This window comes from Variovorax paradoxus B4, assembly GCF_000463015.1.
Taxonomy (GTDB): Bacteria; Pseudomonadota; Gammaproteobacteria; order Burkholderiales; family Burkholderiaceae_C; genus Variovorax; species Variovorax paradoxus_E.
Genome location: NC_022247.1, coordinates 2466850 through 2524520, shown reverse-complemented (window position 1 = coordinate 2524520; position 57671 = coordinate 2466850). Strand labels below are relative to the sequence as shown.

General features: G+C 68.0%; 42 protein-coding genes (2 of these 42 only partly in view). 13 read left to right on the top strand and 29 right to left on the bottom strand.

Annotated elements, in window-relative coordinates:
* The 3 genes from VAPA_RS11630 to VAPA_RS11620 all read right to left on the bottom strand — a co-directional run.
* Positions 1-1414, bottom strand: partial view of a pseudouridine synthase gene (locus VAPA_RS11630; RefSeq protein ID WP_021006971.1) — the 5' portion only. Its footprint begins 407 nt before the window's first position; 1414 of the gene's 1821 nt are visible here — the first part of the coding sequence; it begins with the start codon at positions 1412-1414; its stop codon lies off the left edge, out of view.
* Positions 1411-2229 (bottom strand): SMC-Scp complex subunit ScpB, encoded by an 819-nt coding sequence (scpB, locus tag VAPA_RS11625; RefSeq protein ID WP_021006970.1) that lies wholly within the window; start codon positions 2227-2229, stop codon positions 1411-1413. Before scpB ends, VAPA_RS11630 begins: the two co-directional genes overlap by 4 nt.
* Positions 2230-2356: 127 nt before the next feature.
* Positions 2357-3340 (bottom strand): RluA family pseudouridine synthase, encoded by a 984-nt coding sequence (locus VAPA_RS11620; protein ID WP_041946092.1) that lies wholly within the window; start codon positions 3338-3340, stop codon positions 2357-2359.
* Between the two features lie 56 nt (positions 3341-3396).
* On the opposite strand from VAPA_RS11620, the gene VAPA_RS11615 reads away from it, so the two are divergent.
* Positions 3397-4203 (top strand): outer membrane protein assembly factor BamD, encoded by an 807-nt coding sequence (locus tag VAPA_RS11615; RefSeq protein WP_021006968.1) that lies wholly within the window; start codon positions 3397-3399, stop codon positions 4201-4203.
* 78 nt (positions 4204-4281) lie between these two features.
* Here the strand turns inward: VAPA_RS11615 and VAPA_RS11610 are convergent, their stop codons facing one another.
* The gene (locus VAPA_RS11610; RefSeq protein WP_021006967.1) at positions 4282-6348 is read right to left on the bottom strand and encodes an ATP-dependent DNA helicase; all 2067 of its coding nucleotides are present in this window, start codon (positions 6346-6348) and stop codon (positions 4282-4284) included.
* Positions 6345-6548, bottom strand: coding sequence for a YdcH family protein (locus tag VAPA_RS11605; RefSeq protein WP_041946091.1), 204 nt, complete (start codon positions 6546-6548; stop codon positions 6345-6347). Before VAPA_RS11605 ends, VAPA_RS11610 begins: the two co-directional genes overlap by 4 nt.
* A gap of 108 nt (positions 6549-6656) precedes the next feature.
* On the opposite strand from VAPA_RS11605, the gene VAPA_RS11600 reads away from it, so the two are divergent.
* A complete protein-coding gene (locus tag VAPA_RS11600) occupies positions 6657-7424 on the top strand; it encodes a PP2C family protein-serine/threonine phosphatase (protein WP_021006965.1) in 768 nt (255 codons plus the stop codon).
* A 40-nt stretch (positions 7425-7464) separates the two neighbouring features.
* Here the strand turns inward: VAPA_RS11600 and VAPA_RS11595 are convergent, their stop codons facing one another.
* The 8 genes from VAPA_RS11595 to VAPA_RS11560 all read right to left on the bottom strand — a co-directional run bounded on the left by VAPA_RS11595 (position 7465) and on the right by VAPA_RS11560 (position 18367).
* A complete protein-coding gene (locus VAPA_RS11595) occupies positions 7465-8130 on the bottom strand; it encodes a hypothetical protein (RefSeq protein ID WP_021006964.1) in 666 nt (221 codons plus the stop codon).
* Positions 8127-9227: a cell division protein ZapE gene (zapE, locus tag VAPA_RS11590; protein WP_021006963.1), complete on the bottom strand. Its 1101-nt coding sequence runs from the start codon at positions 9225-9227 to the stop codon at positions 8127-8129. The genes VAPA_RS11595 and zapE overlap by 4 nt, the downstream gene beginning before the upstream one ends.
* 4 nt (positions 9228-9231) lie before the next feature.
* On the bottom strand, positions 9232-10662 hold the full coding sequence (gene lpdA / locus VAPA_RS11585; RefSeq protein WP_021006962.1) for a dihydrolipoyl dehydrogenase: 1431 nt from the start codon (positions 10660-10662) through the stop codon (positions 9232-9234).
* Between the two features lie 14 nt (positions 10663-10676).
* Positions 10677-11924, bottom strand: coding sequence for a 2-oxoglutarate dehydrogenase complex dihydrolipoyllysine-residue succinyltransferase (odhB, locus tag VAPA_RS11580; protein ID WP_021006961.1), 1248 nt, complete (start codon positions 11922-11924; stop codon positions 10677-10679).
* 53 nt (positions 11925-11977) lie between these two features.
* Positions 11978-14854 carry a 2-oxoglutarate dehydrogenase E1 component gene (locus VAPA_RS11575; RefSeq protein ID WP_021006960.1) on the bottom strand — a complete coding sequence of 959 codons (2877 nt, stop codon included), beginning with the start codon at positions 14852-14854 and terminating at the stop codon, positions 11978-11980.
* 178 nt (positions 14855-15032) lie between these two features.
* Complete coding sequence (locus VAPA_RS11570; RefSeq protein ID WP_268977814.1) at positions 15033-16964, bottom strand: propionate--CoA ligase; 1932 nt, start codon at positions 16962-16964, stop codon at positions 15033-15035.
* Positions 16965-17080: 116 nt separating this feature from the next.
* Positions 17081-17683, bottom strand: coding sequence for an isochorismatase family protein (locus tag VAPA_RS11565; RefSeq protein ID WP_021006958.1), 603 nt, complete (start codon positions 17681-17683; stop codon positions 17081-17083).
* Between the two features lie 12 nt (positions 17684-17695).
* Positions 17696-18367, bottom strand: coding sequence for a TetR/AcrR family transcriptional regulator (locus VAPA_RS11560; RefSeq protein ID WP_021006957.1), 672 nt, complete (start codon positions 18365-18367; stop codon positions 17696-17698).
* Positions 18368-18473: 106 nt separating this feature from the next.
* Between VAPA_RS11560 and VAPA_RS11555 the strand changes: the two genes are divergently transcribed.
* Together VAPA_RS11555 and VAPA_RS11550 are read left to right on the top strand one after the other, a co-directional pair.
* Positions 18474-20096 (top strand): 4-hydroxyphenylacetate 3-hydroxylase family protein, encoded by a 1623-nt coding sequence (locus tag VAPA_RS11555; RefSeq protein ID WP_021006956.1) that lies wholly within the window; start codon positions 18474-18476, stop codon positions 20094-20096.
* Between the two features lie 10 nt (positions 20097-20106).
* Entirely contained in the window at positions 20107-20901 is a 795-nt protein-coding gene (locus VAPA_RS11550; RefSeq protein WP_021006955.1) for an alpha/beta fold hydrolase, read from the top strand.
* A gap of 10 nt (positions 20902-20911) precedes the next feature.
* On the opposite strand, the gene VAPA_RS11545 is transcribed toward VAPA_RS11550, so the two are convergent.
* Positions 20912-22042, bottom strand: a complete 1131-nt coding sequence (locus VAPA_RS11545; RefSeq protein WP_021006954.1) for a PQQ-dependent sugar dehydrogenase — start codon at positions 22040-22042, stop codon at positions 20912-20914.
* Between the two features lie 241 nt (positions 22043-22283).
* Here VAPA_RS11545 and VAPA_RS11540 point away from each other — a divergent pair, with 241 nt between their 5' ends.
* The gene (locus VAPA_RS11540) at positions 22284-22871 is read left to right on the top strand and encodes a C40 family peptidase (RefSeq protein ID WP_021006953.1); all 588 of its coding nucleotides are present in this window, start codon (positions 22284-22286) and stop codon (positions 22869-22871) included.
* 82 nt (positions 22872-22953) lie between these two features.
* Here the strand turns inward: VAPA_RS11540 and lpdA (VAPA_RS11535) are convergent, their stop codons facing one another.
* The 4 genes from lpdA (VAPA_RS11535) to aceE are packed head-to-tail and all read right to left on the bottom strand — an operon-like array spanning position 22954 to position 29796.
* On the bottom strand, positions 22954-24783 hold the full coding sequence (gene lpdA / locus VAPA_RS11535) for a dihydrolipoyl dehydrogenase (RefSeq protein ID WP_021006952.1): 1830 nt from the start codon (positions 24781-24783) through the stop codon (positions 22954-22956).
* Complete coding sequence (locus tag VAPA_RS11530; RefSeq protein WP_021006951.1) at positions 24780-25373, bottom strand: Ntn hydrolase family protein; 594 nt, start codon at positions 25371-25373, stop codon at positions 24780-24782. Before VAPA_RS11530 ends, lpdA (VAPA_RS11535) begins: the two co-directional genes overlap by 4 nt.
* Positions 25370-27031: a dihydrolipoyllysine-residue acetyltransferase gene (gene aceF, locus VAPA_RS11525; protein ID WP_021006950.1), complete on the bottom strand. Its 1662-nt coding sequence runs from the start codon at positions 27029-27031 to the stop codon at positions 25370-25372. Before aceF ends, VAPA_RS11530 begins: the two co-directional genes overlap by 4 nt.
* 50 nt (positions 27032-27081) lie before the next feature.
* The gene (gene aceE, locus VAPA_RS11520) at positions 27082-29796 is read right to left on the bottom strand and encodes a pyruvate dehydrogenase (acetyl-transferring), homodimeric type (RefSeq protein WP_021006949.1); all 2715 of its coding nucleotides are present in this window, start codon (positions 29794-29796) and stop codon (positions 27082-27084) included.
* 204 nt (positions 29797-30000) lie between these two features.
* Here aceE and VAPA_RS11515 point away from each other — a divergent pair, with 204 nt between their 5' ends.
* From VAPA_RS11515 to VAPA_RS11495, 5 genes are all read left to right on the top strand, one after another.
* A complete protein-coding gene (locus VAPA_RS11515) occupies positions 30001-32541 on the top strand; it encodes a PAS domain-containing sensor histidine kinase (RefSeq protein WP_021006948.1) in 2541 nt (846 codons plus the stop codon).
* Positions 32538-33170: a response regulator transcription factor gene (locus tag VAPA_RS11510; RefSeq protein ID WP_012747279.1), complete on the top strand. Its 633-nt coding sequence runs from the start codon at positions 32538-32540 to the stop codon at positions 33168-33170. Before VAPA_RS11515 ends, VAPA_RS11510 begins: the two co-directional genes overlap by 4 nt.
* Before the next feature lie 82 nt (positions 33171-33252).
* Complete coding sequence (folD, locus tag VAPA_RS11505; RefSeq protein WP_021006947.1) at positions 33253-34104, top strand: bifunctional methylenetetrahydrofolate dehydrogenase/methenyltetrahydrofolate cyclohydrolase FolD; 852 nt, start codon at positions 33253-33255, stop codon at positions 34102-34104.
* Positions 34105-34109: 5 nt separating this feature from the next.
* The gene (locus VAPA_RS11500; protein WP_021006946.1) at positions 34110-36167 is read left to right on the top strand and encodes a M3 family metallopeptidase; all 2058 of its coding nucleotides are present in this window, start codon (positions 34110-34112) and stop codon (positions 36165-36167) included.
* A gap of 30 nt (positions 36168-36197) precedes the next feature.
* Positions 36198-36842, top strand: coding sequence for a glutaredoxin family protein (locus VAPA_RS11495; protein ID WP_021006945.1), 645 nt, complete (start codon positions 36198-36200; stop codon positions 36840-36842).
* Positions 36843-36881: 39 nt separating this feature from the next.
* Here the strand turns inward: VAPA_RS11495 and rpiA are convergent, their stop codons facing one another.
* Positions 36882-37613, bottom strand: a complete 732-nt coding sequence (gene rpiA / locus VAPA_RS11490; protein ID WP_021006944.1) for a ribose-5-phosphate isomerase RpiA — start codon at positions 37611-37613, stop codon at positions 36882-36884.
* Positions 37614-37653: 40 nt separating this feature from the next.
* On the opposite strand from rpiA, the gene VAPA_RS11485 reads away from it, so the two are divergent.
* Positions 37654-38727, top strand: a complete 1074-nt coding sequence (locus VAPA_RS11485) for a quinone-dependent dihydroorotate dehydrogenase (RefSeq protein WP_021006943.1) — start codon at positions 37654-37656, stop codon at positions 38725-38727.
* A 33-nt stretch (positions 38728-38760) separates the two neighbouring features.
* Here VAPA_RS11485 and VAPA_RS11480 read toward each other — a convergent pair whose 3' ends face one another.
* The 4 genes from VAPA_RS11480 to VAPA_RS11465 form a co-directional block, all read right to left on the bottom strand.
* Positions 38761-39483 carry a phage holin family protein gene (locus tag VAPA_RS11480; protein ID WP_021006942.1) on the bottom strand — a complete coding sequence of 241 codons (723 nt, stop codon included), beginning with the start codon at positions 39481-39483 and terminating at the stop codon, positions 38761-38763.
* Positions 39484-39531: 48 nt separating this feature from the next.
* The gene (locus VAPA_RS11475) at positions 39532-39828 is read right to left on the bottom strand and encodes a glycine zipper domain-containing protein (protein WP_021006941.1); all 297 of its coding nucleotides are present in this window, start codon (positions 39826-39828) and stop codon (positions 39532-39534) included.
* A 148-nt stretch (positions 39829-39976) separates the two neighbouring features.
* A complete protein-coding gene (locus tag VAPA_RS11470) occupies positions 39977-41080 on the bottom strand; it encodes an NAD(P)/FAD-dependent oxidoreductase (RefSeq protein WP_021006940.1) in 1104 nt (367 codons plus the stop codon).
* 32 nt (positions 41081-41112) lie between these two features.
* The gene (locus VAPA_RS11465) at positions 41113-41235 is read right to left on the bottom strand and encodes a hypothetical protein (protein ID WP_041946090.1); all 123 of its coding nucleotides are present in this window, start codon (positions 41233-41235) and stop codon (positions 41113-41115) included.
* A 475-nt stretch (positions 41236-41710) separates the two neighbouring features.
* Here VAPA_RS11465 and VAPA_RS35610 point away from each other — a divergent pair, with 475 nt between their 5' ends.
* Both VAPA_RS35610 and VAPA_RS11460 read left to right on the top strand, forming a co-directional pair.
* Positions 41711-41887 (top strand): hypothetical protein, encoded by a 177-nt coding sequence (locus VAPA_RS35610; protein WP_021006939.1) that lies wholly within the window; start codon positions 41711-41713, stop codon positions 41885-41887.
* 48 nt (positions 41888-41935) lie between these two features.
* The gene (locus VAPA_RS11460) at positions 41936-42205 is read left to right on the top strand and encodes a hypothetical protein (RefSeq protein WP_021006938.1); all 270 of its coding nucleotides are present in this window, start codon (positions 41936-41938) and stop codon (positions 42203-42205) included.
* Here VAPA_RS11460 and VAPA_RS33570 read toward each other — a convergent pair.
* The 6 genes in view from VAPA_RS33570 to VAPA_RS11430 are tightly spaced (at most 20 nt apart) and all read right to left on the bottom strand, a layout consistent with a single transcriptional unit that may run on beyond the window.
* Entirely contained in the window at positions 42189-43283 is a 1095-nt protein-coding gene (locus VAPA_RS33570) for a M12 family metallopeptidase (RefSeq protein ID WP_021006937.1), read from the bottom strand. The two genes, VAPA_RS11460 and VAPA_RS33570, sit on opposite strands and share 17 nt — an antisense overlap.
* 20 nt (positions 43284-43303) lie before the next feature.
* Positions 43304-47011, bottom strand: coding sequence for a hypothetical protein (locus VAPA_RS11450; protein WP_021006936.1), 3708 nt, complete (start codon positions 47009-47011; stop codon positions 43304-43306).
* The gene (locus VAPA_RS11445) at positions 47008-51042 is read right to left on the bottom strand and encodes a hypothetical protein (RefSeq protein ID WP_021006935.1); all 4035 of its coding nucleotides are present in this window, start codon (positions 51040-51042) and stop codon (positions 47008-47010) included. The genes VAPA_RS11450 and VAPA_RS11445 overlap by 4 nt, the downstream gene beginning before the upstream one ends.
* The gene (locus VAPA_RS34465) at positions 51042-52061 is read right to left on the bottom strand and encodes a hypothetical protein (RefSeq protein ID WP_021006934.1); all 1020 of its coding nucleotides are present in this window, start codon (positions 52059-52061) and stop codon (positions 51042-51044) included. The genes VAPA_RS11445 and VAPA_RS34465 overlap by 1 nt, the downstream gene beginning before the upstream one ends.
* Positions 52058-54127, bottom strand: coding sequence for a hypothetical protein (locus VAPA_RS11435; protein ID WP_021006933.1), 2070 nt, complete (start codon positions 54125-54127; stop codon positions 52058-52060). Before VAPA_RS11435 ends, VAPA_RS34465 begins: the two co-directional genes overlap by 4 nt.
* Positions 54124-57671, bottom strand: the end of a protein-coding gene (locus VAPA_RS11430) for a DUF6603 domain-containing protein (RefSeq protein WP_021006932.1). 6379 nt of this gene lie beyond the right edge of the window; the window shows 3548 of its 9927 coding nt (coding positions 6380-9927); its start codon lies off the right edge, out of view — the gene reads right to left on this strand; the stop codon is at positions 54124-54126. Before VAPA_RS11430 ends, VAPA_RS11435 begins: the two co-directional genes overlap by 4 nt.

Genomic DNA, 57671 nt, shown 5'->3' with positions numbered 1-57671 from the left:
CGCGCCGCTTCTTGTTGCGTCCGTTGCGCCCGCCGCCGGCGCCGCCTTCCTGGCCCGGCCCTCGTTGCTGCTGCTGCGGACGCGGCGCACCGCCGCCCGAGGCCTGGAACAGCGCGTTGATGTCGCGCTCGTCGAGTTCCATCCAGGCGCCGCGCTTCAGCCCGCGCGGCAGCACCATGGCGCCGTAGCGGATGCGGATCAGCCGGCTGACCGCATGGCCCACCGATTCGAACAGGCGCCGCACTTCGCGGTTGCGGCCCTCGGAGATGGTGACGCGGTACCAGTGGTTGGATCCCTCGCCGCCACCCTCCTCGATGGTGCCGAACTGGGCCATGCCATCGTCGAGGCGAACGCCTTCGAGCAGCTTCTTCTTTTCCTCGGCATTGAGCGCGCCCAGCACGCGCACGGCGTACTCGCGCTCCAGGCCGAAGCGCGGGTGCATCAGCTGGTTGGCCAGGTCGCCGGAGCTGCTGAACAGCAGCAGGCCTTCGGTGTTCAGGTCGAGCCGTCCGACCGATTGCCACTTGCCCTGCTGCAGGCGCGGCAGCTTGCGGAAGACCGTCGGGCGGTTCTGCGGATCGTCGTGCGTCACGACCTCGCCCACGGGCTTGTGGTAGGCGATGACACGCGGCGGAGGCGGCGCGATGCGGTAGCGGATCGGCTTGCCGTTGATCTTGACCTGGTCGCCGTACTGGATGCGCTGGCCGATGTGGGCCGGCTCGTTGTTGACCGAGATGCGGCCCTGGAGAATGAGCGCTTCCATTTCGAGCCGCGAGCCGAGGCCCGCCTGGGCCAGCACCTTGTGCAGCTTGGGCGAGTCGGCCTCCGGCAGCAGCACGCGCTTGAGCGGCGGGACTTCAGGGCTCTCTTCGTCGGCGTCGAACTGGCCCGAGATCACGTCCGCGAACCGGATCGGCTCGGGCGGCGGTGCGTTGCGCTGCTCGCGCTCGGCGGCACGGCGTGCGCGGTCGAGGTCGTCCTCTTCCTCGTCGGGCTCTTCTTCCTCTTCTTCGTCGTCGTAGGAGGGCGCACGGGCGTCCTCTTCGACTCGATCCTCCACGCGGCGCTCCGGGGGTTCGACGGGTGCGGCCGGCGCGGCGGCCTTGCCGGGCTCGTCAGCTATTGGCGCGGCCGCAGGCGCCGCATCGGCCACCTGAGCCTGAGCCACGGGGTCGGAAGTTCCATTTGCCGCAGGCGCTGCTGCGGGCTCGCCCTCCCCGGTCGCCGGTTCCACGGCTTTCTTCCTGCGTGGGGCGCGCGGCTTCTTGGGAGCCTCACCCTCGCCGGCGGCTGCAGCGGGCGCGCCCGCTTCGGCGTCCGCAGACTGGCCGGACACTGCCGCTTTCGCCTTTTTTTTCTTGGATTCGGGCTGGGCCGGCACGATGGCCGCGTCGTCGATGTCGGAGGGGCTCATGAGGTTTTTCCGGGAGGAACAGCGTGGGGATCGGTCTCGTCAGTCGACGGGGCTTCGGTTTCGAACTCGACGGGACGCTCGGCTTCCGTGGAGGCCGGGATGTCCGCGGGCTCTTCGGGAGAGACCGCATCCTCGGCGAATTGCGCAGCGGCGGCCTCGACGGCAGCCAGGGCGGGAGCTGCGTCTGCTTCGGAGTCCGACATGGCCGAAGCATCGGCGTCGGACTCGTTCGGAATGTCCATGGGCAGGCCGGGCTGGTTGCCCGAGGCCTGATCGAGCGCGTCGACCAGCGCCGCCTGCTGGGCCGGCGTTTCGATCAGCGGCAGCTGGTCGAGCGAAGCCAGCCCGAGGTCGTCGAGGAACTGCCGCGTGGTGGCGTACAGCGCCGGCCGGCCGACGGTTTCGCGGTGGCCGATCACTTCGACCCAGCCGCGGTCCTCGAGCTGCTTGAGGATGAGGGAGTTGATGGTGACGCCGCGGATGTCTTCCATGTCGCCGCGCGTGACCGGCTGGCGGTAGGCAATGATGGCCAGCGTTTCGAGGGCAGCGCGGGTGTAGCGCGGCGGCTTCTCGGGATGCAGGCGATCGAGGTGGTCGCGCATCTCGGGCCGGCTCTGGAAGCGCCAGCCGCTGCCGACGCTCACCAGCTCCAGGCCGCGTTGCGCCCAGTCTTCCTGCAGTTCGAGCAACAGCACCTTGATGGTGTCCACGCCCAGCTCGTCGTCGAACAGCACGCGCATGTCGCGCACCGGCAGCGGCTGGCTCGAACAGATCAAGGCGGTTTCGAGAATGCGCTTGGCATCCGCCGTATTCATGGTTTGCGTTATCCGGGAAAAGGCGTCTCGGGGACGCTTGTTCAGAAGGATGGAAGAAGGCGCTGCCGGCACGCGGCGAGTGCAACGCAAGGCCGGCATCGGGGTGGCCGGCGCGGCCCTCGGGCCGTCAGGCGCGATTGTAATCCAGCCCCAGGGTCTGGAACGCCTGAACCAGATCGGCCGGCGGAAGGGAGCGCAGTTCCAGCGCCGCTTGCGTGACGGGATGCACGAATGCGAGCCTGAAGGCGTGCAGCGCCTGCCGCCCCAGACCCGCGGCCGGAGCCCCGCCATAGAGCGCATCGCCGATCAGCGGATGCCCGATGGACGCCATGTGCACGCGGATCTGGTGGGTTCGGCCCGTTTCGAGCGTGCACCGCACGGCGCAGGCCTCGGCATTGCTGTCCAGGCGCTCGATGAGCGTGCGCGCCGTCTTGCCCGCATGGCGCTCGAGATCGACCACGGCCATGCGCAAACGGTTGCGCGGATCGCGGCCGATGGGCGCGTCGACCTGCCGGGCTGCCGCGCCCGTCCAGGGCTTGTGCCCGAGCGCGAGGTACTGCCGCTTCACCTCGCGCGCCGCGATCAGCGCCACCATGGCATCCATGGCGGCCCGCGTTCGCGCCACGACCATGAGCCCGCTGGTGTCGCGGTCGAGCCGGTGCACGATGCCCGCGCGCGGCAGCAGCGCGGCCTTGGGGTCGAGCGCCAGCAGGCCGTTCAGCAGCGTGCCGCTCCAATGGCCGGGCGCCGGATGCACCACCAGGCCGGCCGGCTTGTCGATGATGCGCAGGTGCTCGTCCTCGTGCACCGTGACGATGTCCATCGCCTCGGGCCGGAAGGCCTGGCTCTGGGGCGTCGGCCGCAGCTCGATGCGCCCGGCCTGGCCGGCACGCACGGTGGCCGAAGCCTTCAGGAGCGTGCGCCCCTGCAGGTCCACGGCGCCGGCTTCGATCAGCTGTTGCAGATAGTTGCGAGAAAATTCCGGCACCAGGGCGGCCAGCGCGCGGTCCAGCCGCTGGCCATGCTCGGCCTGGCCCACCGTGAAGGGCCGCAGTTCGCTGGATTCGACCGGGTCGGCGCCCTCGTCGGCCTCGGCGGAGTCGGGGACCATGTCCAGGGGGTCGGTCGATATAATTGAGGGCAACTGTTTCACGAAAGCCGTATGTGATGTTTCGCGCCAAATTATCGGTCCCCTCCTGGATCGCGCTCAGCGCGGCAGCGCTGCTTGCAGCCGGCTGCTCCTCCACCTCCGTCGACAAGACCGCCAGCTGGAGCCCCAACCGCATCTACGCCGAAGCCAAGGACGAAGCGGGTTCCGGCGCCTACGACAAGGCCGTGCCGCTGTACGAGAAGCTCGAAGGCCGCGCCGCCGGCACGCCGCTCGCGCAGCAGGCCCAGCTCGAGAAGGCCTACGCCCAGTACAAGTCCGGCGAAAAGGCCAGCGCCATCGCCACGATCGACCGCTTCCTGAAGCTGCATCCGGCCAGCCCGGCGATCGACTACGCGCTCTACCTCAAGGGCGTGATCAACTTCAACGACGACCTCGGCATGTTCGCGTTCCTGACGCGCCAGGACCTGTCCGAGCGCGACCAGAAGGCCGCCAAGGAATCGTTCGAGTCCTTCAAGGAACTGGCAACGCGCTTCCCCGAGTCGCGCTACACGCCCGATGCGCGCCAGCGCATGAACTACATCGTGAACTCGCTCGCGCAGTACGAGGTGCACGTGGCGCGCTACTACTACTCGCGCGGCGCCTACCTTGCGGCGATCAACCGGGCGCAGCTTGCGCTGTCCGACTATCGCGAGGTGCCTGCGCTCGAAGAGGCCCTGTACATCATCGTCCGCTCCTACGATGCGCTCGGCATGAAGGACCTGCGCGACGACGCCCAGCGCGTGCTGACCACCAACTACCCGCAAAGCGAGTATCTGGCGCGCGGCTTCAAGGGCAAGGACGACCCGTGGTGGAAGGTCTGGTAATCCGCTGAAACAACAAAAAGCCCTTCGGGGCTTTTTCTTCGTCTGCGGAGCCTGCTGCGGCAAGGCCCCCGCGGCCTTTCAGGCCGAGAGCGAATTCCTGAGCTCGCCGATCGCCGCCTCGAAGTCCGCTTCGCTCTCCAGCCGCCGCATCGGCGGCAGCGCGGCCAGCAGCCGCCGGCCATAGCCCATGGCGACCAGGCGGGTGTCGCAAATGGCAAGCACGCCGCAGTCCGTTTCGCGGCGAATCAGCCGCCCAGCCCCCTGCTTCAGCGCCACGGCCGCCTCGGGCAGCGAATAGTCGCTGAATGAACTGCGCCCCTGGGCTTCGAGGCGCTGCGAGCGCGCCTCGACCAGCGGGTCGTTGGGCGGAGGAAACGGCAACTTGTCGATCACCACCAGCTGCAATGCGTCCCCGGGTGCATCGAAGCCCTCCCAGAACGATGCGGATGCCACCAGCACGCAGCCGGCGCGCCCGGCGTCCGCACCTTCGCGGAAACGGTCCATGAGCACGCGCTTGGGCAGTTCGCCCTGCACCAGCACCTCGGGCCGCACATCCGCCTCGAGCCGCTCGAACTGCTGCCTCATCTCGTCGCCGATCGCGCGCAACGCGCGCAGCGTGGTCGTCAGCACCAGGGTCCGGCCGCCGAGTTCGGCAGCGCCTCGCGCGGCCAGTTGCGCAACCCGCAGGCTGTGGGCGGCGTCGTTGGGCTTCGGAAAGGCACGCGGCACATAGAGCCCGGCCTGCGCGGCATAGTCGAACGGGCTCTGCACCCGGAGCACCTGCGCATCGCCCAGGCCGCACGGCTCGGTGAACCAGCGCAGCGTGGGTTCGTCGCCCAGCGTGGCAGAGGTGAAGACCCAGGCGCGTCCGTTGTCTTCGGGTGCCATGCGGTCTTCACGGCCCTCTTCCCCATCGCCGTCTTCATGGGCAGTGCCGCTGCCGATCTTGAGCACGCGCGTGCGCATGGCCTCGGCAATGTCGAGCGGCGATTCGACCAGGCGCAGCTGCGTGCCCACGTCGACCCAGCGCACCGAGTCGGTTTCGCAGGGCAGCGCGAAGCGTGCCGCGCGCTTGGCGAGCTGCTGCGCCCGTTCGTACAGGCGCACGAAATCGGGCGATATCTCGCTGACGGTGTCCAGCCCTTCGGCGGCCATCTCGAAGGCCTGCTGCAGGGCTTCGAGGGCGTCCTGCCAGACCTGTGCATCGATGCCTTCCGGCGACGGCCCCACCCAGCGCAGCTTGGTACCGGGCCACTGCTTGCCGACCGCAAGGCGCAACTCGCGCGCGGCGCGTTCGACGCCCGCCACCAGCTGCTGCCAGTCGACCAGACCGCGCGCATGCTGCAAGCCGGCACCGAGCAGATCCCGCGCGAAGTCGAGTGCCTGCCCGCTGCCGAGCTGCGCGCCCAGGAACTGCACGCCGGTTTCGTTGAGCTGGTGGGCTTCGTCGAACACGACCACGCTCACGGTCGGCAGCAATTCCGCCATGCCGGTCTCGCGCACCGCGAGATCGGCGAAGAACAGGTGATGGTTGATGACCACCACGTCGGCCGCCAGCGCCTCGCGCCGCGCCAGGTTGACGTGGCAGGGCTTGAACTGCGGGCACTGCGCGCCCAGGCAGTTCTCGCGCGTGGAGGTGATGAGGGGAATGAGCGGCGAGCGCTCGTCCAGCCCGGGCAGCTCGGCCAGGTCGCCGGTTCGCGTGGCCTTGGACCATTGCTCGATCTTGGCCAGCGTTCGCAGGCTGCCGCGCTCGGGCAGCGATGCATCGTGGCGCGCCAGGTCGAGCCGGTGCAGGCACAGATAGCTCGCACGCCCCTTGAGCAGCGCCGTTCGCACCGGCAGTTCGAGCGCCTCGACCAGACGCGGAAGGTCGCGGCCGAACAATTGGTCCTGCAAGGTCTTGGTGGCGGTCGACAGCAGCACGCGCTCGCCGCTCAGCAATGCCGGCACGAGGTAGGAAAAGGTCTTGCCCACGCCGGTGCCGGCCTCGACCACCAGCACGCCGCCCTCCTCGATGGTGCGGGCAACGGCCAGCGCCATCTCGGTCTGCCCCGAACGCTCGCGGAACTGCTCGGCGGCACGGGACAGGACGCCGCCCTGCGCGAAGGCGTCGCGCACCTTGTCCTCGAGTGTTTCGCTCACGCGGGTTCTTTCGGATCGAGCACGTTCTCGAGCCGCGCGATCTGGTCGCGCAGCGCAAGCCGGCGCTTCTTCAGGCGCCGCAGCAGCAGTTCGTCCTGCGGCGAAGCTTCAGCCAGACGGTCGATGGTGGCGTCGAGGTCGGCGTGTTCGATGCGCAGCTCGATCAATTGGCGGGAAAGGGAGTGAAGATTGGAGTCCAACGTTGGCGCTGCGAACGTATTCCGCCCGCAGCTCGTGTTCACTCGATAATACGTCCTGGTACGAATCCACGAGAAGACAGAAGGCGCGCCATTGGCGCATTTGCGCTCATGACACAAGGCTTTCGGCTTGCCGCCGCCACCGGTCTCCACAAGGGAGACCGCCCCTATCAGCAGGACCAGGTCCTGATGATGAGCCATCCGCGCGTGCCCGGCTGCATGCTGGGCATCATTGCCGACGGCATGGGCGGGCGCAGCGGCGGGCGCAAGGCCTCCGACCAGGTGCTGATGACGGCGCGCCAGCTGTTCACGCGCTACCACCCTGACCGCGACAGCTCCGCGGCCGTGCTGCGGCAGCTGCTGGAGGATGCGCACACGGTCATCAAGCTCACGGCCCTGTCGAGCGAACAGGAACCGCACAGCACGCTGGCGGCCTTTCTGATGAACCCCAGGGGCGACTGCGCCTGGATCCATGCCGGCGACTCCCGCATCTACCACTTCCAGAACGGCGAGCTCGTCACGCGCACGCGCGACCATTCCTATGTCCAGGTGCTCATCGACCGCGGCGAAATCACCGAAGCCGAGGCCAACGTCCACCCCAAGGGCAACATCCTCCTCGGATGCCTTGGCATGACCACGACACCCCCGCCCGTCGAGCCGCACTACATCCCCGCAATGCAGCCTGGCGACCTGCTGATGGCCTGCAGCGACGGGCTCTGGCACTACTTCAGCCCCGAGGAACTGGCCAGCGTCCTGTATGCGGAGCCGCCGCGCGAAGCGGTGGAAATCCTGGTGGGAGAAGCGCGCCGCCGGGCGCGCGGCACGGGCGACAACATCTCGATCGTGGTGCTGAAGCTCGAAGCGCTTCCGCAAGACTGAACGACGGCGATGGCGCCGAGCGAGCGCCCGGCGGGATGGCTCAGCGACTCGGCGACGACGCTGGCGATGCGGGCGGCAAGGGCGCTCCGCGCGGCTTGGTGCGCTCGGCGTTCTGCCGTTCGCGGCTGGCCCGGTGCTCGGCCGCCTTTTGCTGCTTGCTTTCGAAGCGTTCGACCGCCGCGGGCGCCTCGGCACGCCGCTGGGCGGCCTTGGCCTGCTCGTCGGCCTGCGCCTTCTGCTTGGCCTCGAACTGGCGCCGGCGCTCGTCGGCCTCGGCCGCCGTCGCGGCGCGGCTCGCCGCATGGTCGGCCGCGCGCTGCTCGCGGTCTTTCTGCGCCTGGCGAGACTCGTCCTGCTTCTCGGGCGTGTCTTGCGGGCGCCGGGTGGCGGCCTTCTGGTCGAGCTTCTCGAGTTCGGCCGCACCGCGCCGCTGGCGCTCGATGTCGTTGATGGCCGATTCCTGGCGCTTGATGTGATCGGTCTCGGCGCGCCGGCGCCGGCGGCTGTCGCGCAGGCAGTCTTCGACCGCGAACTTCTGGTAGCAGGCGGCGCGCTCCTTGTCGAAGCGCGCCTCGATGGCAGCGCGCTCGGCGCTGAGCCTGCTGCGTTCCGCTTCGAAGTCTGCATTGCCTGCGGCCGCGTTGGACTGCGCCCACAGCGGCAGGCTGCCCAAGGTCATCAGCACGGCGAGAACGATATTTTTCATGTCAGTCGAGTGTCCACGATGCGGCGTTCCAGGGAGAGGAACTCGCTCGATTGCATTTCGGTGAGCCTGGAAACCGTTCGCGGGAATTCATGCGCAAGCGGCCCCTCGGTGTACAACGCCTCCGGCGGTACCTCGGCCGACATGATGAGCTTGACGCGCCGGTCGTACAAGACGTCGACCAGCCAGGTGAAACGGCGTGCTTCGGAGGCCATGCGCACCGGCATGTGCGGCACGTCGGACAGCAGCACGGTGTGGAACTGGCTGGCGATCTCCAGATAGTCGTTCTGCGAGCGCGGTCCGCCGCACAGCGTCTTGAAGTCGAACCAGACCACGCCGCCGGCCTTGCGCCTGGCGCGGATCTCGCGCTGCTCGATGTGCAGGACCGGGTTTTCGTCGGCTGTTTCGGCCAACCTGTCGAAGGCCTTGCGCATCTCCTTTTCGGCCGAAGCATCGTTCGGCGTCAGGTACATGCGCAGTTGCTCGAGCGTGCGGCGCCGGTAGTCGGTGCCATTGTCCACGCTCAGGACCTCGAGCTTCTCGTTGAGCAGCGCGATCGCGGGCAGGATGCGGTCGCGGTGCAGCCCGCCAGGATAAAGATCGTCGGGCCTGAAATTGGAGGTGGTGACAAAGCCCACGCCGTTCTCGAACAGCGCCACCAGCAGGCGATGAAGGATCATCGCGTCGGTGATGTCCGCCACGTGGAACTCGTCGAAGCAGATCAGCTTGTAGCGCTTGGAGATGCGCCGCCCCAGCTCGTCGAGCGGGTTGACCGTGCCCTGCAGCTCGCGCAGTTCGCGGTGCACCTCGCGCATGAACTCGTGAAAGTGCAGCCGCGTCTTGCGCCGCAGCGGCACCGCGTTGAAGAACAGGTCCATCAGGAAGCTCTTGCCCCGGCCGACGCCACCGTACATGTAGACGCCGCGCGGCAGCTCGGGCCGGTTGATGAACTTCTTCAGCGCGTTGGAACGCTGGGCCTTGTAGTCGCCCCACTCCCGGGCGCAGCGATCCAGCGCCTCGACGGCGCGCAGCTGCGCGGGATCGCTGCGGAACCCGCGCACAGCGAGTTCCGCCTCATAGGCCTGTTTGACGCTGGTCAATGGATCAGAAGTTCAGCGTGCGCTTGTCCACGGCAAGTGCCGCTTCCTTCGTGGCTTCCGACAGCGACGGGTGCGCATGGCAGATGCGCGCGATGTCTTCGGCGCTGGCCTTGAACTCCATCGCCACCACGGCTTCGGAGATCAGCTCGCTGGCCTGCGGGCCCACGATGTGCACGCCGAGGATCTCGTCGGTGGCCGCGTCGGCCAGGAACTTGACCATGCCGGTCGTGTCGCCCAGCGCGCGTGCGCGGCCGTTCGCGAGGAACGGGAAGGTGCCGGCCTTGTAGGCACGGCCCGCGGCCTTGAGCTGCTGCTCGGTCTGGCCGACCCACGCGATCTCGGGGTTGGTGTAGATCACCCACGGCACGGTGTTGAAGTTGACGTGGCCGTGCTGGCCCGCAATGCGCTCCGCCACGGCAACGCCCTCTTCCTCGGCCTTGTGCGCGAGCATCGGGCCGCGCACCACGTCGCCGATGGCCCAGACGTTGGGCAGGCTGGTCTTGCAGTCGTCGTCCACGGCGATGGCGCCGCGCTCGTCGAGCTTCAGGCCCACGGCCTCGGCGTTCAGGCCGATGGTGTTGGGCACGCGGCCGATCGAGACGATCAGCTTGTCGACTTCCAGCGTCTGGGCTTCGCCCTTGGCATTGGTCCAGGCCACGCTCACGCCCTTCTTGGACGACTTGATCTCGCCGACCTTGACGCCGAGCTCGATCTTGAGCTTCTGCTTGTCGAAGGCCTTCTTGGCTTCCTTGGCGATCTGCTCGTCGACCGCGCCGAGGAAGGTCGGCAGCGCTTCGAGCACCGTGACTTCGGCGCCGAGGCGGCGCCACACCGAACCCATTTCAAGGCCGATGACGCCCGAGCCGATCAGGCCCAGCCTCTTCGGCACCGCGCCGATGCGCAGCGCGCCGTCGTTCGAGAGGATGTTCTCCTCGTCGAACGGCGCACCCGGCAACGCGCGGGCGTTGGAGCCCGTGGCCACGATGATGTGCTTGCCGTCGATCGACTCTTCGGCAGCGCCCGCCACCTTGATCTCGTAGCCGGCTTCGCCCGCCTTCACGAACGAGCCGCGGCCATGGAAGAAGGTGATCTTGTTCTTCTTGAACAGGTACAGGATGCCGTCGTTGTTCTGCTTCACGACCTGGTCCTTGCGGGCCAGCATCTTGTCGAGATCCAGGCCCAGGCCTTCGACCTTGATGCCGTGCTCGGCAAAGTGGTGGCCGGCCTGGTCGAAGTGCTCCGACGATTGCAGCAGCGCCTTCGACGGAATGCAGCCGACGTTGGTGCAGGTGCCGCCCGGTGCGGGGCCGCCCTTGGCGTTCTTCCACTCGTCGATGCAGGCCACGTTGAAGCCGAGCTGCGCCGCGCGGATCGCGGCGATGTAGCCGCCAGGGCCGCCGCCGATGACGATGACGTCGAATTGTTTGTTTGCCATCTGATTCTTTCTCCTCAGATGTCGAACAGCAGGCGCGACGGATCTTCCAGCGCTTCCTTCATGGCGACCAGGCCCAGCACGGCTTCGCGGCCGTCGATGATGCGGTGGTCGTAGCTCATGGCGAGGTAGTTCATCGGGCGGATGACGATCTGGCCGTTCTCGACCACGGCGCGGTCCTTGGTGGCGTGCACGCCCAGGATGGCCGACTGCGGCGGGTTGATGATCGGGGTCGAGAGCATCGAGCCGAAGGTGCCGCCGTTCGAGATGGAGAAGGTGCCGCCGGTCATCTCTTCGATGCCGAGCTTGCCGTCCTGCGCCTTCTTGCCGTATTCGGCGATCTTCTTCTCGATGTCGGCAAAGCTCATCTGGTCGGCGTTGCGCAGAATGGGCACCACCAGGCCGCGCGGCGAACCGACGGCAATGCCGATGTCGAAGTAGCCGTGGTACAGGATGTCGTTGCCGTCGACCGAGGCGTTGATCACCGGGTACTTCTTGAGCGCATGCACCGCGGCCTTCACGAAGAAGCTCATGAAGCCGAGCTTCACGCCGTGTTCCTTGGTGAAGCTGTCCTGGAAGCGCTTGCGCAGTTCCATGACGGGCGCCATGTTGACTTCATTGAAGGTCGTCAGGATGGCGTTGGTCGATTGCGACTGCAGCAGGCGCTCGGCGATGCGGGCGCGCAGGCGGCTCATCGGCACGCGCTGCTCGGGGCGTTCGCCCAGATCAGGCGCGCTGGCGGGTGCGGCGACCTGTGGCAGAGCGGGCTTGGCGGCCGGTGCGGCCACGGCGGCCGCGGGCTTGGCGCCCGAAGCGACTGCGCCGAGCACGTCGCCCTTGGTGACGCGGCCGTCCTTGCCGGTGCCGGCGACGTCGCTGGTCTTCAGGTTGTTGTCGGCCAGCAGCTTGGCGGCGGCGGGCATGGCGACGTCCGACTTCGCGCCGCCGGTGGCGGCGGCAGCCGCTGCTGCCGGGGCCGGCGCGGCAGCGGGTGCTGTTGCAGGCGCTGCGGCACTTGCCTTGCCTTCGGTGTCGATCTTCGCGATCAGCTGGTCGGCCACCACGGTGGCGCCATCGGGCTGCACGATTTCGGCCAGCACGCCAGCCGAGGGCGCGGGCACTTCGAGCACGACCTTGTCGGTCTCGATCTCGATCAGGATTTCATCGACGGCGACGGCTTCGCCGGCTTTCTTCTTCCAGGTGAGCATGGTGGCTTCGGCCACGGATTCGGAAAGCTGGGGGACTTTGACTTCTACGATAGACATTTGGAGAGAGCTCCGGATTTTTCTTGAGGTGTTCGTGTGAAAAGAGGCTTGTTTTACTTGGTCAGCACGAAGCCCTTGAGCTTGCCAAATGCGCCATCGACGAGCGCCTTCTGCTGTTCCTGGTGCAGGTGCGAGTAGCCGACTGCGGGCGATGCCGAAGCGGCACGGCCGGAGTAGCCGAGCTTCTGGCCGTCCTGCATGTTCTCGTGGATGTAGTGCTGCACGAAGAACCAGGCGCCCTGGTTCTGCGGCTCGTCCTGGCACCACACCACATCGGCGAGGTTCGGGTACTTCTTGAGCTCGGTGGCGAAAGCCTTGTGCGGGAACGGATAGAGCTGCTCGACGCGGATGATTGCCACGTCGTCGTCGCCCTTTTCTTCGCGCTTCTTGGCCAGGTCGTAGTAGACCTTGCCCGAGCAGGCGATCAGGCGCTTGACCTTCTCGGCCTTCAGGCCCTTGCTGTCCGGAATGACCGTCTGGAAGCCACCCTTGGTGAACTCGGACAGCGGCGAGGTCGCGTCCTTGTTACGCAGCAGCGACTTCGGCGTCATGATGATCAGCGGCTTGCGCAGGTTGCGCACCATCTGGCGGCGCAGCACGTGGAAGATCTGGCTGGCCGTGGTGGGCTGCACCACCTGCATGTTGGTGTCGGCGCTCAGCTGCATGAAGCGCTCCAGGCGCGCCGAGCTGTGCTCGGGGCCCTGGCCTTCGTAGCCGTGCGGCAGCATCATGGTCAGGCCGTTGACGCGGCCCCACTTCACTTCGCCCGAGGCGATGAACTGGTCGATCACCACTTGCGCGCCGTTCACGAAGTCGCCGAACTGGGCTTCCCAGATCACCAGCGTGTTCGGGTCGTTCGAGGCGTAGCCGTATTCGAACGCGAGCACGGCCTCTTCCGACAGGATCGAGTCGATCACGACGAACGGTGCCTGGTTCTCGGCCACGTTCTGCAGCGGCGTGTAGGTGCCTTCGTCGAACTTCTCGCGGTTCTGGTCGTGCAGCACGGCGTGGCGGTGCGTGAACGTGCCGCGGCCGCTGTCTTCGCCCGACAGGCGCACCGGGTAGCCGCTGGCCACCAGCGAGGCAAAGGCCATGTGCTCGCCCATGCCCCAGTCGACGTTCACGTCGCCGCGGCCCATGGCGGCACGGTCGTCCAGCACCTTCTTCACGAGCGGGTGCACCGTGAAGCCGGCCGGCACCGTGGTGATCTTCTCGGCCAGGCGCTTCCACTCGCTGGACGGAATGGCGGTGTCGCCGGCGTCGGTCCACTTCTTGTTGAGGTACGGATTCCAGTCGACGGCGTACTTGCTCTTGAAGTTCGTGAGCACCGGGTCGACCGTGTTGCGGCCTTCGTCGAAGGCGGCGCGCTGGGCCTTGACCATGTCGTCGCCGAGCGTGTCGCCCAGGCCCTGCGTCGCCAGCTTGTCGGCGTACAGCTTGCGCGTGCCGGGGTGCTGGGCGATCTTCTTGTACATGAGCGGCTGCGTGAGCGAGGGAGTGTCCTGCTCGTTGTGGCCGAGCTTGCGGAAGCAGATGATGTCGACCACCACGTCCTTCTGGAACTCCATGCGGAATTCAAGGGCGAGCTGGGTGGCGAGCACCACGGCCTCGGGATCGTCGCCGTTCACGTGCAGCACCGGCGCCTCGATCATCTTGACGATGTCCGAGCAGTACAGCGTCGAGCGGCTGTCGCGCGGGTCGCTGGTGGTGAAGCCGATCTGGTTGTTGATGACGATGTGCACCGTGCCGCCCGTGAAGTAGCCACGGGTTTCGGCCAGTGCCAGCGTTTCCATCACGACGCCCTGGCCCGCGAAGGCGGCGTCGCCGTGCACCAGCACGGGCAGCACCTGCTTGCCCTGCGGGTCGGCGCGGCGGTCCATGCGGGCGCGCACCGAGCCTTCGACCACGGGGTTCACGATCTCGAGGTGCGAGGGATTGAACGCCAGGCTCAGGTGCACCGGGCCGCCGGGCGTGGTCACGTCCGAGCTGAAGCCCTGGTGGTACTTGACGTCGCCGCTGGGCAGGTCTTCGGGTGCGGTGTGGTCGAACTCGGCGAACAGGTCGGCCGGCATCTTGCCGAGCGAGTTGACCAGCACGTTGAGGCGGCCGCGGTGGGCCATGCCGATCACGATTTCCTGCACGCCCTTGATGCCGGCCTGGTTGATCAGCTCGTCCATCGAGACGATGAAGCTCTCGCCGCCTTCGAGCGAGAAGCGCTTCTGGCCGACGTACTTGGTGTGCAGGAAGCGTTCGAGGCCTTCGGCCGCGGTCAGGCGGTTCAGCACGTGCTTCTTCTGGTCCGCGTTGAGCTGCGGGTTGGTGCGGGCGCTTTCGAGCTTCTGCTGCCACCAGCGCTTGTGGTTCTGGTCGGTGGTGTACATGTACTCGGCACCCATCGTGCCGCAGTACGTTTCGCGCAAGGCATTGAGCAGGTCGCGCAGCGACATGGCCTCCCTGCCGAAGAAGGTGTTGCTGGTGTTGAACACCGTCTCGAGGTCGGCGTCGGTGAAGCCGTAGAACGAGGGCTCGAGTTCCGGAATGGCCGGGCGCTCGGCGCGCTTGAGGGGGTCCAGGTCGGCCCAGCGGGCGCCGACGTTGCGGTAGGCGGCAATCAGCTGCTGGACGGCGGTGCGCTTGCGGCCGAGCTCGGAATCCGCGCCGCTGGCCTGCACGACCTTGGTGGTGCCCTGCTTCGCGCGTTCGGCAAAGGCGTTGATCACCGGCTGGTGCGGGACGTCCCGGGTGTTGGAGCCATCGACCGCGGGCACGTTCTGCAGGGCGTCGAAGTACGAACGCCAGTTGTCAGGCACGCTTCCGGGATTGGAGAGGTAGTTTTCGTACATCTCTTCGACATAGGGCGCATTGCCGCCGAAGAGGTACGTGTTGCCCTGATACGCGGCATACGCCGTGGGCTTGGAGGAATCGCTCATGATCCGCTGACCTTCGCTTCCCTGAAGGAAGCACTAGCTGGTTAAGAAACCTTCCGCGACACGGCTGAACCGATTGGCGGATGCGACTGTGGCTGGGGAAGGGCCTGAGTACCTTCGCATTGTGCCACGTCAAACATATGACGGCTGGACGCGGCTTCGCAAGGCCGGTTTCGCTCACTCAGGCGGAAGAAACCAGCTGCCTGATCTGCTGCAGGGTGGCGGGGTCGTCGATGGTGGTCAGGTCGCCCGGATCGCGCTGCTCGCACACGGCCTGGATGGCGCGCCGCAGCAGCTTGCCGCTGCGGGTCTTGGGCAGGCCCGAGACGAAGCGCACCCGGGCGGGCCGTGCCAGCGCGCCGAGCTGGTCGGCCACCACTTTCATGATCTCGCCTTCGAGCTTCAGCGCCGCGTCGGCATCGGTCACGGCGATGCCGTCCTTCGGCACCACGAAAGCCATCGCCACCTGGCCCTTGAGCGCATCGGCCACACCGACCACCGCCACCTCCGCCACGTTGGCGTGGCCCGAGATGCTCTCTTCGATCTCCCGGGTGCCGAGGCGGTGGCCGGCCACGTTGATCACGTCGTCGGTGCGCCCGAGGATGTAGAAATAACCGTCTTCGTCGCGGATGCCCCAGTCGAAGGTCGAATAGACCATCTTGCCCGGCACGCTCTTCCAGTAGGTGTTGACGAAGCGCGCATCGTCCTTCCACACGGTCTGCATGAAGCCGGGCGGGGTGGGCCCTTCGACCACGACCACGCCCTTTTCATTGGGGGCGGTCAATTCCTCGCCGGTCGATTCGTGCAGGATCTTGATCCGGTAGCCGTACATCGGAACACCGGGGCTGCCGAACTTGCTGGGCTTGGCCTCGACCCCGTTGGCAATGGTGATCATCGGCCAGCCCGACTCCGTCTGCCAGTAGTTGTCGATGATGGGCACGCCCAGGCCTTCGCTGATCCAGCGCGCGGTGGGCTCGTCGAGCGGCTCGCCGGCCAGGAACAGCGCGCGCAGGCTCGACAGGTCGTATTTCTTGAGCAGCGCCGGGTCCTGCTTCTTGAGCACGCGCACGGCGGTGGGCGCGCTGAACATCACCGTCACCTTGTATTTCTCGACCAGGCGCCACCAGATGCCGCCGTCGGGCTGCCGGTCGATGCCCTGGGTGGGCAGGCCCTCGTACATGAGGGTGGCCATGCCGGCGATCAGCGGACCGTAGACGATGTAGCTGTGGCCCACCACCCAGCCGATGTCGCTGGTCGAGAAGTAGGTTTCGCCAGGCCGGCCGTCGAAGATGTGCTTCATGCTCGCGGCCAGCGCCACGGCATAGCCGCCCACGTCGCGCTGCACGCCCTTGGGCTTGCCGGTGGTGCCGCTGGTGTAGATGGTGTAGCTGATGTCGGTCGAGGCCAGCCAGGCGCAGGGCACCTCGGCGTCGAGGTGCTTGCGTCGAAGTTCGCTCGCCACATGGTCGCGGCCGGCCGTCAGGTCCATGGGCGCCAGGCCGCGGTCGGTGAGCAGCACCGCGGCCGGCTTGTGCTTCGACAGCCGGATCGCCTCGTCGAGCAGCGGCTTGTACGCAATGACCTTGCCGCCGCGCGAGCCGGCATCGGCGCTCACGACCACCTTGGGCTCGGCGTCCTCGATGCGCGTGGCCAGCGAGCCGCTCGCGAATCCGCCGAACACCACGCAGTGGATGGCGCCGATGCGTGCGCAGGCCAGCATCGCGAAGGCGGCTTCGGGAATCATCGGCATATAGATGAGCACGCGGTCGCCGTTCCCCACGCCCAGTTCCATCAGGCTGGCGGCGGTGCGCTGCACCTCGGCGTGCAGTTCCTTGAAGCTGTAGATCTTCTCGGCGCCGGTTTCGGTGGAAACGAAGATCAGCGCGGGCTGGTCGCCGCGCGTGGCCAGGTGCCGGTCGACCGCGTTGTGGCACAGGTTGGTGGTGCCGCCGACGAACCAGCGCGCAAACGGCGGCTGGCTGGCGTCGAGGATCTGCTCTGCGGGGGTCTGCCAGTCGATCAGCTTCGCCTGCTCGGCCCAGAAGGCCTCGGGCGCATCCACGGACTGGCGATAGAACTCTTCGTAGCGGCTCATCTGGACATGTCTCCTTATTCGTCCGGCCCTGGCGGCATCGCCAAAACTGAATTCATAATTATGGAGACTGATCTTGCAGCAAGCTGACGGCCGGAACAATCGGGCCGAGCCCTGTCATGCGCCGCCGATTCCGGCTATCGAATCAGCGCGAGCAGCTCGTCAAAGGCGGGGTGTTCCGCCGTGCGCAGCCATTCGAAGCCGACCATCTCCGTCGTCACGAGTTCGGCCCCGGCGCCGGCCAGCCGGTCGAAGGCGGCATCGCGGTTGCGCTCGGTGCGCGAGCTGCAGGCATCCGTGACGACCCAGACCTCGAATTCGTCTTCCAGCAGGTCGAGCGCGGTCTGCAGCAGACAGACGTGGGCTTCGCAGCCGGCGATCACGATGGAATTGCGCTCTTCGGCTCCCGCCGCAGGCTTCTGCAGATGCTTGGGCAGGCTGCGGGCATTGCCCTGCGGCGCCTTCGCCGGCACGCGCAGCCATTCGCCCAGGCCTTCTTCCACGCCGCTGAAGTGCATCTTCGACAGGGTGCGCTGGCACAGCGCGCGGATGTCGGGCAGGTTCTCGCCCAGCTTGGAGGGGTTGTGCTCGGTGCCCCACACCGGCACCTGGAACAACCGGGCCATCTTGCCGAGCCGCACCGCGTTCTGCGCGACCGCCTCGCCCTCGAAGATCGCCGGCATCAGCCGCGCCTGGTAGTCGACCAGAACGAGTTGGGAGAGCGAGGCATCGAGCAGCATGAACAGTTTCTTTCAGGTATCGGTTGAATTGGGCTGAACCGTACCACTGAAAAGACCGGCTGGGCGCGGGCCGCCATCGACGCGCTGCACGAGCTGCGCCACGTAGTTCTTGAACAGCGCATCGGCCGACTGCCTGAACATGCGGATGCGCCCGGTGTGCTGCATCAGCAGCAGGCCGACGCCGTGCGCGAACAGCGAAGTATTTTCTCGCAAGGCACTGTCTGCATCGAGCCCCATCGCCAGCAGCGCCTCTTCGCACGGGCGCAAGGCCTGATAGAGGTGGTCGTTCAGTTCGTGGTCGAGCTCGCTGGTCAGGCCGCGCGGACGCATGCCCTGCACCAGATAGAAGCCCAGGTCGAGCTCGCGCGGGTTCGCGGCGTAGAAGTCGAACCACGCCTGGGCCCTGGCGGCGAGCGTCTGGCCGGGGCGATCCCCTGACGCAGAGGCATCGGCCACGGCCGCCTGCAAGCGCTGGATCGACTCGCCGAGCAAGGCCGCGTAGATCGCCTCCTTGCTCTCGAAGTACGAATAGATCGCGCCCGGCGTGTACCCGGCCTTGCGGGCAATTTCGCGAATGCTCGCGCCCTCGATGCCAGCCTCCAGAAAGACCGCGCGGGCGGCGTCGAGCACGAGCGCGCGGCGGGCGTCTGTGAGCGCCTGGCGGCGGTGAAGCTTGGCTTGCATGGGCGGGACTATAGCCTTCGATCGATCGCTGCTCCTTTTTTTTAACCATTGATCAAAAAATTGAACAGTGTTTAAATTCAGACCGGAACTCCAGGAGACACGCACGATGAACGCCCCGCCCCCCAGCGCCTCCCTCATGTCCGGCGCCGACTATCGCGAGTCGCTGCGCCGCTGTCGGCCGACCGTGTTCGTCGACGGCCGCCGCGTCGAGAGCGTGGCGGACGAAGCCGCGTTCCAGCCCGGCATCAATGCCATCGCCCTCACCTACGACTACGCCCTCAAGAAGGAATACGAGCCGCTGATGACCGCCGTGCAGCACACCAGCGGCAAGCGCGTGAACCGGCTCTCCCACCTCAACACCCGCTCGGGCGACCTGCTCAACAAGCTCGAGGCCGTGCGGCTGGTCTGCCAGGAAACCGGCTGCGCCCAGCGCTACCTGACGCACGACGCGCTCAACGCCATCGCGCAGGTGTCGGCCCGCATCGACGACGCGCGCGGCAGCACCGAGCACACCGCGCGCTTCCTCGATTACCTGCACCGCATCCAGGACCAGGACCTGACCCTCGGCGTGGCCATGACCGACGCCAAGGGCGACCGCAGCCGGCGTCCGCACGAGCAGGCGAACGTCGACAGCTACCTGCACGTGGTCGAGCGCAATGCGCGCGGCATCGTGATCTCGGGCACCAAGGCCATCGTGACCGGGGCTCCCTACGTGCACGAGCTGCTGGTCATGCCCTGCCGCAACATGGGCAGGGAGGACGCCGACTTCGCCGTGTGCTGCGCGGTGCCGCTCGATGCGCCCGGGCTCGCGATCGTCGCGCGGCCGGCCGGCCGCCCTGGCGAGAAGCTCGAGCACGGCGACGCCCTCTTCAGCCGCAAGTACGGCCAGAGCACCGGCGTGTGCATGTTCGACAAGGTCTTCGTGCCCTGGGAGCGCGTGTTCTGCGCAGGCGAGTGGGAACACTCCGGCCACCTGACCTACAGCTACGCCACCCATCACCGCCACAGTTGCATCGGCGCCCGTGCGGGCTTCGGCGACCTGCTGATCGGTGCCGGCGCGCTGATGTGCGAGGCCAACGGCTTCGACCCGGGCAAGGAAAGCCACCTGCGCGAACAGATGGTCGAGCTCATCACCATCACCGAGAGCTTCTTTGCCTGCGGCGTGGCGGCCAGCGTCTACGGCAAGGCCGACGAACACTGCGAGGTCTTCATGCCCGACCCGGTGTTCAGCAACATCGGCAAGCTGCTGCTGGCCACGAAGATCTACGACATGCACCGCATCGCGCACTACGTGAGCGGCGGCCTGATCGTCACCCTGCCCGGCCCCGACGAAGACCACAACCCCGAAACCGCCGCCCGCCTGTCGGACGTGCTGCGCGCCAGTCCGGCGATCCCGTACGAGCAGCGCATCGAGACGGCGCGCTTCATCGAAGACCTGACGGCCGGCTACCAGGGCGGCTGGTACAGCGTGATCAGCCTGCACGGCGGCGGCTCGCCGGCGGCCATGAAGCAGGAGATCTGGCGCAACTATCCGGTCGGCTCCAAGGTCGAGCTGGTCGAGCGCATCCTCGAGCGCGGCATCGCGGCCGATGGCTCGCCCGCGGCCGCGCCGCACGATCCCGCCCGCGCCATCACGAGGAACCGCCAGCCCGGCAAGTGCTGCGACACGGGCTGCACCGCACCCGGCCAGCCGGTGAGGGTCGAACTGCCGGCATCGCGGCGCCCCTAGACTCCGGCGCATGCGGATCTTTTCGGCCCGGTGCCCCCTCACCATCCTGAGCCTTTGCGCGGCGCTCGCGGCCACCGGCTGCGGCGGCCTGCGCACGACCAGGGCGCCGCTGGACAGCACGCTCGAGAAAAGCAGCTGCACGCCGAACGCCGACACGCTGATCGTGATGCTGCCCGGCGCGTACTCGCACCCGGACGAATTCGAGCGCGAAGGCTTCGTCAAGGCGCTGAACGACAACAGGCTCGCGGTGGACGTGATGCGGGTCGATGCGCACCTGGGCTACTACAACGACAAGACCATCCTCGACCGCCTGAGCCGGGACGTGATGGCGCCGGCGCGCAGCAAGGGCTACAAGGCCATCTGGATCGTCGGCATTTCGGTCGGCGGCTTCGGCGGACTGCTCTACGCGCAGACCCACCCCGGCGAACTCGCGGGCCTCGTGGCCATTGCGCCCTACCTCGGAGAGCGCGCGCTCGGCGCCGACATCGCCAATGCCGGCGGCCTGGCCCGCTGGAGCGGACCGCTGGGCGATCCACCGGGCGGCGACCCGCGAACGCCGAACGAGACACAGCTGTGGCAATGGCTGCGCGGCTACGTCGGCGCCACGGCCACATTCGGCGCGCGGCCGCCGCTCTATCTGGGCTATGGCGTCGACGACCGCTTTGCCTTCAGCCATCGGCTCCTGGCAGCCGCACTGCCTGCGGGCCGCGTCTTCACGACCGAAGGCGGCCACGACTGGCCCGAGTGGACGCGGCTCTGGCGCCGCATGCTGCCGACACTGCCGCTGCCGGGCTGCCCCGGCTGAAAGCACGGCCTCAGTTCGGCCGCAGGCGCAGCAGCTTGCCGTCGAATTCGTCGGTCAGCACGTAGAGCAGGCCGTCCGGCCCCTGCTTCACATCACGGATACGGGCTTTGCCGTCAGCCAGCAGCTTGTGCTCGGCCCCCACCTTGCCGTCCTTCAGTTCGATGCGGTCGAGGTAGCCGAACTTGAGCGATCCCACGAACAGATTGCCCTTCCATGCCGCACCGTAGCGGTCGCTGGTCAGGAAAGCCATGCCCGAGGGCGCAATCGACGGCACCCAATAGTGCAGCGGCTGTTCCATGCCGTCCTTGGCCGTGAGGCCCTCGCCGATCTTTCCGCCGCCGTAGTTCTCGCCGTAGGTGATCACCGGCCAGCCGTAGTTGCGGCCGGCCTGCGCAATGTTGATCTCGTCGCCGCCCTGCGGGCCGTGCTCGGTCATCCAGAAGCGGCCATCGGGCGCGAGCGTCGCGCCCTGTCCGTTGCGATGGCCATAGCTCCAGATCTCGGGCAGCGCGCCGGCCCGGCCGGCGAAGGGGTTGTCCTTGGGCGCCGAGCCGTCCTTGGCGATGCGCACCACCTTGCCGAGGTGGTTGTCCAGCTTCTGCGCATCGTCCTTGCGGCTGAACCGGTCGCCCAGCGTGAGAAACAGCGTGCCATCGCGCGACTCGACGATGCGGCAGCCGAAATGGTTGCGGCTGGCCACCTTGGGCTGCTGGCTGAAGATGATCCTGAGGTTCTCGAGCCGTGCGCCGTCGGCCGAAAGCTGCGTGCTGGCCAGTGCCGTGCTGTTGCCCGAACCGCCGGCCTCGGGTTCCGAGAAACAGAAATACAGCGTGCGGTTCTTTTCGAAGCCCGAATCGGCCAGCACGTCGAGCAAGCCGCCCTGGCCGCCGGCCGCAATGGCGGGCAGGCCTGCGATGGGTGCACCGACCTTGCCGTCCGCACCGATCAGCCGCAACCGGCCGGGACGCTCGGTGACCACGAAACGGCCGCCTGGCAGAAAGGCGACCCCCCAGGGGGTCTCCAGACCCGACGAAATGGTTTCCGGCCGTATCTGCGCCATGGCGGCGCCCCAGACACCCAGCCCTGCGACGATGGCCGTCTTCCCTAGGACGCGCAGAGCTTCCTGAATTTGCAGGTTCATGTCTTTTCCGGGTAGTTGGAGCGATCTTGACGCGAAATGGGATGCGAATCCAGGCTGTTCGCCCCTTCGCCAGGAGCACAAAAGTTCACTTCCAGCCAATCGCTTATGGTTCATAAAGATCGGCCGTTACATTTTTTCTTCGCTCGAATCAAAAAAAATCAACCAAATCAATAACTTGAAGATACATTCGCCAATTCGGATGAGGTTGACATAACTGCGCGTCATCAATATCCTACGCGCCATGCGTTTTTTCGTCCTACCCGCGTCCCTCCTGTTTGCCGTCGCCGTCCAGGCCGCCCCCCAACAGGATCGAACCGACGACGAACTGGCCCGGTTGCTCGCCGACAAGGGCATCATCGGACAACTCAGGCAGGTCCGCCAAACCGTCGCCGAACGAACTTCCGACCTCGTGGTCACCGCCATCGGCTTCCTCGGGGTCCCTTACCGCCGTGGCGGCAACTCGGTCGAATCCGGTTTTGATTGCAGCGGCTTCGTTCGCGCGATGTACAACCAGACGCTCGGCCATGTGCTGCCGCGCCGGGCCGAAGAGCAGGCGGCCGCCACCGAGAAGATCGATCCCAGCCAGCTCAAGCCGGGCGATCTCGTCTTCTTCAACACCATGCGCCGCGCCTTCAGCCATGTCGGCATCTATGTCGGCGAAGGCAAGTTCATCCATTCGCCGCGCACGGGCGCCCAGGTGCGTGTGGAAGACATGAACGGCAGCTACTGGAGCCGCCGCTTCGACGGCGCGCGCCGCGTGCTCGGCGGCGCACAGAACGACGACATCAAGGCCGCGGCTGCAGCAGCTGCAACCCACACCGGCAACTGAGCCCCCCCTGAATCCAGCGCCCTGGATCAGGGCAAAAAAAATCCCGCCGCGGCGGGATTTTTTGTGGCCGGTCGAACCTCGATCAGGCCGCCTTCTTGGCCGGTGGCAGATCGGTACAGGTCCCGTGTGCCACCTCGGCCGCCATGCCGATGCTCTCGCCCAGCGTCGGATGCGGATGGATGGTCTTGCCGATGTCGATCTCGTCGGCGCCCATCTCGATGGCCAGCGCAATCTCGCCGATCATGTCGCCGGCATGCGTGCCGACGATGCCGCCGCCCAGGATGCGGTGGGTCTCGGCGTCGAACAGCAGCTTGGTGAAACCTTCGTCGCGGCCGTTGGCGATGGCGCGGCCCGACGCGGTCCACGGAAAATGGCCCTTCTTGATCTTGATGCCTTCGGCCTTGGCCTGGTCTTCGGTGAGCCCCACCCACGCCACTTCCGGGTCGGTGTAGGCCACGCTCGGGATCACGCGGGCGTTGAAGGCAGCGCTCGAGAGCTCCTTGTCGCCCTTCTGCTCGCCGGCGATCACCTCGGCCGCCACATGCGCCTCGTGCACCGCCTTGTGCGCCAGCATCGGCTGGCCCACGATGTCGCCGATGGCAAAGATGTGCGGCACGTTGGTGCGCATCTGGATGTCGACCGGGATGAAGCCGCGGTCGCTCACCGCGACGCCGGCCTTCTCGGCGCCGATCTTCTTGCCGTTCGGGCTGCGGCCCACGGCCTGCAGCACGAGGTCGTAGACCTGCGGCTCCTTCGGTGCCTGCTCGCCCTCGAAGGTCACCTTGATGCCCTCCTTCGTGGCCTCGGCGCCGACCGTCTTGGTCTTGAGCATGATGTTGTCGAAGCGCGGCGCGTTCATCTTCTGCCAGACCTTGACGAGGTCGCGGTCGGCGCCCTGCATCAGGCCGTCGAGCATCTCGACCACGTCCAGGCGCGCGCCCAGCGTCGAATACACCGTGCCCATTTCGAGGCCGATGATGCCGCCGCCCAGGATCAGCATGCGCTTGGGGTCGGTGCCCATCTCGAGCGCGCCGGTGGAGTCGACCACGCGCGGGTCCTTGGGCATGAACGGCAGGCTCACGGCCTGCGAGCCGGCCGCGATGATCGCGTTGCGGAACTTGACGGTCTGCTTCTTGCCCGTGGTGTCCCAACTGGTGCCCGACGTTTCTTCCACCTCGAGGTGGTACGGGTCGATGAAGTTGCCGACGCCGCGCAGCACCGTCACCTTGCGCATCTTGGCCATGGCCGTGAGGCCCCCCGTGAGCTTGCCCACCACCTTGTTCTTGTGGCCGAGCAGCTTGGCGCGGTCGACCGTGGGCGCGGCAAAGCTCACGCCCAGGTCGGCGAAGTGCTTGACCTCGTCCATGACGGAGGCGACGTGCAGCAGCGCCTTCGAAGGAATGCAGCCGACGTTCAGGCACACGCCGCCGAGCGTGGCGTAGCGTTCGATCAGCACCACCTTGAGGCCCAGGTCGGCCGCACGGAACGCGGCCGAGTAGCCGCCGGGGCCGGCGCCGAGCACGATCACGTCGCATTCGACATCGACCTTGCCGCCATAGGTGGACGCCACGGGCGCAGCCGCCGGAGCCGGTGCCGGCGCTGCCTTGGGTGCGGGAGCAGCAGCCGCAGAGGCTGGCGCGGGCGCAGCTGCCGCCGGTGCAGGCGCCGCGGCACCGTCCACCTCCAGCGTCAGCACCACGGAGCCTTCCTTGACCTTGTCGCCCACCTTGACCGCCAGCGACTTCACCACGCCGGCTGCCGACGACGGAATCTCCATCGAGGCCTTGTCCGATTCGACCGTGATCAGCGACTGCTCGGCCTTGACCGTGTCGCCGACATTGACCAGCACCTCGATCACCGCGACTTCGTCGAAGTCGCCGATGTCGGGCACCTTGATTTGTTGTTCGCTCATTTGGACACTTTCAGTTTGAGTGTGAGAACGTCGACCGGTGGGGCCGAATTGCGATCGAATTCGCAGGCGGCGGCGATCCCCGCCTCCGCCACGTCGCGCGAGCTGCGCGACTTGATGTCATAGGCCGCGTGCATGGCGCCGAGCGCAAAGCTGCGTCCCGAGCCGATGGACCAGAACTGCTTGAACTCGAACACCTCGCGGTAGCTGTAGATGCCGTAGATGCCGCTCTGGTTGGCCATCAGCATCGTGAACTGGCTCGACTCGTAGGGCTCGTGCTCGTCTTCCTTGGTCTGCATGAAGAACGAGTCCTTCAGCACCGGATGCAGCAGCGTGAAGGTGCGGAAGATCTCGTGCTTGCTGCCGAACAGCAGCGCCTCGCGCGGCTGCGCGGCCAGCGCATGCTGCAGCACCAGGAAGTGCGCAGCGGCGCCGGCCACGGCAAACAGGCTCTGCCCCGCCGCGTCTTCGACAGTGAAGATCTTCTGGTTCGCCTCGGCGCGGTGCGAGAGCCGCGTGTCGCCGAAGGTCACCAGCGAGTCAGCGGCCATCGTGACCTGGCCGCCTTTGCGGACGGCCACTACCGTGGTCATAGCAGGATTCGGCGATAGTCCGCGAGCACTTGCCCAAGATAGGCGTTGAAGCGCGCGGCCAGGGCACCATCGATCACGCGGTGGTCGTACGACAGCGACAGCGGCAGCGTCAGGCGCGGCACGAACTGCTTGCCGTCCCACACCGGCTTCATCTGGCCCTTGGAGAGGCCGAGGATGGCCACTTCGGGGGCGTTGATGATGGGTGTGAAGTGCGTGCCGCCGATGCCGCCGAGCGAGCTGATCGAGAAGCAGCCGCCCTGCATGTCGGCCGAACCGAGCTTGCCGTCGCGCGCCTTCTTGGCGAGCTCGCCCATTTCCTGGCTGATCTGCAGGATGCCCTTCTTGTCGGCATCCTTCAGCACCGGCACCACGAGCCCGTTGGGCGTGTCGGCCGCGAAGCCGATGTGGAAGTACTGCTTGTAGACCAGCTGGTCGCCGTCGAGGCTGGCGTTGAAGTCGGGGAATTTCTTCAGCGCCGCAACCACCGCCTTGATCACGAAGGCCAGCATCGTGACCTTGATGCCCGACTTCTCGTTTTCCTTGTTGGTGGAGACGCGGAAGGCCTCGAGCTCGGTGATGTCGGCTTCGTCGTTGTTGGTGACGTGCGGGATCATCACCCAGTTGCGGTGCAGGTTGGCGCCGCTGAGCTTCTTGATGCGCGACAGGTCCTTGCGCTCGACCGTGCCGAACTTCGCGAAGTCGACCTTGGGCCAGGGAATGAGGCCCAGTGCGGCGCCGTCTGCGCCGCCGCCGGTCGGTGCCTTGGCCGCCGAGGCCTTGGTGCTGGCCTGGCCGCTCATCACGGCCTTGGTGAAACCCTGGACGTCTTCCTGCGTGATGCGGCCCTTGGGGCCGGAGCCCTTGACCTCCTCGAGCGGCACGCCGAGTTCGCGGGCGAACTTGCGCACCGAGGGCGAGGCGTGCGGCAGGTTGGCGCTGGGCGCCGTGGTGGGATCGTGCGGCGCGGCTGCGGACGGTGCCGGCGAAGCGGCGGGTGCCGGTGCGCTGGCGGTCGCGGCAGCCGGTGCGGCTGCGGCTGCGGCAGCTTGCGCGGGCGCAGGGGTTGCGGCACCCGCAGCACCTTCGAGCACGGCGATCAGGTCACCGATGTTGACGGTATCGCCGACCTTGACCTTGAGTTCCTTGAGCACGCCGGCCGCCGACGACGGGATTTCCATCGAGGCCTTGTCCGACTCCACCGTGATCAGCGACTGGTCGGCCGCGATCGTGTCGCCGGGTTTCACCAGCAGCTCGATGACTGCGACGTCCTTGAAGTCGCCGATGTCCGGCACCTTGACGTCGATCGAGCCCGACACGGCCGGCGCGGCGGCAGGCGCGGGCGCCGCTGCCGCAGGGGCCGGTGCTGCGGCCGCAGGAGCCGCGGCAGGTGCGGCAGCCGGCGCTGCAGCAGCACCCGCTTCCTCGGCCTCGAGCACCAGCACCACCGAGCCCTCTTTCACCTTGCCGCCGACCGCGACCTTGATCTCCTTGACCACACCGGCGGTCGACGACGGAATCTCCATCGACGCCTTGTCCGATTCCACGGTGATGAGCGACTGCTCGGCCTTGACCGTGTCGCCCACCTTCACAAGCACCTCGATCACCGCGACTTCATCGAAATCGCCGATGTCCGGCACCTTGACTTCCACTGCTGCCATATCGTTTGTCTCCCGCCGTGAGGCGCCGTTCGTTCGTTGGTTGTTGATGTTCAAGCGTAAAGCGGGTTGACCTTGTCGACATTGATGCCGTACTTCTTGATCGCCTCGACCACCTTGGCCACAGGCACCGTGCCGTCTTCGCTCAGCGCCTTGAGCGCAGCCACCACGATGTAGTGGCGGTTGATTTCGAAGTGCTCGCGCAGCTTGTTGCGGAAGTCGCTGCGGCCGAAGCCGTCTGTGCCCAGCACCTTGTAGGTGCGGCCCTTCGGGATGAAGGGGCGGATCTGTTCCGCATACGCCTTCATGTAGTCGGTCGATGCCACCACCGGACCGGCCGTGGGTGCGAGCTGCTCGGCCACGAAGGGCACGCGTGGCGCCTGGTCCGGGTGCAACAGGTTCCAGCGGTCGGCGTCCTGGCCGTCGCGCGTCAGCTCGTTGAAGCTCGGGCAGCTCCACACCGAGGCGGAGACGCCCCAGTCCTTTTCGAGCAGCTCTTGCGCAGCGAAGCTTTCGCGCAGGATCGTGCCGCTGCCCAGCAGTTGCACGGTGGGCGACTTGGCCTTCAGCGCCGGGCCCTGCTTCGACAGGTACATGCCCTTGATGATCTGCTCTTCGGTGCCGGGCTGCAGGCCGGGCATCGGGTAGTTCTCGTTGAGCAGCGTGAGGTAGTAGTAGACGTTGTCCTGGCGCTCGACCATGCGCTTCAAGCCGTGGTGCAGGATCACGCCCACTTCATGCGCGAAGGTCGGGTCGTAGCTCACGCAGTTCGGGATGGTGTTGGCCAGGATGTGGCTGTGGCCGTCTTCGTGCTGCAGGCCTTCGCCGTTGAGCGTGGTGCGCCCCGAGGTGCCGCCCAGCAGGAAGCCGCGCGCCTGCATGTCGCCGGCCGCCCAGGCCAGGTCGCCGATGCGCTGGAAGCCGAACATCGAGTAGTACACGTAGAACGGCACCATGATGCGATTGTTCGTGCTGTACGACGTGGCCGCCGCGATCCAGCTCGACATGCCGCCCGCTTCGTTGATGCCTTCCTGCAGGATCTGGCCGGCCTTGTCTTCCTTGTAGTACATGACCTGGTCCTTGTCGACCGGGGTGTACTGCTGGCCTGCGGGGTTGTAGATGCCGATCTGGCGGAACAACCCTTCCATGCCGAAGGTCCGTGCTTCGTCCACGAGGATGGGAACGACGCGCGGGCCCAGGGCCTTGTCGCGCAGCAGCTGCGTGAGGAAGCGCACGTAGGCCTGCGTGGTCGAGATCTCGCGGCCTTCGGCCGTGGGCTCCATCACCGACTTGAAGACGTCGAGCGAAGGCACCGTGAAGCTCTCGTCGGCCTTGGTGCGGCGGTGCGGCAGGTAGCCGCCGAGGGCCTTGCGGCGCTCGTGCAGGTACTTCATTTCCGGCGTGTCGTCGGCCGGCCTGTAGAACGGCAGGTCGGAGATCTGGCTGTCCGGGATCGGGATGTTGAAGCGGTCGCGGAAGGCCTTGATGTCCTCGTCGCCGAGCTTCTTGGTCTGGTGGACCGTGTTCTTGCCCTCGCCGATCTTGCCCATGCCGAAGCCCTTGACCGTCTTGATCAGGAGCACCGTCGGCTGGCCCTTGTGCTTCACGGCCGCGTCGAAGGCCGCGTAGACCTTTTGCGAATCGTGGCCACCGCGGCGCAGTTGCCAGATGTCGTCGTCGCTCATCTTGGACACCATTTCGAGCGTGCGCGGGTCACGGCCGAAGAAATGCTTGCGCACGTAGGCGCCGTCGTTGGCCTTGAAGGCCTGGTAGTCGCCGTCGTTGGTCTCCATCATGATCTTGCGCAGCGCTCCGTCCTTGTCGCGCGCCAGCAGCGGGTCCCAGCTGCTGCCCCAGATCAGCTTGATGACGTTCCAGCCCGAACCGCGGAACTCGCCTTCGAGCTCCTGGATGATCTTGCCGTTGCCGCGCACCGGCCCGTCCAGGCGCTGCAGGTTGCAGTTGATGACGAAGATCAGGTTGTCGAGGCCTTCGCGCGCGGCGAGGCCGATGGCGCCCAGCGATTCGACCTCGTCCATTTCGCCGTCGCCGCAGAACACCCAGACCTTGCGGTTCTCGGTGTTGGCGATGCCACGGGCATGCAGGTACTTGAGGAAGCGGGCCTGGTAGATGGCCATCAGCGGGCCGAGGCCCATCGAGACGGTCGGGAATTGCCAGAACTCGGGCATCAGCTTCGGATGCGGGTAGCTGGACAGGCCGTTGCCGTCGACTTCCTGGCGGAAATTGAGAAGTTGTTCTTCGCTCAGGCGGCCTTCGAGGTAGGCGCGGGCATAGATGCCGGGCGAGACGTGGCCCTGGATGTAGAGGCAGTCGCCGCCGTGGTTTTCGCTCTCGGCGTGCCAGAAGTGGTTGAAACCGGCACCGAACATGTTGGCCAGCGAGGCGAAGGAGCCGATGTGGCCGCCCAGGTCGCCGCCTTCGGCGGGGTGGTGGCGGTTGGCCTTGACCACCATCGCCATGGCGTTCCAGCGCATGTAGGCGCGCAGGCGCTCCTCGATCTCGAGGTTGCCGGGGCAGCGCTCTTCCTGGTCGGGCTCGATGGTGTTGACGTAGGCCGTATTGGCGGAGAACGGCTTGTCGATGCTGTGTTGCCGCGCATGTTCGAGCAGCTGCTCGAGAAGGAAGTGGGCCCGTTCAGGTCCCTCGCTTTGAATCACGGAGGACAGTGCATCCATCCATTCACGGGTTTCCTGGGCGTCCGCGTCGTTCGCGGCCGAACCGAACAGGTTCTCGGGATTTGCCGACATGCTTGTCTCTCCTTTAGGGCTGTGGCTGTAATTTAGTGCGCTCTTCGATCACCGCGCGGGAGTTTCTCATAGAAATACTTCTATTTCAAATGGTGCATGCTAATTTCTCAATATGAAATTTAGAAACAAAGTCGCCCGCGCCGGAATCAATGGCACTGCGGCCCCTCTCTCCTTGGCACAGGGGCCATCACCTAAACTCGCAGGATGCCTTTTTCCTCTCCGCTGGCGGTTGCCCGCAGCGCCGTGAATGCGTCTCCGCTCTCGTGGTGGCGCCGCTGGTGGCGCCAGCAAACGCCGGTGCTGCAAGACGCGGTCGCCATGCTGGCGCCGATCGCGGCGGTGCTGCTGTTTCTGGCCGCCATCGTTTCGGCGTTCTGGTACCTGCGCACCGAAGAAGTCGAGCGCGAGCAGGAGTCGGTGCGGCGGGACGTCGAATACGCGCAGCAGCGCATGCGCCTGCGCCTGCTCGAACGCCAGGAACAGCTGATGCGCATCGCGCGCGACGCCTCGAACCGCGAGATCGACCCGATCGAATTCGCGAGCCGCGCGGAATCGCTGGTGAGCCAGTTTCCCGAGCTGCAGACCGTCACCTGGATCGACGATCGGCGCCGTTTCAAGGCCGGCTATTCGGCGCCGAGCGTGCATCCTGCGCAGCAGCACCTGATCGGCGACGTGCTGCGCCCGGGCGACGTGGAGAGCAACTACGCCCTGGCGCGCGAGCTGCGCCAGCCGGTTTTCTCCCAGCCGGTGGCGGGCGGCGATCCCGCGGCGATGCTGCAGCTGCACATTCCCCTCTTCGACCAGGGCCTGTTCGCGGGCGTGGTGCTGGGCGAATTTTCGGTCGATGGCCTGCTGCGCTACGGCATGCCGTCGGAAGTGCAGGCGCGCTACGCGGTCTCGCTGCTCGACGCCAAAGGCAGCGTGCTCGCGGGCAATACGGCCAACCCGAGGGAAAGCGGCACGCGGCTCCTCCCCTGGACGGAAAGAACCAATGAGTACGAGGTGCCGGTTTCGCCCGTCGGCAACGCGCTGGTATTGCGCGCCCAGGCCTACCGCACTTCGCAGGGGGTGGTCGGCAACGGCCTGTTCTGGCTGGTCTGTGCGCTCAGCGTGCTGACGAGCTGGATGCTGATCGGCACCTGGCGCCACACCCGGCGGCGCCAGCAGGCACAGCAGCGGCTGGTCGCCGAGACCAACTTCAGGCGCGCGATGGAAAACTCCATGCTGACCGGCATGCGCGTGCTCGACCTGCAGGGGCGCATCACCTACGTGAACGCCGCCTTCTGCGCGATGACCGGCTGGAGCGAGGCCGAACTGGTGGGCCAGTCGCCGCCCTTCCCCTACTGGCTGGAGTCGGACCGCGAAGTCATGAACGAGCGGCTCGAGGAAGAACTGCACGGACGCGCCCTGCCCGGCGGCTTCCAGGTGCGCGTGAAGCGCAAGAACGGCAGCGTGTTCAATGCCCGGCTCTATGTATCGCCGCTGATCGACGCACGCGGCCACCAGACCGGCTGGATGACGTCGATGACCGACATCACCGAGCCCACGCGCATCCGCGAGCAGTTGTCGGCATCGTACGAACGCTTCACCACGGTGCTGGAGGCACTCGACGCCGCCGTGTCGGTCGCGCCCATCGGCAGCGAAGAGCTGCTGTTCGCGAACAAGCTGTACCGCCTCTGGTTCGGCTCCGACACCGTCGGCCACCTGGGCATGGTGGCGCAGGCCGGCGTGCCGGCCTCGAACGCGCATGACGAAGGCCTCGACGACGTCGACCCGTACGCCGGCCTCCCGATCGATACCCTGACCGCCGCACAGACGGCCAACAACGAGATCTTCGTGCCGCACCTGGGCAAGTGGCTCGAAGTGCGTTCGCGCTACCTGACATGGGTCGACGGCCGGCTGGCCCAGCTGGTGATTGCCACCGACATCACGCCGCGGCGCGATGCCGAGGAGCAGGCCGCCGCGCAGGCCGACCGCGCACAGGCCGCGAGCCGCCTGATCACCATGGGCGAAATGGCGTCGAGCGTGGCGCACGAACTCAATCAGCCGCTCACGGCCATCACCAACTACTGCAACGGAATGATGTCGCGCCTCAAGGGGCAGGCCATCGACACCGAGGCGCTGCTCGCGGCGCTGGAGAAAACCTCCAAGCAGGCGCAGCGCGCGGGACAGATCATCCAGCGCATCCGCTCCTTCGTGAAGCGCAGCGAGCCCAACCGCACGGCCGCCGACGTGTCCACCATGGTCAGCGAAGCGGTCGAACTCGCAGGCATCGAGCTGCGGCGGCGCAACGTGCGGCTCAACCACTACGTGGCCGCGCGGCTGCCGGTGGTGCAGGTGGACCCGATCCTGATCGAGCAGGTGATGGTCAATCTGCTGAAGAACGCGGCCGAGTCCATCGACATTGCCGAGCGTCCGCTCGCGCGCCGAAGCGTGGAGCTGCGCGTGCTGCCGAAGCTGATCGAGGGCCACAACGCCATCGAGTTCTCGGTGCAGGACACCGGCAAGGGCCTGGCTCCCGAGGTGATGGACCGTCTGTATGAAGCCTTTTTCTCTACCAAGCCGGAAGGCATGGGCATCGGGCTGAACCTTTGCCGCACCATCGTCGAGTCCCATCGCGGCAGGATGCAGGCGGAGAACATCTACAATGGTCTGGATGTGATCGGATGCCGTTTTTCCTTCTGGATTCCGGTGTTGGACGCTCCCAGTTCCGTAGCAAGCGACGAGGCAAAGGTACCTGCATGAGTTTGATTCCGAAGAAGGGCACTGTCTATGTCGTCGACGACGACGAAGCCGTGCGAGATTCGTTGCAATGGCTGCTCGAGGGCAAGGACTACAGGGTTCGCTGCTTCGATTCGGCCGAGTCCTTTCTCTCCCGATACGACCCGCGCGAAGTCGCCTGTCTGATCGTCGACATCCGCATGGCCGGCATGACCGGCCTCGAGCTGCAGGATCGGCTGATCGAACGGCGCTCTCCACTGCCCATCGTGGTGATCACCGGCCACGGCGACGTGCCGATGGCGGTCGACAGCATGAAGAAAGGCGCCATGGACTTCATCCAGAAGCCTTTCAACGACGAAGAGCTCGTCACGCTGGTCGAGCGCATGCTCGAGCACGCGCGCGGCGCCTTCACCCAGCACCAGCAGTCGGCCAGCCGCGATGCGCTGCTGTCCAAGCTCACCGGCCGCGAGGCCCAGGTGCTCGAGCGCATCGTTGCCGGCCGCCTGAACAAGCAGATTGCCGACGACCTGGGCATCAGCATCAAGACGGTCGAGGCGCATCGCGCCAACATCATGGAAAAGCTCAACGCCAACACCGTGGCCGATCTGCTCAAGATCGCCCTCGGGCAGGCGGCGCCAGCGGCCAAGGCCTAAGAGCCAGTTGTCTCCCCCCGATAGCGACGAATGTCCCCCACGCCTGCGCAAGCGGGCGTTTTTACTTGGAAAATCGAAACCGATGACCGCCCAACTGATCGACGGCAACGCCCTCGCCAAAACCATTCGCGCCGAGGTCGCCGGCCGCACCGCCGCACTGAAGGCCCGTGGCGTGAACCCGGCCCTTTCCATCATCCTCGTGGGCAGCGACCCGGCCAGCCAGGTCTACACCAGGCACAAGGTCAACGACAGCACCGAAACCGGCCTCGCGGCCACGCTCGAGACCTACCCCGCCGACATGAGCGAGGCCGACCTGCTGGACCGCATCCGCGCCCTCAACGACGACCCCCAGGTGCACGGCATCCTGGTTCAGCTGCCGCTGCCCAGGCACATGGACAGCCAGAAGGTCATCGAGACGATCTCGCCCGCCAAGGACGTGGACGGCTTCCACGTGGCCAGTGCCGGCGCGCTCATGACCGGTGCGCCGGGCTTCTGGCCCTGCACGCCGTACGGCTGCATGAAGATGCTCGAATCCATCGGCTACGACCTGCGCGGCAAGCATGCGGTGGTCATCGGCCGCAGCAACATCGTCGGCAAGCCGATGGCCATGATGCTGCTGGCCAAGAACGCCACCGTCACCATCTGCCACAGCGCCACGCAAGACCTGGCCGCCCTCACGCGCCAGGCCGACGTGATCGTCGCCGCGGTGGGCAAGCGCAACATCCTGACCGCCGGCATGGTGAAGCCCGGTGCGGTCGTGATCGACGTGGGCATGAACCGGAAGGAAGACGGCAAGCTCGCGGGCGACGTCGACTTCGACGGCGTCAAGGAAGTGGCCGGCTGGATCACCCCCGTGCCCGGCGGCGTGGGCCCCATGACGCGCGCCATGCTGCTCGTCAACACCCTTGAAGCCGCGGAACGCGCCGCCAAGTGAGTTCCATGGCCATGAAGAACAACCCCCTCCTCGACTTCACCGATCTCCCGCTGTTCGACCGCATCAAGCCCGAGCATGTGGCGTCCGCGGTCGACATCCTGCTGGCCGATGCCGAGGCGGCGCTGCAAACCGCGACGGCGCCTGAATTTCCCGCCGACTGGAATGCGATCTCGAAGGTGCTCGACGTGGCCTCCGAGCGCTTCAGCCGCGCCTGGGGCGCCGTGGGCCATCTCAACGCCGTGGCCGATACGCCGGAGTTGCGTGCCGCCTACAACGAGGCGATGCCGCGCGTGACCGCGTTCTGGACCCGCCTGGGCTCCGACGAGCGCCTCTACGCCAAGTACAAGGCCATCGACGTGGCCCCCCTCAATCCCGAGCAGCGCCAGGCGCACAAGAATGCCGTGCGCAACTTCGTGCTCGGCGGCGCGGAGCTGCAGGGCGAGGCGAAGAAGCGCTTTGCCGACATCCAGGAGCGCCAGGCCGAACTGAGCCAGAAATTCAGCGAGAACGCGCTCGACGCCACCGACGCCTTCTCTTATTACGCAGCGCTGGGCGAGCTCGAGGGCGTGCCCGAAGACGTGGTGGGCGCGGCCCGCGCGGCCGCCGAAGCCGAGGGCAAGGATGGCTACAAGCTCACGCTCAAGATGCCCTGCTATCTGCCCGTGATGCAATTCGCCCGCAGCAGTGCGCTGCGCGAAACGCTCTACCGCGCCTACGTCACCCGTGCCAGCGAACTCGGCGACCCGGCCTTCGACAACACGGCCTTGATCAACGAGATCCTCACACTGCGCGAGGAAGAAGCAAAGCTGCTCGGCTACAGGAATTTCGGCGAACTCTCGGTCGTGCCCAAGATGGCCGAATCGCCCGAACAGGTGATCAAGTTCCTGCGCGATCTCGCGGCCAAGGCAAAGCCGTATGGCGAACGCGACCTGGCCGACCTGCGCGTCTTCGCCTCGCAGCAGTTGGGCATTGCCGATCCCCAGGCCTGGGACTGGAGCTACATCGGCGAGAAGCTGAAGGAAGCGCGCTATGCCTTCAGCGAGCAGGAGGTCAAGCAGTACTTCCCGGCACCCAAGGTGATGGCCGGCCTGTTCAAGATCGTCGAGACGCTGTTCGAGGTGTCCATCCGCCGCGACAGCGCGCCCACCTGGCACCCGAGCGTCGAGGTCTACCGCATCGAGCGGGCCGGCCAGAAGGTCGGCCAGTTCTACCTCGATCCCTCGGCCCGAGCCGCCAAGCGCGGCGGCGCCTGGATGGACGACGTGCGCGCGCGCTGGCTGCGCCCGGACGACGGCGCGTTGCAAACGCCCGTCGCACAGCTCGTGTGCAACTTCGCCAGCGGCGTCGACGGCAAGCCGCCGCTGCTCACGCACGACGACGTGACCACCCTGTTCCACGAATTCGGCCACGGGCTGCATCACATGCTCACGCAGGTGAACGAGCGCGACGTGTCGGGCATCAGCGGCGTCGAATGGGACGCGGTCGAGCTGCCGAGCCAGTTCATGGAAAACTTCTGCTGGGAATGGGACGTGCTCAGGCACATGACGGCCCACGTCGATACCGGCGAGCCGCTGCCGCGCGCACTGTTCGACAAGATGACCGCCGCCAAGAACTTCCAGAGCGGACTGCAGACGCTGCGCCAGATCGAGTTCTCGCTGTTCGACATGCTGCTGCACACCGAATACCAGGCCGCCGCCGCGCCGCCGGGCGGCGTGCTCGCGCTGCTGGGCAAGGTGCGCGCCGAGGTGGCCGTGATGCCTGCGCCTCCTTTCAGCCGCACGCCGAACACCTTCAGCCACATCTTCTCGGGCGGCTACGCGGCCGGCTACTACAGCTACAAGTGGGCCGAGGTGCTGAGCGCCGACGCCTACGCTGCCTTCGAGGAAACGGTGGGTGCCGATGGCCAGCCAAACATCGAGACCGGCCGCAGGTACCGCCAGGCCATCCTCGAAGCCGGTGGCAGCCGCAGCGCCATGGATTCGTTCAAGGCTTTCCGCGGCCGCGAACCGCAGCTTGATGCGCTGCTGCGACACCAGGGCATGGCACAGGCCCAGCCCGCTTGATGCGGGCCTGAAGCTTGCGATACTCGGGCGATGCATTCGATCCACAAGAAATCCTCCTTGCATCGCCTGTCCGGCGTCGCCCTGCTGCTGATCGCCGCAGGCGCGTTGGCCCAGCCGATCTACCGCAACGTCGACAAGAACGGCAAGGTCACTTTCTCGGACCGCGCGCCCACCGCAAGCACGGAACCGGCCTCAGCGCCGCAGGCCGGCATCGTGCCTCCGGCCAACGCCGGCCTGCCCTACGAGTTGCGGCAGGTGGCACAGCGCTACCCCGTGACCCTGTACAGCAGCGAGGAATGCGCGCCCTGCGGCACGGCCCGTTCGCTGCTCGTCACGCGCGGCATTCCCTTCGAGGAACGCACCGTCAAGAGCAGCCAGGACGTCGAGGCGCTGCAGCGCCTGAGTAACCAGACCTCGCTGCCGCTGCTGACGATCGGCTCGCAGCAGCTCAAGGGTTACTCGGACGCCGAATGGTCGCAATACCTCGACGCCGCGGGCTATCCGAAGAGCAACAGCCTGCCTGCCGGCTACCGCAATCCGCCGGCCCGGCCCCTGGTTGCGCTGCAGCCGGCGCCCGCCGCACGCGAGCCTGTGCAGCCGGCGGCTGCACCGCAGCCGCCCGCGCCCGCCCCCAGCGGTCCGAGCCCGAGCAACCCGGCAGGCATCAAGTTCTGAACCGGCCGGCCGCCGGCCAGAGCTGGCGGCCTTTTTTCTTCAGTCGAACTGCATCGTTTGCACGCCGGAGGGCGTGCCCAGCAGGCACACATCGGCCTTCTGGTGGGCAAACACGCCGACCGTGACCACGCCGGGCCACTGGCTCACTTCGGATTCGAAGGCGAGCGGATCGCCGATCCGCAGCCCCGTCACGTCGACGATGTGCTGCCCGTTGTCCGTCACGAGCGGCAGGCCGTCCTTTTCGCGCACTTGCGCGATGCCGCCCATGGCTTCGAACTGCCGCATCACGCGGCGCGCCGCCATCGGAACCACCTCCACCGGCAGCGGAAAGGCGCCGAGCGTGTCGACCAGCTTGGACGCATCGGCAATGCAGACGAAGCGCCGCGACTGCGCCGCGACGATCTTTTCGCGCGTGAGCGCCGCACCGCCGCCCTTCACCATGAAACCGTGGTGGTCGATCTCGTCGGCGCCGTCGATGTAGACGGCGAGTTCCTCGACCTCGTTGCTGTCGAACACCGGGATGCCCAAGGCGCGCAGGCGCTCGGTCGAGGCCACCGAGCTGGACACCGCTCCCTTGATCTCGTCCTTGATCGTGGCCAGGGCGTCGATGAACTTGTTCACGGTGGAGCCCGTGCCCACGCCGACGATTTCACCCTTGACCACGTAGGCCAGCGCGGCGCGGCCGACCTGGGCCTTGAGTTCGTCCTGGGAGATGGCGCCCGCGCCGTTCGCGGCGCCGGAGGCGGAAGAAGGGGAAACGGGTGCAGTCATCGCGGAGAATCCTTGGCTCATTGAAGTCGAGAATTATCCGATGCCCCTGCTCCCCTCTTCGCTCTACGGCCTGGCCCGGCCCTTTCTGTTCGGCTTCGACCCGGAGCACGCCCACGAACTCACGCTCGAAGGACTGGCCCGCACGCAGAACACACCGCTGGCTTGCGCCTACGCCGCGCCGCGCGTCGATGATCCGGTCACCCTCGCGGGGCTGGAATTTCCCAACCGCGTGGGCCTGGCGGCCGGGCTCGACAAGAATGCCCGCTGCATCGATGCCTTTGCCGCCATGGGCTTCGGCTTCGTGGAGGTCGGCACGGTCACGCCCAGGGCACAGCCGGGCAATCCCAAGCCGCGCATGTTCCGCCTGCCCCAGCGCGACGCGCTCATCAATCGGCTCGGATTCAACAACGAAGGGCTCGATGCCTTCCTCGCCAACGTGCAGAAGGCGCGCTTCCGCAGGAGTGGCAGCGGCAAGAAACCGATGCGGCTCGGACTCAACATCGGAAAGAACGCCGCCACGCCCATCGAAAGAGCGGTGGACGACTACCTGGCCTGCCTGGACGGCGTGTACCCGCATGCCGACTACGTGACCATCAACATCTCGAGCCCCAACACCGCGAATCTGCGGACGCTGCAGAGCGACGAGGCGCTCGACGCCCTGCTGGGCGCCATCGCCGAGCGCCGCCATGCACTGGCCGAGCGCAGTCGTCGGCGCGTGCCGCTGTTCGTGAAGATCGCTCCCGATCTCGACGAGAGCCAGGTTGCCGTCATCGCCGCCACGCTGCAGCGCCACGGCATGGACGGCGTGATCGCCACCAACACCACGCTGGCGCGCGACGCGGTCGCCGGTCTGCCGCACGCCGACGAAGCGGGCGGGCTCTCGGGCGCACCCGTGCGCGAGGCGAGCAACCGCGTGATCTCGCAGCTGCGCTCGGCACTGGGGCCGGGTTTTCCGATCATCGGGGTGGGGGGCATCCTGAGCGCGGCCGATGCCAAGGCCAAGATCGCCGCAGGCGCAGACGCGGTGCAGATCTACACCGGCCTGATCTATCGCGGCCCCGGGCTCGTGCGCGAGGCGGCGCAGGCGTTGCTGCAGAGTCGCAGCGCCGCCTGAGCCTTCTTCGCTCTTCGGTTTCTTCGCTCCCTCTCAGCGCATGCGCCAGAGCACCGGCGCAATGAACGCCGCCCAACGCAACAGCCGCTTGGGACGGATCACCACCACAGCCACCGCGGCGGCAACGCCGGTGGCCACGGGGTGCTCCCGGGCAATGCGCAAGGCAGCAGCGGCGGCCGACTCGTCGGCCGGAGGTGCTTCGGAAGAAGCACCCGTTGCACCGCCGGGCTGCGCCGGCCGCGCGCCCTGCATTGTGGCAATGCGTTCGCGCTGGCGCTCCATGCGGGCGAGCAGTTCCTCGCGCGTGGCTGGCCGCCGGGGGCGCGGCGCTTCTTCGTCCTGGTCGGGATCGTTGCCGAGCCCGAAGCTGTCCTGGACCCAGGCCCAGTCGCGTTCGAATTCGTGGCGCGCTGGAATGAAGCTGTTCGAGGCATTGCGAAGGGTCAGGAACAGACCCAGGGCCGCGCCCAGCCAGAGCAGGATCCACACCCCAGCCACCGACCACGCAGCCGCGATGCGGTGGGGCGTTTCCCAGAAATGCACCACCACCGCCATCGAGAGCAATGCCACCGCCACTGTGGTGAGGCCAAGCACGGCCACCACCAGGACGAGCATCAGCTTGAGGCGCTGCTTCTCGTCCTCCCACGCCATGCGCAGCAGCTGCACGCGGTCTTCGGCCGCCAGCGCACCTTCGGCCGCAGCAATCCGCAGCCGCCGCAAACGGGCATCGAGCCCGAACAGGGACAGCAGTCTCATGCGCCGACTCCGGCTCGGCGAGGGACGACGCGGCGGCTTGCGTTCAGGTCAGCGGCGGCCAAGCAGCAGGCCCACCAGCACGCCGACGGCCAGCGCAGCGCCGGCGATCTGCCACGGTTCGTCGTGGGCGTAGGCGTTGGCAGTGTTGGCCGCTTCGCGGGCCTTCTTGGCGGCCAGCTTGCTCTTCTCGGCGGCAAGCTCGCGCGCAATGGCCAGCTTGGTGTCGATGCGCTGGCGCAGCGCCTTGATGTGGGGAACCGAATCCAGGTCCTTGCTGGCCAGCACGCCACGCACGTCGCTTGCGATGTCTTCGGCTGCCGCTTCAATATTGTTGGATGCACTCATTGGAATCTTTCCTCCGTGATGACACCGGCACCGCGCCGGCGGCTTCACGCCAGCAAATGGCGTGGTGTCATGTTACAGGCACAAAAGCCCCTCATGCACAGCAGTTATGCAGACTTCTGCACGCGATGGCTCTTCATCGCGTCCGCCGTCAGCCTGCCGCGAGCAGGCGCTCGACGTAGCGCCCGATGGCAAGGCTGCTCGTGAGCCCCGGCGACTCGATGCCGAAGAGATTGACCAGCCCCCGCACGCCATGCGATTCGGGCCCGTCGATCATGAAGTCGCGCGCCGGCTCGTCCGGGCCCGAGATCTTGGGTCGCATGCCCGCATAGCCGGGAATCAGCGCCCCGTCGGGCAACGCGGGCCAATACTTGCGCACCTCGGCATAGAAGCCATTGCCGCGCGCCGGGTCCACCACCAGGTCGTCGGCCGATTCCACCCATTGCACATCGGGCCCGAACTTGGCTTGCCCGCCCAGATCGATCGTCAGGTGCACCCCCAATCCACCGGGCTCGGGCACCGGGTAGACGAGGCGGCTGAAAGGCGCGCGGCCTGACAGGGTGAAGTAGTTGCCCTTGGCAAAGTAGGCGGTGGGCACGGCCCCTGCTGGCAGGCCTTCGAAGCGTCGGGCCAGGTGGGGCCCGAGGAGACCGGCCGCATTGACGACGGTGTTGCAGCGCAGCGCCGTTCCGTCTTCCGCTACCAGGACGATAGCGTCCTGGCCGCACTCCGCACGGGCGATGGGCGATTTCAACGCCAGCATGCCGCCCGCGTTCTCCAGGTCGCCGAGCAGGCTCAGCATCAAGGCATGGCTGTCGACGATGCCGGTGCTCGGCGAATGCAATGCCGCCACGCAGTGCAGCTGCGGCTCCATCGCCATGGCCTGTTGCGCCGTCAGCAGCACGAGGTCGCCGACGCCGTTGGCGGCCGCCTTGGCGCGGATGATTTCGAGCTGAGCCACCTGCTCGGCCGAGGTCGCCACAATGAGCTTGCCGCAGCGCTGGTGGGGCACACCGCGCTGCCCCGCGTAGTCATAGAGCGCCTGCTTTCCCTCCACACAGAGGCGGGCCTTGAGCGAGCCCTGCGGGTAGTAGATGCCCGCGTGAATCACCTCGCTGTTGCGCGAACTGGTGCCGGTGCCAATGGCACCTTCGGCTTCCAGCACAACCACTTCCCGGCCTGCAAGCGCCAAGGCGCGTGCCACTGCCAGTCCCACCACACCGCCGCCGATGACGGCGCAATCGAGTTCATCCATGGCGCGAGCTTATCGCGGCTCGCGCGCCGAATTCACGACGTGGTGGGAGGCGGCTCGGGATCGGTCGGGTCGTCCGGCGGCGTGCTCGGCCCTTCGTCGGGCTCCACAGGCAGATCCGGCGTGATCGGGGACGGAAGATCGGGATGGGTGGCCATGGTGCTCTCCTTTGCCCCGGTTCTATGCCGTTGGCTCAGGAATGCAGCCGGTGCGTGGCGCCAGTCGACGTCAGCTCGAGCCGACAGGCGTGTCGCCGAATTTTCGGCGCTGCAAGAAGCGGCTCGGAAAACAAAAAAGCGACCTGGACAATCCAAATCGCTTTTCATCTTCAGGAAAATGGTGGCGGTGGAGAGATTGAAAGATCGTCTGCAGGCCGCATGGATGCTCACTTGTCGGAAAGCCAATTTCGAATTGCACCCCCGTCTGTACCCCCGCTTTGCATTCGATACCCGTCCACGTCGGACTCGGCCCGAGCCCTGAACTAACCTTGCGAGACGCCCCGCGACAAAGGCGATCGGTGTTGCGTCAAGTCAACGGGTCGCCGACCGAATCGGCTGAAGGCATCGCAGGCGCCGGCGAAGAGAGCAATCGGGCGGCCTTGCTCATCAACGTCCGGATCGTTGGGGTCCAGAGGTGGTAACGCCCGCACGGCGCGCTTGCCCCGTAGACTTCCACCTGCCCGTCCTGCTGCGCAAGTCGGGCCACACCTTTTACATCACGTCGCCGATGAACATGAAGGTGGTGCTCGGTGACCTCAGCAAGGCGGTGCTGACCCACCACACGCTGAAGAACACCGCAGGCAGCCGATGAACCTGAACCTTCGAGGGCGAGCTGACCGACGACGACCAGTTCGCTTACGTGAACGGCGCGATCAAGGGAAGCGGCTGGAACGACACACTGGTGCAGCAGGCCGCGAGCAACAGCAAGGAGCAGTTTGCGAATTCACCCGACCTGAAGAATGCGCTGCTGCACGCGATCATGGACGCACTCGAAGCCCACACGACGATGGGCACGCAGGCATTGGGTTCAGAGCGGGTTCGTGATGGCCTGAAGGACGTTCTGCTGGGGCCGGCGCAGTTGTACGAGTCGCTGCGCGCCAGGTCGGCCCGCATCAACCGCTTTTCTTGACCCCCACGGTATAGCTCCCGGTGGACTGCGCGCTCTTGTGGCGCACCGACAGCCAGTAGCTGCCCGGCTGCAACTTGCGCATGATGCGGGCGTTCAGGCCCTTGCCGCGGTCGTCGTCCCAGGCCAGCACGGCGCCGGCGTCGTTGGGGCCGTGCAGCGTCAGCACGGTGTCGCTCGGGCCTTCGGTGGTCATGATGTGCGTGCCGGCGGCGGCCACGTCGAAGTGGTAGGTGTCGACCTCGCCGGCCGTCGCCAGCTCGGCGCTGGTGCGGGCGGCGCCGATGGCGAGCTCGACCGTGCCCGGCGATGCCCTCGGGTACTGGCGGCGCATGAACTCGATGTCGGTGGCCGAGAACTCGGTGTTCCAGCCGACCGAATACGAGCCGACCGTCAGCGAATCGGGGATCGCGTATTCCATGATCGAGGTCGGGTCGAACGCGGTGTGGTTGGTGCTGTCCTCGCTGTAGAGCTGGAACAGGTTGAAGTCGACGTCGTCGCGCGTCCAGTTCTGCTGCGCGTAGTAGGCGTAGACCTTCTCCTTGTCCCACGGGATCTGGCCCTGGGCGGCCGGGTTCTGGTGCTCGTGGATCATGCCGAGCGCATGGCCGAACTCGTGGCGCACCACGCGCTGGTATTCGCGCAGCGCGGTGCTCGGCTCCAGCCAGCCGTAGTTCATGGTCGCCTTCGTGGCGGCGACGGTGAGCGCGTCGGTGCCGACGGTCGACCACGAGAAGCCCTTTTCGGCGAAGCTGATGCGGATCTCGCTGGCGCCGGCTGCCACGAACTTCAGCGTGAGGTTGGCGATGGCTTCCCACTCGTGCGCGATCGCCTCGACCCTGGCCTGCACCTCGGGCACGCCGTCGAGGAACTTCACGCGCAGCGTGCGGCCGTTGTCCCAGAGTTTCATGCGTTCCACCGCGGCACGCGCGCGGCCCGCGGCGGGCGCGCCCAGCGGCCGGATGCGGATGTTGTCGACGCGTTCGTCGGTGGCGGCCTGTTCGCTCGCTCGCGCAGTCGTGGCGGGGCGGCCGCTGTGGACGGGCAGGTAGGGCGAGCAGATCTTCCGGACGATGGTCATGGCGGGGCTCCTGTTCTTCCTCAAGTGGTGGTGACGTGCAGCGAACGCACGGCGACTTCGGGACGAGTCAGCGCCAGCTCCTGCAGGGTGGCGGGTGCGAGCGCGATGTCGGCGCCGGCCCGGATCACGGCCACCAGCAGGATCACGCGGTTGTTGGCCAGCGTGCCGGTAGCCAGGTCGAAGGTCGCGATGCCGGCGTGCGTGGCGTCCAGCGTCTGGCCGGCCAGCGTCTGGCGCCGCGTGGCGTCGGTGCTGCCGACGAAGCTCCAGCCGGCGCCGAAAGCCAGCGCGGTGGTGCCGGCGGCGGAGTTCAGCACCTCGTTGACCGCGCCGGTCCACGGCACCGGGTCGGTGAACCAGGTCGCGGTGTCGTTCCACTTGGCGCGGTGGTGCGGCTTGGGGTCGATCCACTGCAACAGCGTCACGCGCACGTCGGCGCCGTCGCGCGCGCCGAGTCCGCGGTGCTGCACCACGATGTCGACCTTGAGGGCGCCGCGCTTCAGCGCATACGAGGTGCGGCCCAGGTCGCCCTCGGGGATGTCGGGTGTGAGCTCGTACAGGTCGGCTTCGGTCGGCTTGCCGGTGCCCCAGGGCTCGCGCGTGGCATGGGCGCCGGTCATGTGCGTGTTCCAGAAGGCCGCGTTGATGCGCGCCACGCTCAGCGCCGGCATCGGCGGCGCGGGCGGCACCGTGGCCGGCACCGCCAGCACCGGCGCGCCATGGTCGCGCAGCACCTCGCTGAAGTACACGTCCCAGATGCCGTTGGCGACGATACGCGGGTCGCTGGTGCTGGAGCGCAGCGCGGCCTGGAAGCGGCGCAACTGCTCCTTCGTGCCGCGGAAGGGGTCGCGCCGCCAGGGCAGCGTGGACGGTGCGGGCATGGCGGCTGGCGCCTTGCGCGGGCGGATGTCGGGGCTGCTGTGCCAGGAGCGGTCGGTGACCAGGTCGCGCTTCTTCAGCACGCGCAGGTTGCCGTTGGGCGGCGTCACCAGAGGCGGCACGGCGTAGCGCAAATCGTCCTCGTGGATGCGCAGGTAGGTCCGGTCAGCCGCGGTCGGATCATCCAGCCGCAGCTCCCACACGCCGCGCGCTGCGACGCCCGCGCGCAGCAGGGTCACGCCGTTGAAGCTGTGGAAGGCCAGGTCTTCCACCGCCGCCTCGGGCAGGCCGTTGACGCGCTGCGTCCAGGCCCAGGTCGGCGCATCGGCGCCGTGGTCGGTGCGCACGCCCTGCCACACGCCCACCGCGGTGCCGGCCCACACCTCCAGCGGAAGCTCCGGCCGGCAGGCGATGGCCAGCACCGGCGCCGGCACGATGGCATGAAGACCGGTGGGATACCACTTGTCGGTGCCGTCGAACCAGAACAGCGTGTCGGTGTTGGGCATCGTCTTGTGGCCGATGGTGCCCACGTACAGCGCGCCCAGCGTGCCGTGCTGCGCGGGCGGCTGGCCGGGCGCCGGCGGCGCGTCGAGGTTGGGTGCCATGTCGGTCCATACCTCCGAGTCGAGCAGCGAGATCGGCAGGGGCGCGGGGGCAGGCGCGGGTGGCGGCGGGGGCGGCCGCTTCTTGGCCTTGCCCCCGGGCTCGGGGCTGGGCGGGATGCCGGGCGGGGTGGGCGGCGGGGTGTAGCCGGTCGGCACCACGTTCTGGTCCACCCACACGCCCGGGCCGCCGCCGTTGGGCGCGCCGGCGGCGCGCGAATAGCGCCGGATGCGCTGGTCGCACAGCACCCAGGCCACGTCGGGGCCCTGCCAGCGGCAGGCGGTGATCACGTTGCCGAGGCTGTCCTGCCCGGCGTTGATGACCGGCGGCGTGGCGGTCATGCCGGCCAGCGGGTCGGTCGCGGTGGGCAGCGTGACCCAGCTTTTGCCGAAGTCGTCCGAGTACCAGAGCCGCCAGGTGCCGATCAAGGTCTGGCTGAAGCTGGCCGGCACGCCCGCCGCCGGCGCGCTGCGCGTGTTGGCGATGTTGGCCGGCATCGAATAGAAGGCGGCGCCGTCGCGTTCGGAAGGCAGCACCAGGTTGCCGCGGGTCAGCGGGCCGGTGCCGCCGGTGGGGTCGCGGTTCCAGTTGCCCTGCACGTACTGCGCGAAGGACTCGCTCGGGTTGGCCGCGTTCAGGACGATGCCGCCGCCGTCGCCCATGTACTTCATCTTCCACACGCCGCTGGACATGCGCTGCACCGTGCCGTTGTCCTGCAGGCCGCTGAGGAGGTGCCCCTCGGCCATGGGATGGCAGGCCACGTAGTTGCTCTCGCTGATGCTCAGACCGTGGTTGCGCGGATAGAAGCCGGCCGGGCGGTCGGGCCGGTCGCTGCGGAACACGCCGCCGTCGCAGCCCGTCCACAGCGAGGTGCCGGCGTTGCTGAAGGCCAGCGCGTGCACGTCGGCATGCGCGCCCAGGCCGATGAGCGTGTAGCGGTTGGGCTGCCCATAGGTCAGGATGCCGGCGTTGGCGGGATTGGCCGCGACGTCGGCCACGGTGATCGCAGCGTTGTATTGGACTTGCTTGCCGTCCAGCTGCACGTCTTCCATGAAGCAGCCGCCCAGCACCACGCGGTTGGCGTTGTTGGGGTCGACTGCGATGGCGATGTCGTAGAAGCCCTGGTTGCGCAGCACGTCGGGCACGCCGACCACGCCGTGCGCCACCGGGTCGGTGCCGCTGGCCGGGTTGGTCACGCGGAACAGGCCCGCGGTGCCGGCGCCGCCGCCGTAGTCGTTGAGCAGCCACACCTGCGTCGGCGGGTTGGAGGCCGCCAGCGCGCCCCGCCGCGCGACGTAGGCCAGGCCCGCTGTCGCATCGACCGTCACCTTCTTGAAATTGGCGGTGCCGTTGGCGCGCACCCAGAGGCCGAAGTCGGGGCCATCCTTCACCCACACCCAGCAGCGCGCGGGCGACGTGCCGTTGGCCGCCGTCCAGAGGATGTCGGTGCAGGGCTTGTCCAGCGTGGCGAAGGGCGTGGCGGTGGGCCGGCCCCAGTCGACCTCGCCGGCGTGCGCCGCCGGGCGCTGGTACAGGCCGGTGAGCGTGGCCACCAGGATGGTGGCGCTCTCGGGGTCGCGCGCGAAGCGGTAGATGCCGTTGTTGACCAGGTGGTGGGCCTCGGGCTTCCACGGGTCGGCCGCGGCGCCGGGCTTGGCCGGCTTGTCGCCCACCAGGATGCCCACGCCGCCTTCCGAATCGCCGACGTGGCCCTCGGGGTCGCTGTTCACTTCGCCGGTGCCCAGGAACACGGTGTCGTCGCCTTCGTTGGTGCCGAAGATCACTTCGAGCGCACCGCAGGCGTTGCGCTGCGCGGGCCGGTTGATGCCCGCCGTGTTGGTCGGCGCCAGCCCGCCCACCGAGACCCAGCTGTCGCCACCGTTCTTCGAGTACCAGACACCGCCGTTGGCCGACGCCGCATAGATGCGCTGGCCGAGCTCGTGCACGCACAGCGCATTGATGCGGCCGGCCACGCGCGGGTTGCCTTCGGCCTGGCCGCCCAGCACGGTGGCCGGGCCCAGGTGCTGCCACACGAACTGGTCGCCCATGATTGGGGCGAAGGGTCCGGGTGCGCGCCCGCGTCGCGCCGCAGGAGGCAACTGCTGCGGCGTGCGGCTGGCGCGCAGTGCTTTCCCCAGATCGAGCGCGCTGCGCCGGCGCGAGTTGTAGCGGCTGCGCGCCGCCGGGTCGTCGCCGTCGCCCTCGTCGGCGTGCGCGGGCGCAATCGGCCATTCGTACCGGCTCATGGCTGCCCCTCCTTCGGCGCATCCGGCGCCACGCGGATCCATCCTTCGCGCAGTTCGGCCGGCGTGTCGGGCAGCAGCGCGGTCTGCGTCGCGGCCAGGATCGCGTCGGTGCGCCAGGTGGCGGGCGTGTCGCGCCACAGGAAGTTCTGGTCCTTGCCGAACACCGACACCTTGGGCAGGCGCACCTGCCCTTCCTTGTCGAGGTCGGTTTCCACCATCACCGGCCCGGTGCGCAGCGAGGGCGCGATGGTCGCGAGCCCCGGCCCGACCCAGTCGCGCGCCAGCTGCAGCGCCTTGCGCGGCAGCACGCCCGATGTGAGCGTGGCCTTGCCGGCCGGATGCATGAAGATCGTCAGCGTCACGCTCTGGCCGATGTGCAGCATCAGCGTGTCGGCGTCGTCGGTGCCGGCGATGTAGGGGTGCGTGATCGAGGTCCTGGGCGGCATGCCGGTCACGCTGGCGTACAGGCCCAGCTGCCCGCGGCTGCGGCCGGCCTCGGCGGCGGTGCCGGCAATGGCCTTGTCGACCAGGCGGAAGTGCGCATAGTCATCGTCCACGAAGAAGCCCAGCACGCCGTCGTCGCTGCGCGTGACCTCGCCGATGCGCACCGGGAAGGCGTGGCGCGCGGCCTCGCGCTCGGCGTCGACCCATTCCTCGGCGCGCTGCGCGTCGCTCAGGTCGATGTCGTCCGGCGGCCGCAGCTCCAGCTTGAGTTGCGCGCGCACCACCGCAATGGGCCGGCCCACCAGCCCGGCCACGTGCTCGCTGCCGAGCGCGGCAAAGCTGTCGACCGTCCACAGCGTGGTGTCGATGGCGCGCAGCAGGGCCGACAGCGCCGTCTCCTGCCCGCTGTCGGGCGCCAGCGGCGCGCCGGCGCGCGCGGCGGCATCGGCGGCCACCAGGCCGCTGGCGAAGCGGCCGAGCGCCTGCTGCGCTGGCGCCAGGCCGTACAGCGGGCCGGAGTCGGCCGGGCCTTCACGGCCGGCGGCAATCTCCCACATCACGCCGCCGCTCACCGGCTCGTGCAGCAGCTCGCCGATGGGCGAGCCGTCGACGCTGAACAGTTCCAGGCTTTCGTCGAGGTGGTCGGGCATCACGAAACCGGCCACCGGGTTCACCTGCAGTGTGGTGTCGATCTGGTCGACCCGCGCATCCACGCCCACGGTGCCGACCTCGGTTTTGGCGTCGACCAGCTTGAACTGCCAGCGCGCGGGGCGCATCAGCCGCGGCGCGACGGCCAGCGCATTGGGCCGCGCCGGCAGGGCGCTGCGCATGGGCACGGCCACCTGGCCCACCGGCACGTCCAGCGTACGGCCGAAGGCATCGAGCAGGCGCGCACGCGTCAGCGTGAGCGCGCCGGCCAGCAGCATGTGCGGCGGGGCGATGGGCGCCGGGTTGGCAATGCCGCCTCCGCTGGCCGGGCGGCGCAGGCCATCGGTCACGGCCAGGCCCAGCAGCTGGGTGCGCATGCCGTCCAATGCAGCCGTCACCACGTCGAGCTTGTCGACCGCGGCATCGAGCGTCTGGTACGCCGCCTCGGTGGCCTCGTCGACCTGGCCCGCGTGGATGGCGTCGAGCTTGTCCTCGGCCGTGAGCCAATCGGAGATCGCGCGGTGCAGGGTATGGGCCGCGCCGGTGGTGAGCAGGGCGCGTCCGCGCAACACGGTGCCGGCGCCCTGGCCCGCGGTGCCTTGGGTTTCGAGGTCAACGGCGCCGAGATGCCAGGCCTCCAGCGTGGGCGGGTCGATGCCTTCCACCTGCAGCTCCCACTCCAGCCACATCGGGATCCACGGCTGCGCCCAGGTGGTCACGCCCACCAGGTCGGGGTCCGCGCCCTTGTAGAGCGAGAGCTTGCGCGTCTCGTCCGCGACCATGCGCTGGTGCTGCTGCACGCCGGGTTCGATGGGCCGTTGCGCCGCCGCAGCAGCGCCGGCCCGCGCGGCGCGGGCCGTCTTGGGCGCGGCTGCGCTGCCCAGGAAGGCGGTGGCGCCGTCATAGGTGCCGTCCACGCCGAAGCGCAGCACCGACTCGGCCTTGAGCCGGTTGAAGATGCCGGTGCGCCCAGCCGCCGACGGCGCGACGGCATCGGCGATCCAGTCGTCGTGGTAGGGGTCGTGCAGCACCGCCTCACGCGCCAGCGTGAGCGCCTCGCTCGGCACCGAGCCGTTGCCGAGCGAACGCACGAAGCGGTCCTTGGCGATCACGCCGCTGATCTCCTGGATCACGTGCGTGGGCCAGCGGCAGGTGAGCGTGCCGGCCGCCGAGCCCCGCCCGTCGTTGCCGTGGCGCAGGCTGCGTGAGGCGCCGCGGATGGCCACCATCGGCTCGTCGGGAAAAGCGAAGCGCGCAGCGGGGCGCTTGACGATGCGTGATTCAGTCGGCGCCAGCACCTCGCCCACGCGCGAGCGGGCAATGTCGTTCACCCGCGCCGCGCTGGCGTTGATGAGCGTGGGCTTGGACTTGCTGGAATACACCGTGGTGCCGCCCACGGCCTGCGCCGCGCGCGGCGCACCCTCGCCCAGGCCCTTCTTCACCGCTTCCACATTCGCCGTCGCGCGTTGCCCACGGTACTTGCCCACCGCCATGCCGCCGGCGCCGCCGGTCTGCACGCGCTGCATATAGCGGTCGTCGCCGTCGATGCCGCCGGGCACCGAGGTGAAGGCGGCTGCGTGCTCGTGCTCTTCCAGTTCCACCAGGCCGTCGGGCGAGCCCAGGCGGTTGATCTTCTGCGCGGTGAAGGCGGTGAGCAGCCGCTCCGAAGCGCGCCGCTGTTCCGGCGTGGCCTGCGGCGCGGCCGACAGCGCGGCCAGCATCTCGTCCTCGTGCTGGCCAATGGCCACGCGCAGCGTGCCGGCCGATGGCCGACGGTCCACCGGCGCCGTGCCCGCCACCGGCACGCCATAGATCGCGCCATGCAGCAGCGACGAGCGCAGATGCCACGGCGGCGCGACGAAGCGGCGGCCGGCGTCGGCCGAGAAGGTCGACGCGGCGGTGAGCATCTGCACTTCGACGAAGGTCTTGTCGATGGGCGTGTAGGCCGGCGCAGGCGCGGCGACGGCCGCCGCCGCAGCCGCCACGCCGGTGCGCTTGACAGGCGCCGGAATGTCCAGCGGCCGCTTGCTCGACCAGCGCTCCTCGGTGGTCAGGCCCAGCGCCTTGCGCAGCTCGAACTGCGCGCGGTCCTGCTCCTGCGTCCACTTCTCGTCGCCCCACTCGTACAGCAGGCCCCAGCGCAGCCTGGCCAGCAGCTCGTCCAGGCTGTTGCTGCTGCGCGCCTTGTCCAGCGGGTCCAGCGCCGGGTCGCTCCACCAGCCGGCCACCACGTAGGCGGCGCAGTCCTCATCCACGCCCTGGGGCGCGAGCGCCGCCACGTCGGCCAGCGTGTCGTGGAAGGCGAAGCGGTTGAGCACCGCGTCGTACACGCCCGACCAGCTGATCGAGCCGCCCACGGTGCCGGTGAGCCGGCCGCGCTCGATCGTTTCGCCGGCGGGCACGGCGCTCTTGCTTCCGCCTTCCGTCCACGAGCCTAGCGGCACGGCGATGGCGCGGTCGGCCTCGAGCACCCAGCCCGTGGTCACCGCATTCTTGCTGCCGCGCGGCAATAGGATGCGCAGCACCACCCAGCGGTCGGGCAGCACCGGCAGCGCAAGGCGGTTGGCGGCGCCGTCGGCGCGCGTGGCGAGTGTGCCGCGCAGCAGCGCGTCGGGCATGGCCCAGTGCAGGTGCACGCCGGCCGGGCGCGGCGTGCCGGCGGCGAAGGGGTCGGGCATGCCGTCCTCGGGGTCTTCCACGCCCTTGCCGGTGGGGCCGGCCACCAGCATGGGCAGCCGCACCATCGGCTCGGCGCTGCCGGGCTGCACATAGAGCGCCTGCACGTTCATCGGCACCAGCAGGCGGTGCTCGCGCAGCAGGTACTTGTCCCAGGTGGAGATCTCACGCACGTCCAACTGCGCGCGGTCGGCGGCGAGGAAGCGCTTGCCGTACGTTAGCTGACGCACGTCCTCGGCAGCAAGCTTGAGTTGCGTGGCCATTACGAATTCACCTTCGCAGTCAGCGTGTTCTTCCACTCGCTCAAGGGCAGCGTGACCTTGAACTGGTCGAGCCCGTAGAACTTCTTGCCCTCCAGGTCCTTCGGGTCGCCGAACACTTGGCGGAAGGGAAAGCGCAGCATCTGCAGCGCGTACTCGTTGGGCTCCAGCGTACCGCCCGAATTGGGCGCCTTGTCCGCCTGGCGCTTGCGCAGCTCGGCCAGGTTGATCACGCCCGGCGCATTGCGGCGGAACGGCACGTTGACCGAGTTGTTGGCGCCGAGCGGCGCCGAGGGCGGCACCGGGTTGCCGTTGTTGCAGTCGCGCAGCTGCACCTTGGCCACATGCTGGCCCGGCTGCGCGCCGTCGGCCAGCCGCACGCCGAACTGGATGCCCTGGCGCGGCTCCTCGATGTGCACCACGGCCGGCACGCCGTCGAACAGCACCAGCAGCACGGCCGGCGCCAGCCGCTCCAGCCGCAGCACCTTGAGGCGGCTGGGGTCGGACTCGGCCGCGGTGGTCAGCGCATCGTCGGGCAGCAGGTCGCGCGAGTAGGCGCGCACATGCAGGTTGGGCCAGCCCGACACCAGCCGCGAGCGCATGACGAAGCCGGTGATCGTGCCGCCATCGCCGGCCAGCTTCTTCTCGGCGCGCGGCTCGCGCACGTAGCGCTCGGCCGTGTCGACCTCGTCGCGGATGTGCGGGTAGACGGCCTCCAGCTGCGCCCGGTCGGCGCTGGAGATGGTGCCGATGCTCAAGGCGCCCTGCACCAGCGCGTCGGTCCAGGCGCGGTCGATGTAGAAGAAGCGGATGGTCTCGATCGGCAGCAACTGCGCATCGGGCACCAGGTAGTTGAAGGGCACGCCGTGCAACAGCCGCAGGCGTGCCATGAAGCGGCGCAGCTCGCGCGGCACCACGTTGTCGCCGTCGTCGGGATCGTGGTCGGTGACGTAGGCGGCGTAGTTCAGCGCGGCGGCCTGCGCCGCGTCGATCGCCATGGCGGCGTCCATGAAGTTCTTCATTGCTCGCGCTCCTCTTGCTCGTCGCCGTCGGCCTGCGTCTCGGCGCTTTCGATGAGTTCGTCCAGCGCATCGCGCTGCGGGGGCGGCGCGGCGCCGGCACCGCGCTGTGCGCGCGGCTGCGGGGGCGACACCACCTTGGCCGCCGCCGGCATCGCCACCGACAGCGCGTGGCCCAGTTCAGTCTGCAGGGCACCGCGCAAGATGGTCACGGCCTTGTCGTCGATCTTCATCACGCCGCCCTTGCTGGCAATCGGCACGGCGCTCCGGGCCAGGGCCGCCACCATGCCGATCTGCTCCCCGGTCTTCTTCAGCACGGCCAGGTCCAGGCCGAGCCCGGCAGCGACCACCGCGTCGAGGTCGCCTTCCATCTTGATGGCGCGGCCGGGGTCGGCCACGGGCCGGCGCGGGCCGAGGATCTCGTCGGGGTGCCTGGCCATCTCTCCGATGGCCTGGATCGCCACGTAGCGCCCCAGGTCCACGTAGCCGGCCGTGAGCACGGGCAACTGGTAAGGCAAGGCCCGCGCCAGGATCTCGCGTACACGGCCCGCACCGAACTGTTCGCTGCGAAAGCGCATCGAGGCCGACACCACCGACAGTTGCGACAAGGCCAGCAGCCGCCCGATCTCGAAGGCCGAGGCCAGCGACAGGTCTTCGCGCCCGTCCGGCACCACGCGCCGCAGCTGGTCGGCCGAATGCGCCAGCGGCGCCATGCCCTGCCCCGGGTCGCGCTGGGTCGGCAGCGGCACGCAGGGGCCGCGGTACCAGGCGCGCACCGGGTCGCCGCGCCGCGTGCGGTGGTCCAGGCCGATGTGGCCGGTCTGCACCACCTCCGGCCCCAGGCCGGGCTTGGGCGGCGCCTGCGGCGGCACCTCCGGCACGGTGCCCAGCAGGCCGACGTCCAGGTCTTCCATCAGGCTTTCGAAGGTCGCGCCCTCGTTGATGGTGAAGGACCAATGCGCCAGCACCGGAAAGCGCAGCACCTTCTCCATCGCAAAGGCCTGGATCGGCAGCCTGAAGCCGATGCCCATGGCGTCGCGCACCAGCATCTTGGCGTCGGGATCGCGCGCGGCCATCTGCACCGCCTGGCCGGCCTGCATGCCGCCCCACTGCTGCGAGACCGAGGCCTGCGCCATCGACTTCGAGCCGTCGAGCGTGCTGCCCACCTTGGCCGCGGCCTGCTGGCCTTGCGCAGCGGCAGCCTGCAGCGCGCGCGCGGGAGCGGAAGCCGCGCGCGCGGCCGCATGCTGCACGTTGGCCGCCACCGGCAGCGCGATCCCGCCCAGGTCGACGTTGCCCATCACCCGCGGGTCGGGGCCGACATCGGGATCGATCTGCGCCAGTGCCGACCAGTCCTGCGCCAGCGCCCACTCGAAGCTTTCGTTGAAGGGCTCGGGCGGCGGCAGCGCGCCGAGCTGGCCCTCGATGTTGATCAGGCAGGCCATGTAGCGCACCGCCTTGTTGTTGGCCTGGTCGAACACCGGCAGCCGGTTGGCCAGCACCACGGCCAGCCAGCCGTCGTCGTCGCCGATCGCCAGCTCGGTGTCGCTCACGTCCACGTGCCGCACGTGCGTGAGCAACTCCAGGTCCTGCTGGCAGGGAAAGATCTTCTTCACCACCGACTCGGTCACCGCCAGGTACAGGCCCTCCTGCACGTCCTGGTCCGACGGGTCGAGCAGCGTGGTGCCGGGCGTCACGCAACTGGCGACCGCGGTGGCGGTGGAGAGCGCCGCCTCGCCCTCGGCCACCACCACCAGCGCGAGCCAGGGCGTGGCCGAAGGCTGGATCTGGCCGGCCGGATTGCGCTCCCACGGCAGCGTGCGGCGCTTCAGCACGATCTGCGGCAGCCGGTCGGCAAAGGCGCCCTCGGCATTGGCCGGCGGGAAGGTCGACAGGATCTGGTCCGTCGGCATGGTGTAGCGCGGCGCGGAGACCGTCACGTGCGTGGTCTCGGCCACCGCGTCGAAAGGCAGGCCGGTGTGCTCGGAGACGAGCTGGTACTTGCCGGCCGTGACCTGCGGCAGCACGTTCGAGTGCAGGATGAAGTGGCCGATCTTGGGCGTGGTCATGCGTGGACTCCCTTGCGGCGGCCCTTGCCGCCGCGTGTCGCGGGCCGGGCGGGTGGGCGCGTGGAACGTTCGATGGGCTTCATGGGCAGCCGGGTGCTGGCCAGCACCTTGGCTGCGCGCCGTTCGGTCGGTGCGCGCACCGGTCCCTGCCATGCGAGCTGGCTGGGCGGCGCGCCTTCGGCCGCGGCGGCCATCGGCCGGATGGCCGCGTTCAGGCCGCGCGCCGACACCAGCGCCACCGCGCCCGTGGCATCGAGCTGGGCCGAGCCCATCACGCCCACCAGCGACCAGCCGTCCTGAGTGGCGATGCTCACCGTTACCGGCTTGCTTCCATCCGCAACGACGTCATAGGCCAGCACGCTGCGGTTCTCCATGGCCAGCAGCACGGGCGGGCGCTCGTTGCCGGCGGCGTCCTGTGCGCGCTCGGCGCCGTCCAGGCCCATCACCAGCTGGCGGCCGTCGGCCGGGTCGCCGAAGGCGCTCGGGTCGTCCAGCACGATAAGCACGGTGCGCAGGGCTTCGGCGAAGGTGGTGGTCACGGTGCTGACGCCGCGCGCCAGTTCCGCGCCGCCGACCCAACCGGCGTCGAGCCGTTCGCGGTGCAGCTTCAGCGGCTCGCCGTTCGACTTCACCACGCAGCCGGGCGCCACCGCGCTGGACCAGCCGGCGTAAGGCATCTGCATGCCGGCATGCCAGCCGGCCAGCCCGGCATCGCGCGCGGCGGCAGCCTGTGTGCTCTGGCCGATGGCCACGATGCGCTCGGTGCCCGCCACGATCTCGATCGCCCCCGGCAGGCCCGCCGCATCCGGCCCCACGAGCCGGTCGGCCAGCAGGTTGCCGCCCAGGCCCAGCAGCACAACACGCGACGGCGCGCTGCCCACGCGCAGACGCGGACGCTCGCCTTCCATGGCGGCATCGGCCAGTGCGTTGGGCATCTTCAGGATGACGGTCTGGCCCGGCAGCAGCGTGGCGCCGGGGCCGGCGGCGGCCGCCGCCGCCTTGGCAGCGCGCGCCGACTTGGGCACCGGGGGCGCCGTCTGGCCCGCGACCAGCGCGCTGCTGAAGCCGCCCAGCATCGACGCTTCCGCGCCGGTGCGCGACACCATCGCGGGCGCCGCATGGCCCACCGCGGTGAGCGGCACTTCGACCATGCCGATCACGGTCTGCTGCCGCCCCGTGGCCGCGCGGGCCGCCTGCGGCTCGGCCAGCACGAGGCGCGCCGCGATCGACTTGCTGCGCTCGGCTTCCACCGAAGCCAGCGTGGGCGGCGTCTTGCGCCAGCCCTTGGCCGAGCCCTTGACCGTGGTGCGCGTGGGCGCGACCACGCGCAGGTCCACCGTGGCGCCGGGCAGGAAGCCGACCGCGACCGGTGCATCGACGAAGTGGTCGTACACCTTGCCTTCGCGGCCCGGCGCCACCACCGGAATGACCGTGCCCGGATCGCCCTGCAGCCCCTCGGCCAGCGTGCCCATCCGCGGCGGCGACTGGCGCTCGCCGCGCAGCGATGCCTTGGCAGTGGGCGTGGCCGTGAGGTACTTGCCGGCCTGCTGGAAGGCCGCCGACACCGTGGCCGGCGCGGTGACGAGCCCGGCCACCGCCTGCGCCTGCGACTTGATCAGGTTCACGTCCACCGTGCGGCGCGAGAAGGGCAGCGGCTTGCGCACGCCGGGCACCACCTGGTAGTACGGAATCTCCGGCCCGGGCACCGATTCCTTGCCCACCGAGACCAGGTCGAGCTCGTTGAGCGCCTCGATCATCTCGGCCTTGGGCACCTTGCGGTTGTTCGCGTCCTGCGCCGGCCCCCACACGCCGACCGGGAAGCTGCCGAAGGGCCGCGCCGTGGCCGTGAACGGGAAGGTCTGTGTGCCGTTGCGCTTCCAGGTGAGCTGGATGCCCGGCTGCAGGTTGGCCTTGTCCATGGGCGCCACGCCAATGGCGCGGCTGGCCGCGTGCTGCGAGGTGGACGTCATGCCGGCCGGCGGCTGCACCCGCGTCACGCTGGTGGCCGGCACCGTGCTGGTGAAGGTGAGCGTGAACTCGGCCACCACCACGAAGGGCCGCGCGGACGAGCCGTCGGGCGTGGACTGCTCGCCCTTGGCCGGCAGCGCGCCCAGGCCGGTGATGAGCGCATGCGGCCGCGCGGCGCCGTTGTCGGCCGCCTCCAGGTACTTGGTGATGAAGGCCGGGCCCGGCAGCGGCTGCTTCTGTGCCTTGTCGGATTCGCCGAAGGACACCGTGAGCTCGATCGGCCCGATCTCGAACGTGGCGGTGCCGTGAAAGTCCGGCCCCGCCACGTCGATGCTGGCGCCCAGGCTGATCGAGATGGTGACCTCGCCGAAGATCCAGGTGTCGATGGTCACGCCCGCCGCGATGCGCGCATAGGCATCGACGTGGTAATGGAAGGGGTCGAAGAAGACGATGCCGTTGCAGCCGAACTTCACCTCGGCCCAGGCCGGCCCGAAATGTGCAGAGGCCTCGAAGGCACCGCCGGCCATCAGCGCCTCGGAGGTCAGCGCGAAGTAGCTCTCTGCCTTGATGACGATGTTGTCGGACACGCTCCAGCGCAGGCCCAGGCGCGGCACCACCGGGTAGCCGTCGCGGTGGAAGTCGGGGTGGTAGCCGCCCAGCGTGAGGACGAACTCGCCCTTCTTCTCGCCCTTGAACCAGATCACGTAGGCAAAGCCGCCGGTAAGCTTGACGTCCTGGTACAGCAGCCAGGAGTTGTCGGTGAGCTGGCCCTGCACCCACAGCACGCCCTCGCTGCTGGAGAAGCGCACCAGCAGCGCCAGCTCGATCGACACCAGCGCCACCTGAGGCCTGGGCAGCGCCATGCGCGCCAGGCCGAGCAGGTTGATGTCCAGCCCATCGCCCACTTCCACCGCCACCACGGCAATGCCGTCGACCAGCGCGAAGCTGTTGAACGAGAGGCCGGCCGCGAACCAGAAGCTGCCCTTCTGCATCGGGAAGTAGGCGCCCAGCTTGCGCAGCTGGTCCATCGGGTTCTGCGGCTGCGCGGCGATGTCCAGCGCCTGGATCAGCGGGTAGTCGCCGAACCTCGAAAGATCCGTCGGCACGATCAGCTCGCGGTTGATGCCAAAGCCGCCGCCGATGCCGGTGAGGAAGAAGGCCGGCGGCCCGCCGATGGGGCCGTTGACCGCGCCCACCGCGAAGAAGGCGGTGAACTTCTCTTCGCTGCCCGCCACCTTGCCTTCGCCATAGCCGCCATACAGCGTGATGCCGTACACCGCGAAGCGCCCGAGCAGCATGCCCAGGTACTCGATGCCGGCGGGCGTCTGCTGCTTGAGCAGGCCACCCGCGATCGTGAGGCCGGCCATGTTGGCCGACACCGCCAGGCCCGCCAGGTCGACGTGCCAGTTGACCGGGTTGAAGAAGTCGCCGCGGCTGGCCAGGTAGGTGATCTGCAGGTCGTCCACCGCGCAGCTCAGGCCGAACATCGAGACCGAGCCGTCCATCAGCAGCGAGACGCTGCTCACCTTGCCGCCGGGCATGGTCGCGCCAAAGCCCACCTGCTCCAGGTACAGCG

Bases quoted from the DNA above. Each gene is read 5' to 3' on its own strand.
- VAPA_RS11475 (WP_021006941.1), bottom strand. From the start codon at position 39,828: ATGAGTGCATCCAACAATATTGAAGCGGCAGCCGAAGACATCGCAAGC.
- folD (WP_021006947.1), top strand. From the start codon at position 33,253: ATGACCGCCCAACTGATCGACGGCAACGCCCTCGCCAAAACCATTCGC.
- VAPA_RS11550 (WP_021006955.1), top strand. From the start codon at position 20,107: ATGCGGATCTTTTCGGCCCGGTGCCCCCTCACCATCCTGAGCCTTTGC.
- aceE (WP_021006949.1), bottom strand. From the start codon at position 29,796: ATGTCGGCAAATCCCGAGAACCTGTTCGGTTCGGCCGCGAACGACGCG.
- VAPA_RS11565 (WP_021006958.1), bottom strand. From the start codon at position 17,683: ATGCTGCTCGATGCCTCGCTCTCCCAACTCGTTCTGGTCGACTACCAG.
- VAPA_RS11560 (WP_021006957.1), bottom strand. From the start codon at position 18,367: ATGCAAGCCAAGCTTCACCGCCGCCAGGCGCTCACAGACGCCCGCCGC.
- VAPA_RS11465 (WP_041946090.1), bottom strand. From the start codon at position 41,235: ATGGCCACCCATCCCGATCTTCCGTCCCCGATCACGCCGGATCTGCCT.
- VAPA_RS11480 (WP_021006942.1), bottom strand. From the start codon at position 39,483: ATGAGACTGCTGTCCCTGTTCGGGCTCGATGCCCGTTTGCGGCGGCTG.
- odhB (WP_021006961.1), bottom strand. From the start codon at position 11,924: ATGTCTATCGTAGAAGTCAAAGTCCCCCAGCTTTCCGAATCCGTGGCC.
- VAPA_RS11470 (WP_021006940.1), bottom strand. From the start codon at position 41,080: ATGGATGAACTCGATTGCGCCGTCATCGGCGGCGGTGTGGTGGGACTG.
- VAPA_RS11530 (WP_021006951.1), bottom strand. From the start codon at position 25,373: ATGACCACGGTAGTGGCCGTCCGCAAAGGCGGCCAGGTCACGATGGCC.
- VAPA_RS11435 (WP_021006933.1), bottom strand. From the start codon at position 54,127: ATGACCACGCCCAAGATCGGCCACTTCATCCTGCACTCGAACGTGCTG.
- lpdA (WP_021006952.1), bottom strand. From the start codon at position 24,783: ATGAGCGAACAACAAATCAAGGTGCCCGACATCGGCGACTTCGACGAA.
- VAPA_RS11500 (WP_021006946.1), top strand. From the start codon at position 34,110: ATGGCCATGAAGAACAACCCCCTCCTCGACTTCACCGATCTCCCGCTG.
- VAPA_RS11515 (WP_021006948.1), top strand. From the start codon at position 30,001: ATGCCTTTTTCCTCTCCGCTGGCGGTTGCCCGCAGCGCCGTGAATGCG.
- VAPA_RS11600 (WP_021006965.1), top strand. From the start codon at position 6,657: ATGACACAAGGCTTTCGGCTTGCCGCCGCCACCGGTCTCCACAAGGGA.
- VAPA_RS11540 (WP_021006953.1), top strand. From the start codon at position 22,284: ATGCGTTTTTTCGTCCTACCCGCGTCCCTCCTGTTTGCCGTCGCCGTC.
- VAPA_RS11620 (WP_041946092.1), bottom strand. From the start codon at position 3,340: ATGGTCCCCGACTCCGCCGAGGCCGACGAGGGCGCCGACCCGGTCGAA.
- VAPA_RS11595 (WP_021006964.1), bottom strand. From the start codon at position 8,130: ATGAAAAATATCGTTCTCGCCGTGCTGATGACCTTGGGCAGCCTGCCG.
- VAPA_RS11445 (WP_021006935.1), bottom strand. From the start codon at position 51,042: ATGGCCACGCAACTCAAGCTTGCTGCCGAGGACGTGCGTCAGCTAACG.
- VAPA_RS11545 (WP_021006954.1), bottom strand. From the start codon at position 22,042: ATGAACCTGCAAATTCAGGAAGCTCTGCGCGTCCTAGGGAAGACGGCC.
- VAPA_RS11555 (WP_021006956.1), top strand. From the start codon at position 18,474: ATGAACGCCCCGCCCCCCAGCGCCTCCCTCATGTCCGGCGCCGACTAT.
- VAPA_RS33570 (WP_021006937.1), bottom strand. From the start codon at position 43,283: ATGACCATCGTCCGGAAGATCTGCTCGCCCTACCTGCCCGTCCACAGC.
- VAPA_RS11615 (WP_021006968.1), top strand. From the start codon at position 3,397: ATGTTTCGCGCCAAATTATCGGTCCCCTCCTGGATCGCGCTCAGCGCG.
- scpB (WP_021006970.1), bottom strand. From the start codon at position 2,229: ATGAATACGGCGGATGCCAAGCGCATTCTCGAAACCGCCTTGATCTGT.
- VAPA_RS11495 (WP_021006945.1), top strand. From the start codon at position 36,198: ATGCATTCGATCCACAAGAAATCCTCCTTGCATCGCCTGTCCGGCGTC.
- VAPA_RS34465 (WP_021006934.1), bottom strand. From the start codon at position 52,061: ATGAAGAACTTCATGGACGCCGCCATGGCGATCGACGCGGCGCAGGCC.
- VAPA_RS11485 (WP_021006943.1), top strand. From the start codon at position 37,654: ATGCCCCTGCTCCCCTCTTCGCTCTACGGCCTGGCCCGGCCCTTTCTG.
- aceF (WP_021006950.1), bottom strand. From the start codon at position 27,031: ATGGCAGCAGTGGAAGTCAAGGTGCCGGACATCGGCGATTTCGATGAA.
- lpdA (WP_021006962.1), bottom strand. From the start codon at position 10,662: ATGGCAAACAAACAATTCGACGTCATCGTCATCGGCGGCGGCCCTGGC.
- rpiA (WP_021006944.1), bottom strand. From the start codon at position 37,613: ATGACTGCACCCGTTTCCCCTTCTTCCGCCTCCGGCGCCGCGAACGGC.
- VAPA_RS11450 (WP_021006936.1), bottom strand. From the start codon at position 47,011: ATGAGCCGGTACGAATGGCCGATTGCGCCCGCGCACGCCGACGAGGGC.
- VAPA_RS11575 (WP_021006960.1), bottom strand. From the start codon at position 14,854: ATGAGCGATTCCTCCAAGCCCACGGCGTATGCCGCGTATCAGGGCAAC.
- VAPA_RS11510 (WP_012747279.1), top strand. From the start codon at position 32,538: ATGAGTTTGATTCCGAAGAAGGGCACTGTCTATGTCGTCGACGACGAC.